Raw genomic sequence first — 56,783 nt, forward strand, 5'->3', positions numbered from 1 at the left:
AGGCCGGTTCTCATTTCTCCAAGTTTGGCAAAGAATATAGCGGAAACGAAAAAGGAAGTCGGAAGCAGCTCTGACGTCATCATTCGCGAGATTAAAATCGGGGAGCAGGATCGTGTCCATCTAGCTGTTATTTATATTGCTGGGCTGGTCGATAATAACACGATCCATGAGTCGTTAATCGATCCATTGGTACAGGATGAGTCTATCCAGAATTCCCATGCGATCCAGCAAATTCTTGAAAAAACGCTCCCGCTGGGCGGAGTGAAAGCGGAAAAGAGCTGGGACAAGCTTTTTTCCGAGTTAATGCTCGGCAATGCTCTCATTTTTGCTGATGGCTATGCCGAAGCGCTGATTTGCAGCACTCAAGGGGGAGAGCAGCGCTCCATCCAAGAGCCGAGCACCCAGGTGTCATTCCGCGGCCCGCGCCAAGGGTTTACAGAGTCTCTGCAAACCAATATTTCCATGATCCGGCGATACATTAAAAATCCGAATTTATGGGTTGAAAAAATGAAAAAAGGTTCTGTTACGAATACGGATATCGCTCTCATGTACATTCAAGGAATATGTGATGAAAAGGTGCTGAAGGAAGTGAAACAGCGCCTGGAAAAAATAGATATTGACAGTATTTTGGAATCTGGATATATTGAGCAGCTGATTGAAGATGAAACCTTTACGACGTTTCCGACTATGTATCATACAGAACGCCCTGATGTTGTAGCGGGTAATCTGTTAGAAGGAAGATTCGCAATTATTGTGGACGGAACACCGTTTGTGCTTATAGCCCCGGCCTTATTTGTCCAGTTTTTTCAGTCTGTTGAGGATTATTATTCGCGTTTTGACATTGCGACAAGCATAAGAATTCTTCGTGTTTTAGTCTTTTTCATTTCGCTTGTGGCTCCGGCCGTATACGTGGCAGCCACGACGTTTCATCAAGAAATGATACCGACTCAGCTGTTAGTGGTCATTGCGGCCCAGCGGGAAATTGTCCCGTTTCCGGCTGTTGTGGAGGCGCTGACGATGGAGGTTGCTTTTGAGATTCTGAGGGAAGCGGGAGTCAGGCTGCCCCGGGTTGTCGGCTCGGCAGTGTCAATCGTAGGCGCGCTCGTAATCGGCCAGGCTGCCGTACAGGCTGGTATCGTCTCTCCGGCAATGGTGATTATCGTGGCACTCACCGCGATTGCGAGCTTCGCAACACCGGCGTTTGCAATGGCGATTTCAGCTCGGCTTATTCGGTTTATCTTTATTATTGCCTCAGCTGTTATGGGTTTTTACGGGCTGATTTTAGGGATCATTATGATGTTTGTCCACTTATGCAGTCTTCGTTCATTCGGCGTTCCATATATGTCGCCGCTTGCACCCTTTTCTTCACAAGGCGTAAAGGACGCGCTTTTCCGGGTTCCGTGGTGGGCCGATGAAAAAAGGCCGGAATCGGTCAGTAAGGAAGATAAGGTGCGGCAGGGGCAAGATCAACGCCCAGAGCCGGCCGCTTCACGAGGAATGGTGAACAAAGATTTGGAAGAAGGGGATCAGAATGGTACGTAAATGTCTATTAGCCGTTCTCATGCTTTTGAGCGTCATTGTGCTGCCCGGCTGCTGGGATAAGCGGGAGCTGACGGATCTTGCGATTATCTCGGCGATTGGCATCGATCGGACAAACGACAGCAACTACGTGCTGCATCTTCAAATTATCAATCCAGGAAATGTTGCCGGCGGCCTTCAGGGAGGCGGTGCTGGAGACAGGCCGCCTGTATCTGTCTATTCAATTGAAGGTAACAATATAACGGAAGCACTCAGAAAAGCCTCCATGAAGGTATCACGGCGGCTTTATTTTGCCCATACCAATCTAGTCGTGATCAATGAAAAGCTGGCAAAAGAAGAAGGTTTGGATTTTGTATTAGATAATCTTGACCGGGACACAGAATTCAGGACAACAGCAACATTCGTCGTTGCTCATAAAACAAAAGCAGAAAATATTGTGAAAATCTTGACGCCAATTGATAAAATTCCATCAAATAAAGTCAATAAAACCCTGGATTTCACGGAGGCGCAATACGGCCGGGTGGTCAAAACCAATATTCAGGACGTTTTGAAAACACTTGCCGCCAACACTATGGCACCGGTTATCCCGGGATATATGATGATTGGTGACGATAAAAAAGGAGTCAGCATGGAAAACACGCAGGCGACTGACCCGAAAGCCATTCTTCAGGCAGATGGTTTGGCGGTTTTTGATAAGGCAGGTTATTTAAAATATTGGCTGGAAGATGATGAAAGCGTGGGGGCAGTCTGGCTTATGAATAAGATCCAGCATACGTTTATTAATGCTGACTGGGGCAAGACGAAGGATGCGGTCAGCTTGCAGGTTACCCATCAAGATACAAAGCTGGTACCGAAAATGCGGAACGGACGTCCGTACATCCATGTGAAAGTGTCGGTTGAAGGTATTATAGATGCTGTCAAATACCCTTTCCAATTGTCTGATCCCAAGGTGCTGGCCGCTATTGAAAAAGCGCTCAACAAAGAGCTTGAAAAGGAAATCAGCCATACTGTGAAAAAGATTAAGAAGAATAAAATAGATTTTATCGGTTTTGGTGACACGATATATAGAAAGTATCCGGAGCAGTGGGAGAAAATGAAGGACACTTGGGACAAAGAATATTTGCCGGAACTGCCCATCGATGTGAAGGCCGAGACGTATATCAGAAGGACGGGATTGCGAAACAATCCGATCAAACACCAGTTTAAAGATGATTAGGTCTGAAGAAAGGGGAAGTGACAGATGGAAAAAGCCAGAATAAGCATAAGGCAGCTGTTTGTCATGATTATCATTTTTGAACTGGGCAGCTCCTTATTGATTACACCGGGATCAATGGCGGGCAGGGATGCTTGGATAGCAGTTTTATTAGGCTGTGCGATCGGACTGTTTCTTTTCTATTTGTATCAAGGCATTTATCAATGTTATCCGAATTCTTCTCCGAAAGAATATATGGATGATATGCTGGGAACCAAGCTGAGCTGGCTGTTTTCATTTCTCTATATCTTGTACTTTGCCTATATTGCCGCAAGGGTGCTGCGTGACTTTGGAGAAATGCTGCTGACGTTTGCTTATCATGATACACCTATCATTATTGTAAATGCTTTATTAATGGTAGTAAGCATATATGCCGTAAGAAAAGGAATTGAAGTACTCGCACGCGCGGCCGAACTTCTTTTCGGGGCCATGTATTTACTGGGCGCGATCGGCCTTGTGCTGATTATTGTCTCAGGGACTATAGACCCGCACAATTTAAAGCCGGTTTTGGCAAACGGCATTTCTCCTGTCCTTCACTCTGTTTTCACACAGACCATGTACGTTCCATTTGGTGAAGTTGTTTTATTTGTGATGATTTTCCCTAACCTGAATGACAGAAAAGATGTGAAAAAAATGGGGATGATCGCCATGGCTATTAGCGGATTGATTGTGGCGCTCACCGTGGCGATTAATATTAGCGTGCTTGATGTTGATCTTACACTCAGATCCCAGTTTCCGCTTTTAAGCACGATCCAGACAATCAAGGTCGAAGAATTTTTAGACCGGCTCGATGTCTTTTTTATGCTGGCGCTGATCATCGGCGGCTTCTTTAAGGTCAGCCTCTACTTATATGCCACTGTGGTTGGGACATCTACGCTCTTTAAGGAAAAGAACCCCTCTCAATTGGCTTATCCGATGGGATTGGGCATCTTAATCCTTTCTATAACGATCGCGACTAACTTTTCAGAGCACCTGAATGAAGGCCTGAACGTGGTGCCGCTGTATATTCATTTGCCTTTTCAATTATTGTTTCCGCTCTTTCTGTTTATTGTGGCTGTTTGGAAAAAGAAACGAAGAGAGAAGTCAAAAGGGGCGGAAGCAAAAAAATGATAAAAAGAGCGGGGGGATGCAGCCGCCGCTCTTTTTATGTTCACTTCTATATAAAAGGGGGATATAGGGTGCGCCCCTGTCTGCACTGGCAGAGGCGCGTTTTGTTATACGACTGCGACGTTTTCCTTCACAGTAAAGCTTCCTCTTGAAAGTCTGATATTGATGTCTGACACTTTTGCAATTTGTTCATCGTGCGTCACCATAATGACGCATTTATCTTCCTTGTGCGCCAGATCCTGAAAGAGCCGTACGATCTCTTTTGATGTGTCCTCATCAAGGTTTCCGGTCGGTTCATCGGCTACGATAAGATCCGTGTCACAGCAGAAAGCCCTTGTAATTGATACCCGCTGCTGCTGTCCGCCGCTCAGTGTGAGCACTTTTTGCCGGGCTTGTTTTTCGTTGATGCCAACCTTCTGCAGCATGTCAAGCGCATATGATTCTTTGTTCTTTTCTTTAGAACCTGTGATTTCCATAGCGGTTGTGACGTTCTGCAAAGCCGTCATATACGGGAGCAGGTTGTACGCCTGAAAGACGATTGATACATATTGATTTCTGAAATTGGTTAAGCCGATTTTAGAAACCGCTTTTCCGTCGTAAAGGATGTTTCCTTCTTTTGGTGCGTCAAGTCCGCCTGCCAGAGACAGGAAAGTGGTTTTCCCCGTCCCTGATGTTCCGACGATTGTGTAGAATTTTCCTTTTTGAAAGCTGATGTTAATATCCTGAAACAATGGCTGGCTTTTGTCTTTATACCAGTAGCCGACTTGTTGAAATTGTAATAAGCTCATAGGTTCCGCCTCTTTCTATTCCTGTTTTGTCAATATCGTTTTCGGATGAAGCCGCAGTACTGAAATTGACGGCAGCAATGTTGCAATGATTGCGATTAGGATGCCGATCCCGCCCAGAATAAGCATGTCGTTCATAGAAACCGCGACGTTCAGTGAATCGATAACGTCTACGTTTGATGAACTGTGGCCGAACATTTTGCCGCCCATGCCGCCACCGCCGCCGGGCATTTGTCCGCTTGCGGTTTGCGTTGAATCGGTTGATGAACTGATTTGCTGGGATAAAAGCTGATTTCCAAGCTGATTCGCGACGAGATTTCCCGTCACAGATGCAAGGCCGATAGCGATAACGGCCACAATCAGAATCTCAGTCAAGAACTGTCCAATCAATTTCCATCGTTTTTCACCGATAGCCATTAACACGCCCATTTCGTATTTGCGCTCCCTGATTGACATCATGACAATCAGGCCAAGAATGACGGCGCCTGCCACTGATACAAGATACACCACGTTTTTAGAGAAAGAAGCCACATTTTCAATCGGTCCGACCATTTGCTGGTAAAGCTGATCGTTTGTATTCAGTGTGTACGTATCAAAGTCAATTGATGTTTTCTTCGCTGCTTTTACGAAAGCATCCATATTTTTCGCGTCGTCCATATAGTAAACAGCTGAGTCAATCGTATTTTTATAGTCGTCGCCTTTCAATGCCGCTGTTGCTGTGTAAGGCGTATAAAGCTTGTTATAAGGATTTAAGAAAGAGAAATTTTGGGCTTGGTCATCACCTGAAGATGTTGTTTTATAAATACCGACGATCTTCAGTTTTACTGTTGTATCCTCATCCGTTGCTGATTCAATTGTGATCGAATCGCCAACGCTTAAATCATTTTCTTCCGCTAATGTTTCGTTGATCACTGTTACTTTTTTGCCGACATCTGATTTTGTAATCGCGCGTCCGTCTGTGATTTTTGAATCCCCGTCAGAGAAATCATCAACTAATGCTGTGCTGATGACACCTTCAATAGAAAGATCGGCTTGAACCATTTGCGGTCCGCCTTGTCCGCCACCTTGGCTGTTTTTAGCGTTTGAGCTTGAACTGCTGGAGCTGGAATCACTTGAACTAGAGCTTTCAATCGCATCAAAGTTTCCTGCGTTGGCTGAAGCTGATGCGGTGTAATTGTAGCTCTTCACATGATCAAGCGCTGCAAGCTTATTCGCATCAGACACTTTGATCGGTGTTGATTCGAAGCTGCGCTTTTCACCGCTGTCCTGCTGTTTTTCCATTTGCTTTTGACGGTCAACCTGAAGTGTCACGCTTCCGCCAAGTTCCTGTCTGGCCAGTTCGCTTGACTTTTGTGCTGCCGACTGGATGGTGAGGCCTGATAGAACAAAGACACATATGACTGTAAACACAAATAATTGCAATAACGTTTTTCCCTTTTTAGCCTTCATATTCCAAAAGGCCCGTTTGATAAAGTTCATTTATGTTCCTCCGTATTGGTATTTTTATTGATAAGACCGCCTCTGGGGCGCCCGCTTGCTGATAAATTAATAGTAGTCCAAAGGTATGAAAAAAATATGAACAATCTATTTCTAGTTGATGAAATAAAAACTAACAATTGTGAAACGCAAAACCTTCTGTTTAAAATGGTGCTATTATATAAAAAAGCATCAAAACAACCGGAGGATATAATGAAAATATTAATGATAGAAGATAATGTTAGTGTTTGTACGATGACGGAGATGTTCTTTTTTAAGGAAGGTTTTGAAGCGGAATTCGTTCATGACGGATTAGAGGGATACCAGCGTTTTACGGAAGAAAATTGGGATCTGATTATTTTGGATATCATGCTTCCATCTATGGACGGCGTGACCATTTGCAGAAAAATAAGAGAGACAAGCACGGTGCCGATTATCATGCTGACTGCCAAAGACACTGAATCAGATCAGGTCATCGGTTTTGAGATGGGGGCGGATGATTATGTCACGAAGCCGTTCAGCCCGCTGACATTGGTTGCCCGCATCAAAGCCGTCATCAGAAGATACAAGGCGACAGGAAAAGCGGTTGTTGATGAAGATATGATCGAAACGGAATGCTTTACCATTAATAAGAAGACGAGAGAAGTATTATTAAACGGAGAGCCTGTAGAAAATCTCACGCCCAAGGAATTCGATCTGCTTTATTACCTTGTCCAAAATCCGCGGCAGGTGTTCTCCAGAGAACAGCTGCTTGAGCAGGTATGGGGCTATCAGTTTTATGGAGATGAGCGAACGGTTGACGTTCATATCAAACGGCTGCGGAAAAAGCTTGCCAGCGAGGACAAGCCTTTCCTGTATACTGTGTGGGGAGTAGGGTATAAATTTGATGAAGATTAAATATTTATATCAGCTGCTGCTAAGCCATATCAGCATTTTGATTTTAGCGTTTGTCATTATCATTTCTCTGTTTTCCCACTTTGTGAAGGAATTTGCCTATCAGAACAAAGTAGAGGAATTGACGTCATATGCGGTGCAGATTGCAAATGAATTCCAAGCCGGCCAGGTGGACATGCGCAGGCTCTATCCTTATCAGGACATGTTAAGCACAAGAAAGACGCAGTTTATCATCTTTAATGAAGAGCAACAGCCCTATTTTCTTCCTGAAGGCTTTCATCACCCACCAAGGGAACAGCTGAAGAAATCAGAATGGAATAAACTAAAAAAAGGGCAGACTGTCATGATCAGGGCAGATGGCCGTTTTGATGATGAAGTGTCACTTGTGGCGCAGCCTATATTTGTTCAGAACGAATTTAAAGGCGCCGTTCTGCTGATTTCTCCGATCAGCGGTGTTGAACAGATGGTCAATCAGGTCAACCTCTATATGTTTTACGCTGTGATCAGCACGCTTGTGATTACGATTCTCGTGAGTTGGCTTCTGTCCAAATTCCATGTCAAGCGGATTCAAAAGCTGAGAGAAGCGACAGATAAAGTGGCTTCCGGCGATTATGACATCCATTTGGAAAACAGCTACGGGGACGAAATCGGCGTTCTGGCGTCTGACTTTAATATCATGGCGAAAAAACTAAAGCAGTCAAGGGATGAAATTGAGCGCCTTGAGAAGCGGAGAAGGCAGTTTATCGCTGACGTGTCACATGAATTAAAAACACCGCTGACGACGATCAACGGTTTGGTTGAAGGGTTGAACAGCCATACGATTCCTGAGGATAAAAAGGATAAATGCTTCTCGCTGATCAGTGAGGAAACGAAGCGCATGCTGCGGCTCGTAAAAGAAAATCTGGATTATGAAAAAATCAGATCCCAGCAAATTACCTTGAACAAGCTAGACGTTCCTCTGATCGAGGTGTTTGAAATCGTGAAAGAGCACTTGCAGCAGCAGGCGGAAGAAAAACAAAACAAGCTGATGATCCAAGTAGAGGATCACGTCATCGTACATGCCGATTATGACCGGTTCATTCAAATTCTCGTCAACATTACGAAAAACAGCATCCAATTTACGCAAAACGGTGACATTTGGCTGCGCGGAATGGAAGGTTATAAAGAGACGATTATTGAAATTGAAGACACGGGTATCGGCATTCCAAAAGAGGATATTGAGCATATTTGGGAGCGATTCTATAAAGCAGATATTTCAAGAACGAACACAGCATACGGTGAATACGGACTCGGTCTCTCGATCGTAAGGCAGCTCGTTGAAATGCACCAGGGCACAGTAGAAATCAAGAGTGAAGAAGGGAAAGGCACAAAGTTCATCATCCGCCTTCCTTTAACGGCAAAACAGCAATAGCATACAGGGCGGCGCATCAACTGATGCATCCGCCTTTTTTGCACACCGCTTCGGTTTATTGCGTGCTCCCGAAAACAAAGATTGCGTGTTTTTCGGGTTGGGACGGTCTATAAACATGATAAAATATGACATAAACAGTTTTTGATGGGAGAGGGTGAAGGAATGAAGAGCGGGGTAATTCCTTCTTCAGCGGTCGGTCAAAAAATTAACGAGTGGTACAGATATATCCGGACATTCAGCGTGCCGGATGCCGAAGTGTTAAAAGCTGAAATCCAGCAGGAACTGAAACACATGCAGCATGATTCCAACTTGCTGCTTTATTATTCACTAATGGAATTCCGGCACCAGCTTATGCTGGATTATCTTGAGCCGTTAGAGAAATTAAATATCGAAGACCAGCCAAGCCTGTCTGAATTATCAAGAAACATTGACAGCAACCAGGCAGATCTCAAAGGGCTGCTCGACTATTACGTGAATTTTTTTCGCGGGATGTATGAATTTGATAAGCGGGAATTTATTTCTGCCATTACATACTATAAACAGGCGGAGAAAAAGCTCTCCTTTGTCGCAGACCATATTGAACGGGCTGAATTTTATTTTAAAATCGCGGAAGCTTATTATTATATGAAGCAAACGTATTTTTCATTGATTAATATAAAAAACGCCTATGAAATTTACGTGGAGCAGGAAACCTATAATGTGAGAATCATTCAATGCCATTTCGTCTTCGGGGTCAACCTGATGGATGAAAGAAATTTCGAACAAGCCGCACGCCATTTCAAATTAGCGCTCAATATGGCCCAAGCGGAACAAAAAGCCCAGCTGGTTGGAAGAGCATACTACAATCTCGGGTTATGCTATTACAATCAAGACCTTCTAGACCCTGCCATTGATTACTTTGAAAAAGCGGTCTCCACATTTGAAAGCAGCAGGATCGTCAATTCTCTCCCGCAAGCCTATTTTTTAATCACCCTGATTTATTATAAACAGGGAAAACATGATAAAGCTTCGGAATATCACAAGCGGGGCTATGAATATGCTAAAGAAACAGACGATGCAGACTATGCCGTAAAATTCGAGTTTTTGCAATCCCTATATCAGGATCAGCCCAATGAAGAAGGAATCGAACGATGTTTCCAGTACTTAAAAAATAAAAATATGTACGCTGATATAGAGGATTTAGCCCTAGAAGTAGCAAAATATTACTATGAACAGAAATGGTTTAAACTGTCTGCTTCCTACTTTCTACAAGTTGAAGAGGCAAGAAAACAAATACAAAGGAGTGAAGGTTTGTATGAAATTGAAATCTAAGTTGTTTGTTATTTGTTTGGCCGCAGCCGCGATTTTTACAGCGGCTGGCGTTTCTGCTAATGCGGAAGCACTCGACTTTCATGTGACAGAAAGAGGAATGACGTAAGAGCAAGCCCCTTCTCATTAGCGAGAAGGGGTTTTTCTTTTCAAAAAAACACCGCAGGACATAGTCTTGCGGTGCCGCCTTCATGGAGATTACGTTTATTTAGTAGCCTCCTACAAATGCAGTTCCCACAATGATCAAGAGGATAAATAACACAACAATCAAAGCGAAAGAAGTTCCGTAACCTGACATTTTGTGCACCTCCTTGCGAGATTGCTTCAGCATATACTGCAAAACTGTGGCGGACAGGGTTCCGCAGAGACGGTCAGCAGCTTAGTAGCCGCCAACAAACGCAGTCCCTACGATAATTAAAAGAATAAACAATACAACGATTAAAGCGAAAGAACTGATGCCGCCGTAACCGCCGCCGTTAGAGTATCCTGACATAAGGTTTCACCTCCCTATGAAGGATACTATAAGATATGCTGAACCGATCCATTTGGCAGGGATAATAGTGGACAAGAGAAAAAATGAAGAATTCGGCTATATGAAGGTGATATAAAAAATAGCGGGCGCTGCCGCCCGCTATTTATGTACGATTAAGAGATCAGCACGCCCGCGAAAAATTCCCGGTATAACGCTTGGACGGCTTTTCTTTCTTCGGCTTCTTTTACGCCAAACATCATGCTCACTTCAGAAGATCCCTGATTGATCATTTCGATATTCACCTGTGCCTCTGATAATGCTTTGGCGGCTCTTGCTGTTGTACCGACATTGTGGCGCATCGCTTCCCCTACAACCATAATCAGGGCGAGATGATGCTCGACGATGACTTCATCGGCATGCAAATCCTCTTCGATCCGTTTGATGACGCTGCGTTCAGTGGCGGCATCCATTTGCCCCTGCCGTAAAATGATTGTCATGTCATCGATTCCCGATGGAACATGCTCATACGTCAAACCATGCTCCTCCAGGATGTGAAGGGCTCTGCGGCCAAAACCGATTTCTCTGTTCATGAGATACTTGCTGATATAAATGCTGCAAAAACCGGTGTCGCTGGCAATGCCGACGACAGGCCCGTTTGTGTTATCCCGCTTGCTGACGACGCGGGTGCCTTCGGCTGAGGGGTTGTTCGTATTTTTGATCTGAACAGGAATCCCCGCTCTGAATGCCGGAATGAGCGCTTCATCATGAAACACTGAAAAACCCGCGTAGGACAGCTCCCGCATCTCTCTATATGTCAGCTCGCTGATTTCCTTTGGATTCTCAACGAAGGACGGATTGACAGAATACACAGCGTCTACGTCTGTAAAGTTTTCGTACAAATCGGCTTGTAGTCCGTTGGCAAGAATCGAACCGGTAATATCAGAACCGCTCCGTGAGAATGTGATCACATCGCCATCCTTGCTGAATCCGAAAAAACCGGGAAAAATGATGAGTCCGTCACGTTCCCGAAGACGATAGAGGTTTTGATAGGATTCAGGAAGAACTTGCGCGTTGCCGGGTTCATTTGTCACAAAGAGGCCAGCATCCTTCGGGTTTACATATTCCGCTTTGACGCCTTTATAACGGAAGTAAGCGGCGATCAGCTTGGCATTGTTATCCTCTCCGCTGGCCTTGACTGCGTCAAGGTATTGCTCGGGATTGCTTTTATCTCCTTCTAAAAGCGTAAACAGATCATTTCTGATTTTTTCGATAATGCTTTGCCCTAGCTGAAGCTCATTGGCGATGAGAGCGTACCGTTCCACAACTGCTTCCGCCAGTTCAGGTGCACTGCCTGTTGCCAAATATTGTTCTGCACATGCGATTAAGAGATCAGTCACTTTCGTATCCTCGGCATAGCGTTTTCCCGGAGCTGAAACGACTACAGCTTTCCGTGCCGGATCTGAGGTAACGATGTGAAACACCTTGTCAAGCTGGGCGCCTGAAGCAAGTGAGCTGCCTCCGAATTTAACGACCTTCATGTTTACATCTCCTAATGTTTAAAATTTTCACACAAATTTAGTATTTATTATCTCTCTTTCAGTACTGTAAATCAAGGGGGAATTTCTATATGGGGAGAACATTTGTATTTTCCACGAGGAATAATGTCAGGTTTGCTGACCGTATACCTGCGTTATAAAGATAAATATGGTAAACAGCCTAACGTTTTGTGATGGAAAATGGTTAGAATGATTAGTAAAATGGATAAATGACTAGGTTAATATTTTTAAAGAATATTGACTAACCCTAGAAAAATGGTAATATGTAAATGATAATGATAATCAATTACTATATGGCCATATTGTTTTGAGTCCTTGCGGAGTAGGAGATACGTTCTTTTTGCTGTAAGGATGTAAGGAGGCAGCATGAAGCTACGTTACTTATTTATTCTACTTATCATATTAGCAGTCACATCTGTATTTATCGGTGTAGAAGATCTGTCGCCGCTTGATCTCTTCGATTTAAGCAAACAAGAGGCGTCAACGCTGTTTGCAAGCCGTTTGCCGCGATTGATCAGCATTATCATCGCGGGATTAAGCATGAGCATCTGCGGTTTGATTATGCAGCAGATCAGCAGAAATAAATTCGTGTCACCGACGACGGCGGGCACGATGGATTGGGCGAGGCTCGGCATTTTAATTTCCTTGCTGCTGTTTACATCCGCCAGTCCTTTAATCAAAATGCTGGTCGCGTTTGTCTTTGCCCTAGCAGGAAATTTTCTGTTTATGAAAATCCTTGAAAGAATCAAGTTTAACGACACCATCTTTATTCCGCTTGTCGGTTTAATGCTCGGGAATATCGTCAGTTCAATCGCGACATTTATCGCATATAAATATGACTTGATCCAGAATGTGTCATCATGGCTGCAGGGAGACTTCTCTTTAGTTGTGAAAGGAAGATACGAGCTTCTTTATCTGAGTATTCCGCTCGTCATCATTGCCTATGTGTATGCGGATAAATTCACATTGGCCGGTATGGGTGAAAGCTTTTCTGTCAACCTCGGCCTCAAGTACAAACGGGTTGTGAACATCGGGCTCATTATCGTGTCCCTGATCACGTCCCTTGTCATTTTGACTGTCGGTATGCTGCCGTTTCTGGGTTTAATCATCCCGAATATTGTATCGATTTACAGAGGAGACAATCTGAAGAGCAGCCTGCCGCATACTGCGCTGTTGGGAGCGGTGTTTGTGCTGTTTTGCGATATACTGGGCAGAATCATTATCTTCCCTTATGAAATCTCGATTGGCCTGATGGTCGGAATCATCGGCAGCGGCATTTTCCTGTTTATGCTGTTAAGGAGAAAAGCCTATGCGTAACCAGATGAAAATAGCTTTGCTCGTTGGTTTAGCCATTGTATGTATTGGCTTGTTTTTGTTTTATGACTTAGGCAATTGGGATTACACCCTTCCGAGACGAATCAAAAAAGTCGCTGCCATTGTGCTAACTGGGGGAGCGATTGCGTTTTCGACCATGATCTTTCAAACGATTACGAACAACCGCATCCTGACGCCGAGCATTTTGGGCCTTGATTCTCTCTACATGCTGATTCAGACTGGCATTATCTTTTTGTTCGGTTCTGCGAATATGGTCATCATGAATAAAAACATCAACTTTATCATCTCTGTTCTGCTAATGATACTGTTTTCTCTTGTTTTGTATCAGATCATGTTCAAGGGTGAGGGAAGAAATATCTTTTTCCTTCTGCTTATCGGAATCGTGTTTGGCACGCTGTTCAGCAGCCTGTCTTCCTTTATGCAGATGCTGATTGATCCGAATGAGTTCCAAGTTGTGCAGGACAAGATGTTTGCCAGCTTTAACAATATCAATACGGATTTGTTATGGCTCGCGTTCATCATCTTCCTGCTGACAGGCGTTTATGTCTGGCGTTTTACAAAATTTTTCGATGTGCTGTCGCTCGGACGCGAGCACGCCGTGAATTTGGGCATTAACTACGACAAAGTGGTGAAGCAGATGCTGATCGTGGTTGCGATTTTGGTTTCTGTTTCAACAGCGCTAGTCGGGCCGATTATGTTTTTAGGCCTTCTGGTCGTCAACCTGGCGAGAGAATTCCTGAAAACATATAAGCATTCATACTTAATCGCAGGCTCCGTTTTCATCAGCATCATTGCGCTGGTCGGAGGGCAGTTTGTGGTTGAGAAAGTGTTTACCTTCTCAACGACGCTGAGCGTCATTATTAATTTTGCCGGCGGGATTTATTTTATCTACTTGCTGTTAAAGGAGAATAAATCATGGTAGAGGTCAGAAATGTAAGCAAACAATATGGCGGGAAAGTTGTTCTTGAAGAGACGTCAGTCACGATTCAAAAGGGCAAAATCACCTCGTTTATCGGTCCTAACGGCGCCGGCAAAAGTACGCTGCTGTCTATCATGAGCCGCCTGATCAAAAAGGATTCCGGCGAGATTTACATAGACGGACAAGAGATTGGAGCATGTGACAGCAAAGAGCTTGCCAAGAAAATGAGCATTTTGAAGCAGGCGAACCAAATCAATATCAGGCTCACGATCAAAGACCTCGTCAGTTTTGGCAGGTTTCCGTACTCACAGGGCCGGCTGACAGAGGAAGACTGGGTTCATATTAACCAGGCGCTCAGCTATATGAAGCTGGAAGACATTCAAGACAAATACTTGGATCAGCTGAGCGGCGGACAGTGCCAAAGGGCATTTATCGCCATGGTCATTGCCCAGGACACAGATTATATCTTTCTGGATGAGCCGCTGAACAATCTGGATATGAAACACTCAGTTGAAATTATGAAACTGCTGAAACGGCTGGTAGAGGAGCTTGGAAAAACGATCGTGATCGTCATTCACGATATCAATTTTGCTTCAGTCTATTCTGACTATATCGTCGCTTTGAAAAACGGCCGAATCGTTAAAGAAGGACCGCCTGAAGAAATGATAGAAACGTCAGTGCTTGAGGAAATCTACGATATGACCATCCCAATTCAGACGATTGATAATCAAAGAATAGGTGTCTATTTTTCTTAATATATAGAAGAGGTGAAGAGCATGAAAAAGTTCGCATTACTATTCATCGCTTTGGTGACGGCAGTTGTCATTTCTGCATGCGGAAACCAAAGTACAAGCAGCAAAGGTTCTGATTCTAAGGAAGAACAAATCACGGTGAAACACCAGCTGGACAAAAACGGAACAAAAGTACCGAAGAGCCCTAAAAAAGTTGTCGTATTTGACTTTGGAAGCTTAGATACACTAGATAAACTTGGTCTTGATGATAAAGTAGCGGGACTGCCGAAACAAGCCCTTCCTAAATATCTGTCCAAATTCAAGGATGACAAATATGCTGACGTCGGAAGCTTAAAAGAGCCAGACTTCGAGAAAGTGGCAGATTTAGACCCTGACTTGATCATTATCTCAGGAAGACAATCTGAGTCTTACAAAGAATTCTCTGAAATTGCGCCGACAATTTACCTTGGCGTAGACACAGCGAAGTATATGGAATCATTTAAGTCTGACGCAGAAACAATCGGTAAGATCTTCGATAAAGAAGATGAAGTGAAGGATGAACTCGCAAAAATCGATCATTCAATCGCAGATGTAAAGAAAACGGCTGAAAAGCTTAACAAAAACGGTCTCGTCATCATGGCGAACGACGGGAAGATCAGCGCATTCGGTCCTAAATCAAGATACGGCCTGATCCATGACGTGTTCGGCGTGACACCGGCTGATAAAAACATCAAAGCGTCTACTCACGGACAAAGCGTTTCTTACGAGTACATTTCAAAAACAAACCCGGATTACCTGTTTGTCATTGACCGCGGTACAGCGATCGGTGAAACATCATCTACTAAACAAGTCGTTGAAAATGATTATGTGAAGAATGTAAACGCAGTGAAAAATGATCATGTCGTCTACCTTGATTCTGCTACTTGGTACTTATCAGGAGGCGGTCTTGAGTCTATGGCACAAATGATCAAAGAAGTGAAAGACGGTTTAGAAAAGTAAAACCAAAAAGAGCCTCCGCTAAATAGCGGGGCTCTTTTTTTGTTAATCAGCGTGCCGGCTGCTGTTCGGCAGGGCGCTGAGGTTTCTTTAATGTGAATGAGAGAAGGAAGCCGACAAGTGCAATGACGGCAGCCACTATAAAAGCGGCGTTCATGCCGTGCAGGGCGGCGTGCTTCACATTTGTCGTGCCTGCATGTGCCGCCTGGTTGCTCATCACGGAAACCAATAGTGCGGTTCCGATCGAGCCGCCGACTTGGCGAATCGTGTTGTTCATCGCAGTTCCGTGCGGAATCAAGTGGCGCGGCAGCGCATTGATTCCGGCTGTTGTCACCGGCATCATGATCATGGCGGTGCCTAAGAGACGAACGGTGTATAAAACGACAATCCAAGCGAGTGACGTATGGTCAGTCAGCTGCATAAACGGCAGAGATGTCAGGAAGATGATGCAGAAACCGGCAATCGCCAGCCCTCTTCCGCCGACACGGTCAAAAATTCTGCCGATAATCGGCGACATAAAGCCCATCACAACGGCTCCCGGAAGGAGCATAAGCCCTGTATCAAAAGCTGTGACGTCTCTGACATTTTGTGTATAAAGCGGCAGGATGGTTTCCGTACCGATCAATAATGCAAAGACGAGGGTTCCCAGCAGTGTTGTTAAACTGAAAATGCCAAACGTGAAGACGCGGAATTCCAGCATCGGTTTTTCAAGCTTCATTTGTCTTGTGATAAACAAGAGCAGCGCGATGACACCCACCAGCAGTGAAATCAAGACGGTTGAACTGGACCAGCCGTAAGAGCCGACGCTTGAGAAGCCGTACAGAAGGCCGCCGAACCCAAATGTTGAAAGGATGACTGATAAAATATCAATCTGTGTTTTTCTTAAAGTCGTCACGTTTTTCATCAGGATGCTGGCAAGAATCAAATCAATCACAGCAAACGGAAGAATAATATAAAACAATGATCTCCAAGAGAAAGCTTCGACAGCCCATCCGGAAAGAGTCGGTCCGATCGCAGGCGCGAATGAGATGACCAATCCGACCATACCCATAGCCTGGCCGCGTTTTTCAATCGGAAAGATTGTCAGGAATACAGTCTGCATGAGCGGCATCATAATGCCGGCTCCGGCCGCTTGAATGATACGCGCTGTCAGCAGAACCGGGAAGTTCGGCGCGAACGCTCCGACGACTGTTCCGGCAGTGAAAATGCTCATTGCTGTGATGAGCAGCGCCCGGCTTGTGAATTTCTCAATTAAAAACGCGGTAATCGGAATTAAAATCCCGTTGGTTAACATAAATGATGTGGTCAGCCATTGTGCTTGGTTGGCATCGACATTGAAATCCCTCATGATATGGGGAAGTGCGGTAATCAACAATGTCTGGTTCAAAATCGCCACAAACGCTCCGGCTAACAAAATGCCGACAATGACAGAACGGTTAAAAGGTTTTTGTTCAATACTTGTGTTCAATACATATCCCTTCTTTTCTCTAAGTAATTAACAGTGTTTTTAACATGGAAACGGGCTGTGTTAAAACACTGGTTTGTTCCAGATAGCCAATCAGTGATTTGAGTAAAAAAGCGCGGGGTTCTTCCTTCTTCGCTTCTTCCTCCAGCATGGCGGCTGCGGATGTCAGTTCATCTACGTCATAGTCCGCGGCGGACAGGGAAGAGATGCCTTTATGTAATTCCTTCAGGCTTTCCGATAATAGGACTGATTTATCCTTTGGCTTGTAGGAGGATGCTGAATGAATATAAAGCTCGATGGCTTCGGGCGGAAGAAGAGACTGGCGGGTTTCCCTGTTTTTGATAATCTGATTGAGGGTGCTGATGATAAACTCTGCGATCGGGTCAAGCTCAAGCGGTTTTTCCTCGATTTTGATCAGCATTAAAAACTCACGCATCATGCCGTGAAGAATGATAACCAAATCCCACACAAACGGGAGAATGGTTTCTCCATACGCCTGGATCAGCGAATCGCGGTGCCAGCAGATAATCGTCGATCTGGTCTGATGGATATGCTGTTTGACCCGGTCATTATGCAGCTTGGGGTTTCCGTAGGTCAGCATATTGAAAAACTGCTGATTCCGCCTGAAGCCCTCCAGTTCCATTTTGACCTTTTGCGTCAAACGCTCCTCCGGTGTAAGTGCGGTATTTTCCTGAAGTCTTGAGGCTGCGGCCACCATTTGCTTCTGGTTAAATGACAGCAGCTCCAAAAGCAGATCTTCTTTAGATTGGAACAGCTTATATATCGAAGCTTTTGACATCTTACATTCTTCTGCGATCGCCTGCATGGAAACCGACGTAAAATCCTTTTCCGAAAAAAGCTTTCGCGCGGCTAACAAGATATCTGTTTTTTTATCAAGCATCTCATGGCTTCCTTCTTTCTTGAACATTAGAAAACCCATTGGTTCACAGAAAACCAATGAGTAACTATGAAAAAATTTTACCAAATAAACAAAATAGAAGTCAATGGATTTTAACCGGGTAAATGAAAGGCCTGCCGGAAAATCCGACAGGCCGAATAAGAGCTTATTTTTCAACTTTAAATCCTTGTTTTTCAAGCATTTCACGGATGTGCGGATAGTACAGGCGCTCATAGTAGGAAGCGATGCTCTGTGACCAATTTCTTGTTTCTTTTCCGTTTGTCCGTTTATTCATGTATTCAGACATCTGTTCGTCGTATGCCTGAATGTGAGACGTCAGCTCATCCTGATTCAAATAAGTTTCCTGATGATTGACAGCTTCCTGCGGCAAGCGCGGTTTTTTCGCTGAACGGTCGGCAGGATGCCCAATGACAAGGCCGGATAAAGGGAACACGTATTTTGGAAGCTCAAGCAGTTCGATCAGCTCTTGAGGGTTTCCGCGAACCGCACCGATCGGAACTGTGCCAAGTCCGAGTGACTCAGCCGCTGCTGTTGCTGTGCCGAGGGCAATACCAGCGTCTACTGCGCCGACAAGAACAGATTCCAATCCATTTGTGATTTCCATTTTGAAATCATGCAGATCTTCAAGCGCAATTTTGGCCCGATTGAAATCTGCGCAGAACAGCAGGAAAACAGGAGCTTGATCGATCCATGGCTGGCCGCCTGCCAGCTCGGAGATTTTCTTTTTGCGCTCTTTATCCTGGACTGTGATCACAGTCACTTGCTGTCCGTTGATAGAAGAAGGGGCTGATTGCACCGCTTCAATGATTTGGTCCAATTGCTCCTGAGCTACAGGCTCATCTGTGTAGCTGCGAATCGAGCGGTGGTCTTTTAAAGATTTAATCACTTCATTCATATGGGACACCCTTTCTTTACTCGCTAAGCTCTGTGCGGACAACATCAAGAGGGGCGCTCAGCAGTTCTTTTCCTTTTGCGACAAACCCTTGGAAATGCGCAGTTTCGTTATGGAATTTCATTGCCGCTTCATCTTTCCATTTTTCAAGCATGACAAATGTATTTTCTTCGCCTACTTTTTCGAATAGGTCGTATTGCGCGTTGCCTTCCTCAGCTCTTGAATGCTGAACAAGTGATTGAGCCTCGCTCAAAAATTCCTCGCGTTTTTCTGGTTTTACTTTGATGTAAGCTTGTAATACGATCATTTAAATCTCCTCCGTTGTTATGCGAATTTATTGTTCGAATTTCATCGAACTAAATGTAACATGTATTCTAAATGAGGTAAAGGAAAAACCCTTATATAGTAAAATTGTCATTCTAATTGTTGTGTGATACATTTGTGTCATGAACATTCCAAACCATCCAGAAACAGAAACATTGCAGCTGACAAAGGTTCTTCATGCACTTAGTGATCCGCTTCGTTTAGAGCTCGTCAAGCAATTAGCTGAAGCAAAAGAAAAAACGTGCAGCACCTGTGCAGATGTGCAGGTTGCCAAATCGACTTTGTCGCATCATTTTAAAGTTTTGAGAGAATCGGGCATCGCTCAAGTTCGGATAGAAGGAAAGCGCCGGTATTATTCGCTTCGCGCTGAAGACCTTGAAAAGGCATTTCCGGGCCTGCTTGAAGCCGTGCTGAATGTAGACCAGGACCGCTGGTGAATCAATCCCCTGTAACGGGGATTTTTTTATGTCCGTAAACCGCTTTGAAAAGCCGCTGCACACCCTCCTGAATATCTTCTTCCTTCAGCCGTGCAAAACCAATAATGAGAGCTGGCCTGCCCGTTTGCCGCTTGTTTTCCTTCAAGTTAAATCGGCTCATTCCGAATATTTCAAGCTGCAGCCCGGCAGCATGTGACAGGATGTCTTGTTCGGTGCGCCTGGTATCAAATTCGGTAACAAAATGCAGCCCCGCATTTGCTCCTTTTACGGTTACCTCTCCGCTGAACTCTGCTTCTAAAGCGGTGATCAGGCGTTCTCTCTTTTCTTTATAATGCTGCTTCATTTTTTTTATATGCTTCTGATATTCACCAGACTCGATAAATTCCTGCAGGGTGAGCTGTGTGAGTGATGAGCAAGTCTGCAGATCATAGCCCCGCTGTTTGTATGCCCTCAACAGCTCAGGCGGCAACACCATATAGCTGATCCGCAAGCCGGGGAGAAGGGACTTTGAAAAGGTTCCCATATAGATGACATTTTGAAAACGGTCGAGGCTTTGCAGCGCCGGAATACTGTCTACATCATATGTGAATTCACTATCATAATCGTCCTCAATAATATATCGGCGCGGCTCCTCGGCTGCCCAGTTCAGCAGCTGAATTCTTCTGGATACAGGCATAATCGTTCCGGACGGAAACTGATGCGACGGGGTGGTCACCAGCACATCTGGCTGCTGTCTGGTGATTTCAGCAATCGACATGCCTTTTTCATCCAGCATGATCGTCTTTACTTGTTTTCCGGCATTCTTCAAAAGCTGATACATGCGCCTGTAGCCAGGCTCCTCCATCGCATACACGGCTTCCTTGGGTAAAAGCTCAGTCAACAGCTGCATGAGCACCTGTGTGCCTGCCCCTATGATCATTTGTTCCGGCCTGCATTTTACACCCCTCGTCAGGGAAATGAGCCTCGTAATGGCCGCTCTCACTTCATATATCCCTTGCGGATGTGACATATCGCCGAGCGTGCGGTATGAGCGGGAGGCCGCTTTTTGCTCGCAGCGGAACCAGCTTTTGATCGGAAAATGGTCTGTATCGGAACTCATGTGTGAAAACGATATCCAATCGCTCTGGTCGATGTGAATCTCTTTTAGGTCATCCGGCAGTGTAAATGGAGGGTGCTCCTCGGCGGAAAACATGTCTAGTTCCTCCACGAAGAAACCCTTTCGTTCAATGGCGTACAAATACCCCTCAGCCAGCAGCTGCTGATAGGCTGAATTCACTGAATTTAGGCTGACCTTGAGATTTTCAGCCAGCTCCCGCTTGGAGGGAACCTTCGAGTGCGGCAGCAGATTGCGGCTGAGGATTTCTTTTTTCAGCTTTTGATAAATTTGCTGATAGATATAATCGGCTTGTTCTGAACGATCGAGTGTAATCGTGATATCCATTTGTATTTTCTCCTTCTGATACCATCAAAAAGTTATAATTGGTACTTTTCATCATACCAAAGAGAAGTCAGAATGATAAGAAAATACCGACAGGGGGATATTCACATGAGTCAAACAACAGCAAGCATCACAACTGCACAATGGCAGCAAAAACGGGATCAATTTGTGTCAAAAGGTGTGAGCAACGGCAACCGCAGTCTGGCGGTCAAAGGAGAAGGGGCCGAGCTGTACGATCTGGACGGCCGGAGATTTATTGATTTTGCAGGCGCCATCGGCACGTTAAATGTCGGACACTCGCATCCGAAGGTGGTTGAGGCTGTGAAGCGGCAGGCGGAGGAGCTGATTCATCCTGGCTTTAATGTCATGATGTACCCGACTTATATCGAGTTAGCCGAAAAACTGTGTGGCATTGCACCGGGCAGCCATGAGAAAAAAGCGATTTTTCTTAACTCAGGGGCAGAAGCGGTCGAAAACGCTGTGAAAATCGCCAGAAAGTATACAAAGCGCCAAGGCGTTGTCTCGTTTACACGCGGGTTTCACGGGCGCACAAATATGACGATGAGCATGACAAGCAAGGTAAAACCTTATAAATTCGGTTTCGGGCCTTTTGCGCCAGAGGTTTATCAAGCGCCGTTCCCTTATTATTATCAGAAGCCGGCCGGCATGAGTGATGAAAGCTATGACGATATGGTCATTCAAGCATTCAATGATTTCTTTATCGCTTCAGTGGCGCCTGAAACGGTGGCGTGTGTCGTGATGGAGCCAGTGCAGGGAGAAGGCGGGTTTATTATCCCTTCGAAACGGTTCGTACAGCACGTCGCTTCATTCTGCAAAGAACACGGCATTGTTTTTGTTGCTGATGAAATCCAAACCGGCTTTGCCAGAACTGGCACTTATTGCGCAATTGAGCACTTTGATGTAGCGCCCGATCTGATCACGGTTTCTAAATCGCTTGCGGCAGGCCTGCCATTAAGCGGTGTGATCGGGCGTGCGGAAATGCTTGATGCGGCAGCGCCAGGGGAGCTGGGCGGCACGTATGCCGGCAGCCCGCTCGGCTGCGCGGCGGCTTTGGCAGTCTTGGATATTATCGAAGAAGAAGGACTGAATGAGCGATCTGAAGAAATTGGCAAAATCATTGAAGACAAGGCGTATGAGTGGAAACAAGAATTCCCGTTCATCGGTGACATCCGCAGACTCGGAGCGATGGCCGCAATCGAAATCGTCAAGGATCCAGACACGCGTGAGCCTGATAAAGCAAAAGCAGCAGCGATCGCGGCCTATGCGAATCAAAACGGATTACTTTTGCTGACAGCGGGAATTAACGGTAATATCATCCGCTTTTTGACACCGCTCGTCATCTCAGACAGCCTTTTAAATGAAGGGCTCAGCATCTTGGAGGCTGGCCTGCGAGCTTAATCATTGGAAAGAAAACGGCTGGGTCTGCTATCATTTTAAGTAATCATGAAAAGAAAGGAATGTTCAATATGCCAGATCAATTAACGGTCTACAACCCGGCTACGGGCGAGGAGATCAAAACGATTCCTCAGCAATCAGCCAAAGAAGTAGAAGAAGCCATTGAACGTTCACATCAAGCGTTTAAAACGTGGTCTAAAACATCAGCGAACGAAAGAGCGTCTCTTTTGAAAAAATGGTATGAGCTGATTGTTGAACATAAAGAAGAGCTTGCAGATTTAATTACAAAGGAAAACGGAAAACCATACCAGGAAGCAGTCGGCGAGGTACTTTACGGCGCAGGCTATATCGAATGGTTCGCAGAGGAAGCGAAGCGTGTGTACGGAAGAACGGTCCCGGCCCCGACAACGGGTAAACGAATTGTTGTCACACGCCAGCCGGTCGGCCCCGTTGCTGCTATCACGCCCTGGAATTTCCCGAATGCGATGATTACGCGCAAAGCGGCGCCTGCTCTTGCCGCCGGCTGTACATTTATCATCAAGCCGGCGCCGGACACACCGCTGTCTGCTTATGAACTAGCGCGCCTCGCATATGAAGCGGGCATTCCGAAGGATGTTCTTCAGGTTGTGATCGGCGATGGAGAAGAAATCGGAAATGTGTTCACAAGCAGTCCGAAAATCCGCAAAATCACGTTCACAGGCTCAACACCTGTAGGGAAAATCCTTATGAAAAACAGCGCGGACACCGTGAAGCACGTCTCAATGGAACTCGGCGGACACGCCCCGCTGATCGTAGATGAAGATGCAGACATTGACCTTGCTGTTGAACAGGCGATGGCGTCCAAATACCGAAACGCCGGCCAAACCTGCGTATGTGCCAACCGCCTGATCGTTCATGAATCCATCAAGGATGAATTTGCTGCGAAACTGAGCGAGCAAGTGTCTAAGCTGAAAGTCGGAAATGGACTTGAGGAAGGCGTCAATGTCGGCCCGATTATCAACAAACGAGGCTTCGAAAAAATCGTCAGCCAAATAGATGATGCGGTTGAAAAAGGCGCGAAAGTTATTGCTGGGGGCACATATGACCGAAACGATGACAAAGGGTGCTACTTTGTGAATCCGACAGTGCTCACCGATGTCGATACGTCCATGAACATCATGCATGAGGAAACATTCGGCCCGGTCGCCCCGATCGTCACGTTTTCTGATATTGATGAAGCGATTCAGCTTGCCAACGATACACCGTATGGCTTGGCTGCTTACTTCTTCACAGAAAACTACCGCCGCGGCATCTATATTTCCGAGAATCTAGAGTATGGCATTATCGGCTGGAATGACGGCGGACCGTCAGCGGTTCAAGCGCCATTCGGCGGAATGAAAGAAAGCGGCATCGGCCGTGAAGGCGGTTCAGAAGGTATCGAGCCGTACCTTGAAACAAAATATTTGTCCATCGGTTTATAAAAGAATGCACGCTCCTGAGAGCTGCCGGATTTTCCGGCAGCTCTTTTTGTGTTCCGGCGAATAATCACAACAATTCCAGCCAAAATAACAGCAAATACATTTTGAAAGAAGGTTCCCCAACAATGGATTTATTATTGGCTCTTCTCCCGGCTTTGTTTTGGGGGAGCATTGTTCTCTTCAATGTGAAATTAGGCGGCGGGCCGTACAGCCAGACACTGGGAACGACGATCGGGGCACTCATTGTTTCTATCGTTATTTACTTTTTTGTTCAGCCCGTTCTGTCCCTTCGCATTTTTATTGTTGGAGTCGTATCCGGCTTATTTTGGTCACTTGGACAGGCCAACCAGCTGAAAAGCATTCAATTGATGGGCGTGTCGAAAACAATGCCGATTTCCACAGGAATGCAGCTCGTTTCCACCTCGCTGTTCGGTGTGATCGTGTTCCGCGAATGGTCAACACCGATTGCGATTACGCTTGGCGTTCTCGCTTTGATCTTTATCATTGTGGGAATCATTCTCACGTCCTTGGAAGATAAGAATGATAAAAAAGAGGGCGAGCCAAGCAATTTGAAAAAGGGCATTTTGATTCTCCTTGTTTCGACTCTTGGTTATTTGGTTTATGTAGTCGTGGCTAGATTATTCAATGTGTCCGGCTGGTCCGCGCTGCTGCCACAGGCAATTGGCATGGTGGTCGGGGGGTTAGTTTTAACCTATAGACACAAACCCTTTAACAAGTATGCGATCAGAAATATTCTCCCAGGGTTAATCTGGGCAGGCGGAAATATGTTTTTGTTTATTTCTCAGCCGCGAGTCGGCGTTGCAACGAGCTTTTCCCTTTCACAAATGGGAATTGTCATTTCTACGCTCGGCGGTATTTTCATCCTGCGTGAAAAGAAAACGAAACGCCAGCTTATAGCAATTGCGATCGGGATTATCCTGATTATTGCCGCCGCCGTATTCTTAGGAATCGCCAAAACAAATTCATAACAAATGGAGGAGGATGTATATGTATCCGGATTTAAAAGGAAAAGTCGTCGCTATTACAGGAGCTGCTTCAGGGCTCGGAAAGGCGATGGCCATTCGCTTCGGCAAGGAGCAGGCAAAAGTGGTTATCAACTATTATAGTAATAAACAAGATCCAAACGAGGTAAAAGAAGAGGTCATCAAGGCGGGCGGTGAAGCTGTTGTCGTCCAAGGAGATGTCACGAAAGAGGAAGATGTAAAAAATATCGTGCAAACGGCAATCAAGGAGTTCGGCACACTCGATATTATGATTAATAATGCCGGTCTTGAAAATCCTGTACCATCTCACGAAATGCCGCTCAAGGATTGGGATAAAGTCATCGGCACGAACTTAACGGGTGCCTTTTTAGGAAGCCGTGAAGCGATAAAATATTTCGTAGAAAACGATATCAAGGGAAATGTCATTAACATGTCCAGTGTGCACGAAGTGATTCCTTGGCCGTTATTTGTCCACTATGCGGCAAGTAAAGGCGGGATAAAGCTGATGACAGAAACATTAGCGTTGGAATACGCGCCGAAGGGCATTCGCGTCAATAATATTGGGCCAGGTGCGATCAACACGCCAATCAATGCTGAAAAATTCGCTGACCCTAAACAGAAAGCTGATGTAGAAAGCATGATTCCAATGGGATATATCGGCGAACCGGAGGAGATCGCCGCAGTAGCAGCCTGGCTTGCTTCGAAGGAAGCCAGCTACGTCACAGGCATCACGTTATTCGCGGACGGCGGTATGACACAATATCCTTCATTCCAGGCAGGACGCGGTTAAACAAAAAAAGCGACCCAGACATCACATCTGGATCGCTTTTTTATTACGCACGCTTTTTCTTAACAAGTGCTGCTACAGATAAAATAATGGCAGCCGCAGACAGCACAATCGCTGTAATGTCTAGAGCTGAAGAACCTGAGTTTTCGGAATCGTCTTCTGTTTTCGTGGCGCCGTGCTCATCTGTCACTTGTTTTGCAGACGTGATGTTTGTAATGGAATGAGGTGTATCGGCATCCTCGTCACCTGTCCACTCAACAATGCTGCCGTCTTTGTAATATTGGTATGCGTCCCAAGCAGCTTCCTCCGCTTTGTCAGGGTTTTTGGCAACAAAGGTAAACTGCTGGAACTGGCCTTCCTGAATGCCTCCGTCAGTCGCTTCCCACGTCACGGACACTGATTTGTCATCATGTTTTTGAGTGGAAACCTTCCAGCCCGGAATTGGCTCATATTGCTGGAATTCAACATCCTTCGGCATTTTGAGGACAACCTTCGTTGTCGGCAGATTTTTCTCAGAAGGGACCTTCATTGTATACGTTTCCCAAGAGCCTGCAGCAGACTCAGCCGGTTTTACAGAAACGTGCGCGCTGGCAGGGGCCGTAAAGAATAAGAGGGAGCCGACAATAGCCGGAGATAGTGTCAATGCGATTTTTTTCAACAACGTAAACACTCCTTAATTGGTCTTTGTAAACATGATATTGATTTCGTTAAAGTCGCCGGTCAGGCCGTGGACTTTGATCTTCCAGTTTCCTTTTTCATTAATCGACAGGTTTTGATCTTGGAAGACGCCTTTTGTTTTTTCTTTTAATGTAAAGGTGCTTTTGTTTTCGCTGCCTGACAGGCCTGTTTTATAAACGGTTAACGTGATTTGCTGGATGTTTTTCACGGGATCTCCGTTATGGTCGGTGACACGCAGCTCAAAAACATTTTTTCCGGGCTGGTTTGGGCTGATGCTGAGAGAAACGCTTTGTCCGTTCTCAATCGCTTTGGTTTGGTAAAACGGTTCCGGCGCCGGCTCAGGCGGGCTTGGCAGGCTTGTAAACACGGCCGCTGTGATCAATACAGCGATGCCGATTGCCCACTCCGCTTTCAACGTTCGGCTGATTCCTGTGCGGCGCTGCTTTCTGGTAAGCAGAAAATGAATTGCGCCTAAGACCAGCATGAAAACAAACAGCCCGCTTTTCACTAAAAGAGCTTGGCCGTACGCTGTATGGAACAGAGAATCCATTGAACGAATGATGAAAAATCCATTAAGCAAGCCTGAAAACAAAATGACACCGACTGCAGTGAGCGCCCATGGGGAGAACCGTCTGACCGTCTCCCACGCGAGCGTTTTGTCAGGCTGCCTCCATTCTTTTGAGAGTAGCAAAACGAGTGCCGCTATTCCGCCGACCCAGATGGAAGCGGAAGTTAAATGAAGGAAATCCATCAAAATGCCGACCGTTTTTTCTTCAACGACAGCAGCATGCCCGGTAAACGCCTTGGCAAGCAGGAGACCGAAAAAGAAAATGAGCGGCGCTGTCCAATAGCCAAAGGATGAAAAGCGGTTTTTCCGTATCGCAGGGATGACAGACAGTGCGAGCAGCACGAACAGCGCAGCCTGTATGATCCAAATGGAGCCGCCTGCTGTCTCAAACAGTGTTTCTCTGATGTAGCCCGGCTGGAATGCGCTGCCCCAGCCGCCGCCTGCGTTCGCTTTTGTCTGAATCGGAAGCTGAAGCAAAAGCGCCAGCCCCAATGCTGCGATCGAGCCGGTCAGGATACGTCTCGTCCGTTTGACGAGCTGTTCTGATTTCCCTTTATACCAGAAAAGATGGAAGAAAACCGTTCCGATAAACAGAGATAAGGCTGTATACAGAATCGCGCGATCTGCTGCTGTTCCCGGATTCAGAGCTGAATCGGCTGCTTTTTGGCTGCTGAATCCGCCATCCGCTTTCCCGATACTGAACGGAATGGCGCCGGAAACAGGATGTCCATCCGCGGATACGGCATTCCATTCCGCTCTGTACACATCTTTAGGCAGATTCTTCTTCAGCTTCACTGTCATGATGTGATGATTATCTTTTTTGATTTCAGTCTTGTCCGTATCCACACGGTCGCCGTTTGAATTATAGACTTTAATGTAATGAAACCCTTCTTCAACCGGTTCATTAAATTCGATTTCCACCTGCGCAGGGGCGCTTTTTAATTCGCTGTTTTCCCTAGGTGAAGATTTGACAATATAGGCGTGAGCAAAGCTTGTTTTCGGCAGGAAAACAAGAAAAAGCAGAAGGATGATCCACCATCTGTTTCGCTTCATCACTCAGACACCACCTTCCGCTGTATGTGTTGTGTTATTTCTTGGTGCAGGTGCAGCGTTTCTTTCTGTCTTGAAGCATATCTTCCAGCGCTTGGTCGAAAGTGCGGACGGCTCCGCCGAATCCTTTTTGAAATCGTTCGGCATGGTCAAGTGCCGCAAACGGAATGGCCTGCGGCTGGCAGCAGTGCAGGTTTAATTCAGCATTTACGACGAAATAAGCCGAACCGGCACTGACGGTTGTCTGTAACAGAAAATCTCTGCAAATCAAGTGTGAAACCTCTTCCGTTTTATCCGCGTAACGCAAAAACGCGCAATGTGCGCAGCATAGCTGTTCAATGTCTTGGTTTACCGTAATCAGCTGAACCGAATGAGCTTGATTGACGGGCTTCAAGCAATAGCTGCACATATGATCCGTTTGAGGTGTTCGGGCGGGGAGCGTGATGCCGCCGGCCGTTTTAATGACCTGATTTGACTGAACCAGCTGATTGACATCTCTATATACCGTCATTTCCGAAACGCCGAACCTTGCGCTGATGTCAGAAATTCTAAGCGAGCCTTCTTCTTTCAGCCACTTCAGTATGTGTTGCTGTCTATTAATCGGAAGCATTCATACACCCTCTTCATTAAGATCTATTTAAGCGTAGAGGATTTTAGAGACGGAGACAAGTAAGTGGATGATAAAAAATGTGAAAATGTGTTGAACAGCAACAAAACGAAACAGAAGGGACTCTGGTATAATAGACAGATGGAATAGAAAGTGAGGAATACCCTATGAAAGAAACACCATGCCCGAACTGCGGCAAACCTTTGACAGGCGATATGGTCAGATCATCAAATGTGCCTTGTCAATTTCGCTGCGGCCACTGCCGGGAACGGCTTTATGAATATAAAGTTTCAGCTCCGATTATGCTGGTATCATTAGCGGCCATCGTGCTGCTTATTTATCTTTTGATGCTCCTCCGCAATGCGGCAGGCTCAGTGCTGCCAGCTGTACAGCACGTGCCGATGGCTGTATTTGCGCTTGTGTGCGCGTATCCCGTTTTTATTGTGAGTGAGCGGATGATTGCAAAGTACGTGATTCAAAATGGCAACATCATTTATAGAGGAAAGAGAAAAGGCTCCTGAAACCAGGAGCCTTTTTATTTTTAAAAAATTGTCACAGTCATGTGCCAAAGTCCTCTTTACTTTCAATTGTATAGGGACTGTAAGCGTTTTAACATAGAGTCAAAGGGAAGCATCATTCTCTGAACATATTTTTGTATCTTACAGCGACAAACAAAACAGGGAGGGTTTATATATGCAGCAGCAAGAACAGCAGCAAGGCGGCATGAAAGTGAAAGTGCAACGCTTTGGGAGTTATTTGAGCGGAATGATCATGCCGAATATCGGCGCGTTTATCGCGTGGGGTATCATTACCGCGCTGTTTATTCCGGCAGGATGGTTTCCGAATGAACAGCTGAACACGCTGGTCAGCCCGATGATTACGTATTTATTGCCGCTTTTGATAGCGTATACAGGCGGAAAAATGATCTACGACCACCGCGGCGGAGTTGTCGGAGCGACAGCGGCAATTGGGGTGATTGTAGGATCGGATATTCCAATGTTTTTAGGCGCAATGATTATGGGTCCGCTTGGCGGATACCTCATTAAACAGACTGATAAATTATTCAAGGATAAAGTCAAGCAAGGCTTTGAAATGCTGATCAACAACTTTACGGCAGGGATTGTCGGCGCGGCTTTAACGATTCTCGCGTTTTACGCCATCGGCCCGGTTGTCTTGACGCTAAATAAATTGCTGGCGGCTGGTGTGGAAGTCATTGTACACGCTAATTTACTGCCGGTAGCCAGTGTTTTTGTAGAACCGGCGAAAGTGTTGTTCCTTAACAACGCCATAAACCATGGAATCTTAAGCCCGATCGGAATCGAGCAAGCATCTCAAACAGGAAAATCAATTCTGTTTTTAGTAGAAGCAAACCCTGGACCGGGGCTCGGCATTTTGCTGGCCTACATGTTCTTTGGCAAAGGATCTTCAAAATCAACGGCTCCCGGTGCGGCGATCATCCATTTCTTCGGAGGGATTCACGAGATTTACTTCCCGTACATTCTGATGAAACCGGCCCTGATTCTCGCAGCCATTGCCGGCGGAGCAAGCGGACTCTTAACATTTACGATCTTTAATGCCGGACTTGTCGCGGCAGCGTCACCGGGAAGCATTATCGCATTGATGGCAATGACGCCAAGAGGAGGCTATTTCGGCGTATTGGCGGGTGTATTGGTCGCTGCAGCTGTATCGTTCATCGTTTCAGCAGTGATCCTGAAATCCTCTAAAGCTAGTGAAGAAGACCTGGCTGCCGCAACAGAAAAAATGCAGTCCATGAAGGGGAAGAAAAGCCAAGCAGCAGCTGCTTTAGAGGCGGAACAAGCCAAAGCAGAAGAAGCGTCTGAGCTGTCTCCTGAAAGCGTGAACAAAATTATCTTTGCGTGTGATGCGGGAATGGGATCAAGTGCCATGGGGGCATCCATCTTAAGAAACAAAGTGAAAAAAGCGGAGCTTGACATCAGTGTGACCAACACGGCCATTAACAATCTGCCAAGCGATGCGGATATTGTCATCACCCACAAAGATTTAACAGACCGCGCGAAAGCAAAGCTGCCGAACGCGACGCACATATCAGTGGATAACTTCTTAAACAGCCCGAAATACGATGAGCTGATTGAAAAGCTGAAAAAGTAATCTTATAGAAAGAGAGTGATACTCATGCAAGTACTCGCAAAGGAAAATATTAAACTCAATCAAACGGTATCATCAAAAGAAGAGGCCATCAAATTGGCAGGCCAGACGCTGATTGACAACGGCTACGTGACAGAGGATTACATTAGCAAAATGTTTGAACGTGAAGAAACGTCTTCTACGTTTATGGGGAATTTCATTGCCATTCCACACGGCACAGAAGAAGCGAAAAGCGAGGTGCTTCACTCTGGAATTTCAATCATACAAATTCCAGAGGGCGTTGAGTACGGAGAAGGCAACACGGCAAAAGTGGTATTCGGCATTGCGGGTAAAAATAATGAGCATTTAGACATTTTGTCTAATATCGCCATTATCTGCTCAGAAGAAGAAAACATTGAACGCCTGATCTCCGCTAAAAGCGAAGAAGATTTGATCGCCATTTTCAACGAGGTGAACTGACATGATCGCCTTACATTTCGGTGCGGGAAATATCGGGAGAGGGTTTATCGGCGCGCTGCTTCACCACTCCGGCTATGATGTGGTGTTTGCGGATGTGAACGACACGATGGTCAGTCTCCTCAATGAAAAAAAAGAATACACAGTGGAACTGGCGGAAGAGGGACGTTCATCAGAGGTCATTGGCCCGGTCAGCGCGATTAACAGCGGCAGTCAGCCCGAGGAGCTGTACCGGCTGATGAATGAGGCGGCGCTCATCACAACAGCTGTCGGCCCGAACGTGCTGAAGCTGATTGCTCCGTCTATCGCAGAAGGATTAAGACGGAGAAACGCTGGAAACACACTGAATATCATTGCCTGCGAAAATATGATTGGCGGAAGCAGCTTCTTAAAGAAAGAGATATACAGCCATTTAACGGAAGCAGAGCAGAAATCCATCAGTGAAACGGTAGGTTTTCCGAATTCTGCCGTTGACCGGATCGTCCCGATTCAGCATCATGAAGACCCGCTGAAAGTATCGGTTGAACCATTTTTCGAATGGGTCATTGATGAATCAGGCTTTAAAGGGAAAACACCAGTCATAAACGGCGCACTGTTTGTTGATGATTTAACGCCGTACATCGAACGGAAGCTGTTTACGGTCAATACCGGACACGCGGTGACAGCGTATGTCGGCTATCAGCGCGGACTCAAGACGGTCAAAGAAGCAATCGATCATCCGGAAATCCGCCGTGTCGTTCATTCGGCGCTGCTTGAAACTGGTGACTATCTCGTCAAATCGTATGGCTTTAAGCAAACTGAACACGAACAATATATCAAAAAAATCATCGGTCGCTTTGAAAATCCTTTCATTTCGGACGATGTGACCCGCGTAGCGAGGTCACCTCTCAGAAAACTGGGAGAAAATGATAGACTTGTAGGCCCGGCAAAGAAAATAAAAGAACCGAACGCGCTGGCGGAAGGAATTGCCGCAGCTCTTCGTTTCGATTTCACCGGTGATCCTGAAGCGGTTGAACTGCAAGCGCTGATCGAAGAAAAAGGATACAGCGGCGTACTTCAAGAGGTTTGCGGCATTCAGTCCCATGAACCGTTGCACGCCATCGTTTTAAAGAAACTCAATCAATAACCGACCACCCGTGACACAATGTCACGGGCTTTTTTTACTATCTCGCAATCTAGTATAATAGAAAGCGCTTACGATAACAGGGAAGGAGAATGACGATGAAACAATTCGAGATTGCGGCAATACCGGGAGACGGAGTAGGAAAAGAGGTTGTAGCGGCTGCTGAGAAAGTGCTTCATACAGCCGCTGAGGTACACGGAGGTTTGTCATTCTCATTCACGGCTTTTCCATGGAGCTGTGATTATTACTTGGAGCACGGCAAAATGATGCCCGAAGATGGAATACATACGCTTACTCAATTTGAAGCGGTTTTTTTGGGAGCCGTCGGAAATCCGAAGCTGGTTCCCGATCATATATCGTTATGGGGCCTGCTGCTGAAAATCCGGAGGGAGCTTGAGCTTTCCATTAATATGAGACCCGCCAAACAAATGGCAGGCATTACGTCGCCGCTTCTGCATCCAAATGATTTTGACTTCGTGGTGATTCGCGAGAACAGTGAAGGTGAATACAGTGAAGTCGGCGGGCGCATTCACAGAGGCGATGATGAAATCGCCATCCAGAATGCCGTGTTTACGAGAAAAGCGACAGAACGTGTCATGCGCTTTGCCTTCGAATTGGCGAAAAAACGGCGCAGTCATGTGACAAGCGCCACAAAGTCTAACGGCATTTATCACGCGATGCCGTTTTGGGATGAAGTCTTTCAGCAGACAGCCGCTGATTATAGCGGAATCGAAACATCATCTCAGCATATTGATGCGCTGGCCGCTTTTTTTGTGACGCGTCCGGAAACGTTTGATGTCATTGTGGCGAGCAACTTGTTCGGTGATATTTTAACCGACATCAGCTCAAGCCTGATGGGAAGCATCGGCATTGCGCCTTCTGCGAACATCAATCCATCCGGCAAATATCCGTCCATGTTTGAACCGGTTCACGGCTCAGCTCCTGACATTGCCGGACAGGGCCTTGCCAATCCGATCAGCCAGATTTGGACAGCGAAGCTGATGCTCGACCACTTCGGAGAGGAAGAGCTGGGGGCGAAAATTCTGGATGTGATGGAGCAAGTGACTGCCGACGGCATCAAAACACGCGACATTGGGGGACAAAGCACAACGGCTGAGGTCACTGATGAAATCTGTTCGCGCTTAAGAAAGCTCTGATGAATCAGGCCGGGGCAGATGGCTGCCCCGGCCTGTCCATTTCCTTACGAAAATTTCCACGAAAGTCTAACCAAGCAGATCCAAATGCTGTATAATAATTTGGAATTCTTAGGAAAGCATCGGGTGAAGGAAGTTGAATGCAAAAACAATCACGTTAAAGAAAAAAAGAAAAATCAAAACGATCGTTGTACTCAGTATCATTATGATCGCAGCTCTCATTTTTACGATCAGATTGGTGTTTTACAAGCCTTTTCTTATTGAAGGATCATCAATGGCCCCAACGCTTAAAGACTCAGAAAGAATTCTGGTTGATAAAGCAGTCAAATGGACTGGCGGGTTTCACAGAGGAGACATCATAGTCATTCATGACAAAAAGAGCGGCCGCTCATTTGTCAAACGTTTAATCGGTTTGCCTGGTGACAGCATTAAAATGAAAAATGATCAGCTATACATAAATGATAAAAAGGTGGAAGAACCATACTTAAAGGAATATAAACAGGAGGTCAAAGAGTCGGGTGTAACCTTAACAGGTGACTTCGAAGTTGAGGTTCCTTCCGGTAAATATTTTGTGATGGGAGATAACCGTCTCAATTCACTGGATAGCAGAAACGGAATGGGCATGCCTTCTGAGGACGATATCATCGGTACTGAATCTCTCGTCTTTTATCCATTCGGTGAGATGAGACAGGCAAAATAAAATGCAATGCAAAAAGAACATGGAACATGACGGCACCGATAATAAAGCGCCGTGCACGTTTAAAAAAATGATGATGAAACGGTGCGGAGCCGGCTTTCCGCCCCGTTTTTTATGATAGAAAGCGTTTTGAAGAAAAGGGCCCTGTTGAAATAAACAGAATCAGGATTGGCGAAGCCGTGAAGCGCATCGAATTGGTAAATCTCAAGATGGGTATGCTGTTTTTCCCGCAGTTTTTTGATAAGAAGCGCTACGTCAAACGACGGCTCATAATTAGGGAAAAACAATAGGACCGGGCAGGCTGGCATGTGATGAAGAGAGTCGCGTATCCGGGAACCGTAATAACAAACCGATCCGCTCACCTCAGGCATACTGCTGCATTTCCATGCGATAGTAGCCCCCACGCTGAATCCAATCACAAAGATGTGCCGTCCGGCGTTTTGCCTGATCACATTCTGGATGATGGTTTCTCCCGTTTTCAGCCTTTCGTGTTTTGTAAATTGTTCGTATGCCGTTTTTTCTTCTTTCAGTGTGTAGACTTCATCCTCGCCGAGCAGGTTGGGCGTCAACACATCATATCCAGCCATTTTGATCAGCCGGCCCATCTTTTTCATATGGCTGTTTACACCATATATTTCGTGTGCGAGAATGACAAGCGGTTTTGGGAACATAACGGCCTCCTTTTGTGTTTTTTCCATTATATCCTATCGTTTCACTTTAGGCTGAGATATAATGGTCAAAAAAAGGAGATATAAAATGAACTCATTATCTTTGCCTCACCGCTATCCATTTTTGTTTATTGATGGCGTGACGGATAGCGAGCCCGGCAAACATGCGGCAGCTTATAAGCTGATTAGTGAGAACGACTGGTTTATCACTGATACGCAAACAGAAATGCCGTTTTCACTTGTGATTGAAGCGCTTGCGCAAACCGCGGCTTTTACAGGAATTACAGATGAGAACAGCTTGGGATTATTGTCTTCGGTGAAGAAAGCGGAAAAGCTGGGAGAAGCTGTGCCTGGTGACCGGCTTGATCTTACGTTTGAAGTCACGCGCAATCGGCGCGGGTTTGTGTTCGGACATGCCAAGGCATCAGTTGGAGAGCAGCCTGTTGCTGAAGCTGAAATCGGCATCTATATTGAAAAATGAAAAAAACCCTTCACAACATTTTGTGAGGGGTTCTATTTTGTGTCGTAATCCCGTTCGCTTTGAGAGTTATCTCTTTGCTGGCGTTTGTGTTTTTCATCATTCATATTTTCCTTCAGCTCTTCATTAGGAATCGGATCGGTTAAGTCGTTGTGCTCGGGGTTTTCATTTGGTTTGTTTTGCTGTTTTTTTTCTGTCATGTTTGATCACCTCACCGTTTGTTTTCCTCTTATTCATTCTCCTCAAACATAGGAAATCGCTTTTTTGTCCCGCTGGGTATAATGTATTAGAATAGAGAGAAGCACAACAAAAAGATAAAGAGAGGTACATATATGTCTGTTCAAAGAGAAGATGTAGATATCAAGCTGATCGCAATTGATATGGATGGTACACTGCTGAACGACGAGCAGCTGATCTCGGATGAAAACCGCAAAGCCATTCGTGAAGCGGAGGATAAAGGTGTGTATGTGGTGATCAGCACGGGCCGGACGCTGATGACGTGCAGGGAGCTGGCGGAATCGCTAAAGCTGTCATCCTTTCTAATCACGGCAAACGGCAGTGAAATTTGGGATTCGAATTTTAATTTGGTGGAACGGAAGCTGCTTCATACGGACCATATTCAAATGATGTGGGATTTGCGGAATAAGCACAACACTAATTTCTGGGCTTCTACGGTGAATAAAGTATGGAGAGGCGAGTTTCCGGAAAACATTACGGATCATGAATGGCTCAAATTCGGCTTTGACATCGAGGATGACGATATCCGAAACGAAGTGCTTGAGGAGCTGAGAAAAAACAAAGAGCTCGAAATCACAAATTCAAGTCCGACAAACATTGAAGTCAACGCGCTTGGCATCAACAAAGCTGCAGCCCTTGCCAAGGTTACGGAAAAACTCGGCTTTACAATGGAGAATGTGATGGCGATGGGCGACAGCCTTAATGACATTGCGATGATCAAAGAAGCGGGTCTTGGCGTCGCAATGGGCAATGCGCAAGACATCGTAAAAGAAACGGCTGATTATATCACGGATACAAATATTGAGGATGGTGTCGCTAAAGCGATTCGCCATTGGGTACTATAAAAAAAGAGAGTCCTAAGATGGACTCTCTTTTTTAGTTTGGCAGGTTTTCTTCTGGGACCATGGTAGGTTTTCTGACAAAAGTATTTCACAAACTGATATGATTCACTTATAATGAAATAAAGTTCAAAAATTCGGAATAGTCGTTCCGAATTTCGGGACAATAAATGACATAAAGCATATCGTTTGCTTTGGCAGGAGGGATTCTGTGTTTCAGATTGATTTAAACTGTGATTTAGGAGAAAGCTTCGGAGCCTACAAGATAGGCCTTGACCAAGATATTTTAGAGTATGTGACATCAGCGAATATCGCATGCGGATTTCATGCAGGAGATCCTAGTGTTATGCGAAAAACCGTCGCGCTTGCAGCAGAAAGAGGCGTGAAAATGGGTGCGCATCCGGGCTTGCCGGATTTACTCGGTTTTGGGCGCCGCAATATGGCGATTTCTCCTGAGGAAGCGTATGATCTTGTCGTTTATCAAATTGGCGCGCTCTCTGGCTTTCTAAAAGCAGAGGGACTTCACATGCAGCACGTCAAGCCGCATGGCGCTTTATACAATATGGCGGCAGTCGATCAAAAACTGTCGGATGCTATCGCGAAAGCTGTCTATAAGGTTGATCCCGGCCTGATTCTTTTCGGTCTTGCTGAGAGCGAGCTTGTAAAAGCGGGAGAACGGATCGGACTTCAGACCGCAAATGAAGTGTTCGCCGACAGAACATACCAATCGGACGGCACGCTGACACCGCGCTCCCAGCCGGACGCACTCATTGAAAGTGATGATGCCGCCGTCACCCAGGTCATCAAAATGGTGAAAGAAGGGGCGGTCAAATCTCAGCAAGGACATGATGTGTCATTAAAAGCAGATACAGTCTGCATTCATGGAGATGGAGCCCATGCGCTGACATTTGCGCAAAAAATCAGAAAACAGCTCAAAGCGGCTGGAATTGAAGTGACAGCTATTTCAGAACAGAGGTCAACATAAAGGAGGAACAATAGATGGAGCAGCAGAAAAAGACAGCAGGAAAAAAAGCGGGCAGCTGGTCATTGCTGATGGGCGCCGCCTTTTTAATGGCGACATCAGCAATCGGACCGGGTTTCCTCACCCAAACCGCAACATTCACAAACACACTCGCAGCAAGCTTCGGTTTTGTCATCTTAATCTCTATTATTTTAGATATTTTCGCCCAAACCAATGTGTGGCGCATCATCGCAGTTTCTGGAAAACGAGGTCAGGAAATTGCGAATATGGTGCTTCCCGGACTGGGGTATTTCATCGCCATTCTCGTCGTGCTTGGCGGACTAGCTTTTAATATTGGGAATATCGGAGGGGCCGGGCTGGGACTTCAGGTGCTGTTCGGCATTACACCTGAAACAGGCGCTTTAATCAGTGCCGTTATCGCCATTTTGATTTTTGTCATCAAGGAAGCAGGAAAAGCGATGGACCGTTTTACGCAAATCGCGGGGTTCGTGATGATTATTTTAACGGTCTACGTTGCGGCGACGACAGCTCCTCCGGTCGGACAGGCAGTCGCAAATACATTCGTCCCGGAACACATCAGCATATTTGCCATTGTCACCCTAGTGGGCGGAACCGTCGGCGGTTATATTACATTTGCCGGGGGACACCGTTTGCTTGATGCCGGAATTAAAGGGAAGGAATCCATTCCGCAGGTGACAAAAAGCTCGGTTGTCGGCATTTTAATTACATCTGTCATGCGTATCGCTCTTTTTCTTGCGGTTCTAGGCGTTGTATCGAAAGGCCTGCACATCGATGAAAGCAACCCGGCGGCTTCTGTCTTCAAGCTGGCTGCTGGAAATGTCGGTTATAAAATTTTCGGATTGATCATGTGGTCTGCGGCGATTACGTCTGTTATTGGAGCAGCCTATACATCTGTTTCATTTTTCAAGACCTTTTCTCCAAAAATTGAAAAGAATTCACGCGGTATTATTATCGGATTTATTGTGGTTTCTACGTTAGCTTTTGTCACAATCGGCCAGCCTGCGAAGATCCTCGTCCTTGTCGGTTCACTGAACGGCTTAATTCTGCCGATTGCGCTCGGAACGCTGCTTGTTGCCGCCTACAAGAAAAACATTGTCGGTGATTATAAGCATCCGCTTTGGCTGACAAGCACAGGCGCGCTTGTAGTGATTGTAATGGCAGTTATGGGAATCTACACGTTATGTACACAACTTCCTCAATTGTGGAGCTGATATAAGTGGAGCAATTAAACAAAATGGCGCCAAAGGATGTACGCGCCCTGATACGAGAGGGGAAAATAAACGGGCCGACCGCAGGCATGTCCGGCGGCTACGCCCAAGCGAATCTTGTGGTTTTGAAAAAGGACCTTGCGTTTGATTTTCTGCTGTTTTGCCAGCGAAATCAAAAGCCCTGCCCCGTGCTGGATGTGATTGAAGCAGGTTCGCCTGTGCCGTCTCTGGCTGCGCCGGATGCTGATATCAGAACGGACTTTCCGAAATACCGTATTTACAGGCACGGTATCCTAACGGAAGAAGTATCTGATATTACGCCATACTGGGAGGACGATTTTGTCGGCTTTCTGATCGGATGCAGTTTCTCCTTTGAACAGGCACTAATCAATAATGGGATAGCTGTCCGGCATATTGATGAGGGGACAAACGTCTCGATGTATAAAACGAATATCGATTGTGTTCCGGCGGGGGCGTTTCACGGACAGATGGTTGTCAGCATGAGGCCGGTTCCTGAACGGCTGGCTGTACGTGCTGCACAAGTGACCTCGCGTTTTCCGGCTGTGCACGGAGGGCCGATCCATATCGGCAATCCGGGAGCAATCGGGATTCGCGATCTCGGGAAACCCGATTTCGGAGATGCCGTTTCCATTCGTGACGGCGAGGTTCCTGTTTTTTGGGCATGCGGGGTGACCCCGCAAGCCGTGGCTATGAATGTAAAGCCTGAAATGGTCATCACACATGCGCCGGGGCATATGCTCATCACAGATATTCGAGACGAGTCGCTTGCGGTGCTGTAGCCTCTCGTCATCCTGATGAACGAGAAATAAAAGAGGTGAGAAAGATGACTGTACGATATCAAATAGAACAGCTCGGTGATTCTGCAATGATGATCCGATTCGGAGAAGAAATCAATGAACAGGTCAACGGCATTGTCCATGCCGCGGCCGCTTATATAGAAGAACAGCCATTTCCGGGATTCATTGAATGTATCCCGGCTTTTACAAGTCTAACCGTATTTTATGATATGTATGAAGTGTACAAGCATTTGCCTCAAGGCATAAGCTCACCTTTTGAGAGTGTCAAGCGCGATGTCGAAGAGCGGCTAGCAGAAATAGCCGAAGACTATGAGGTCAACCGCCGTATTGTAGAAATTCCCGTCTGCTATGGCGGTGAATTCGGTCCGGATTTAGAAGAGGTGGCGAAGATCAATCAGCTGTCACCGGAGGAAGTAATCGACATTCATACAAACGGTGAATATGTGGTGTATATGCTTGGCTTCGCGCCCGGTTTTCCTTTTCTAGGCGGGATGTCAAAACGCATTGCAGCTCCGAGAAAATCATCACCAAGACCGTCGATTCCCGCAGGTTCGGTCGGTATTGCGGGATTGCAGACAGGCGTTTACCCGATTTCAACGCCGGGCGGCTGGCAGCTGATCGGCAAAACGCCGCTGGCTCTTTTCCGGCCGCAGGAAAACCCACCGACATTGCTGCGGGCGGGAGATACTGTGAAATTCGTTCGCATCTCAGAAAAAGACTATCACGCCTATAAGGAGGAGTCCAATTGAGCATGAAAGTATTAAAGCCCGGACTGCTCACAACGGTTCAGGATATAGGCAGAACGGGTTACCAAAAATACGGCGTTCTGGCCAGCGGCGCTATGGACACGGTTTCACTGCGCATTGCCAATTTGTTGATAGGAAACGGCGAAAATGAAGCAGGTCTCGAAATAACGATGATGGGGCCCGGTCCGTCGTTTCATTTTTCAAAACAGACACTGATTGCTGTGACAGGGGCGGACTTCACGCTGCGTATTAATGACGAGGAAGCGCCTTTATGGAAGCCTGTGCTCATTAAGGAAAACAGCACAGTCAGCTTTGGCCCCTGCAAACTCGGCAGCCGTGCTTATTTGGCGGCAGCCGGCGGCATCGAGGTGCCTGCCGTCATGGAAAGTAAAAGCACATACGTCAGAGGAAGCATCGGCGGACTTCATGGCAGAGCGCTTCAAAAAGAAGATGAACTGAACATTGGAGAGATGTCAGCTCTTTCGCAAACCATCCTTTCCCGCTTAAGTTCGCAGCTTGGAAAACAGGGATTTGCAGCACCGAAGTGGTCAGTCAGCCGCGGCAGATTTCTGCCATTGAAGAAGAATCCCGTCATTCGGGTGCTGGAAGGAAAGCAATTTGCCTTTTTCACAGAAGAATCAAAAACGCGTTTTTATCAAGAAGCATTTCGTGTCACGCCGCAGTCTGACCGTATGGGCTACAGGCTCAAAGGAGAACCGCTCGAACTGAAGGCCCCGCTTGAGATGGTGTCGGAAGCGGTTTCATTCGGAACAGTTCAGGTGCCGCCTGACGGCAACCCGATTATCCTGCTTGCAGACCGGCAGACGACTGGCGGCTATCCGAGGATCGCGCACATCATATCCGCTGATCTGCCGATTGTTTCCCAAATCATGCCGGGCGAGCACGTCCAGTTTGAACCTGTGTCCCTTCAGGAGGCAGAAGCGCTTGCGGTAGAACGGGAACAGCATATAAAAGAACTGAAAACGAGAATGAAGATGGAATGGCTGACATAGCAAAGGGGATGAATGATGCAGAATAAAAATAAAACCGTAGTCAAATCTATGGCGCTGCTTAATTTGTTTTTGCATAAACCAAGCCTAACCTTAAGTGAACTGGTGTCGCTGACGGGAATGCCGAAGACCTCTGTTCACCGGATGGTCAGCTCCTTGGAGGAAATGGGGTTCCTCAGTCGGGATGCGTCCGGCGCTTATTCGCTGGGATTGGTGTTTTTGGAATTCGGACAGCTTGTCGCTGACAGGCTGGATATCAGAAAAATAGCGAAACCGGTGATGGAAGAGCTCTGCCGGGAAGTGGATGAGGCCGTGCAGTTGATCATGAGAGACGGCAATGAAGCGATATACGTTGAGAAAATAGAAGGGACACAGACTGTGCGGCTGTATACGGCGATCGGCAGGCGTTCCCCGCTATACGCAGGAGCGTGCGCCAGAAGCATTCTGTCCTTTCTTCCCCGTGAAGAAATCGAAGCATACATCAAACAAACCGAGCTCATTTCGATTGGCTCCGGAACGATTACCGATCCCGAAAAACTGCTTCAGGAGATTGATGCCTCTGTGCAAAATGGCTATACTGTCAGCTATTCAGAGCTCGAAAACTATACGGCTGCGATCGGCGCCCCGATCTTTAACCATAAGCGCCAGGTGGCAGCCGGCATTAGCATTGCAGGCTTTGAAGCGAGATTTACAGAAGACAGGCTGCCCTATTTAACAGAAAAGGTGAAGGACGCCGCTTTACAGATTTCAAGAAAAATAGGATATACATAAGTAGCCAATCTTTTCTCTGCTGCGTACATTAACGTATCGACGTTCAAGAGTGGAGGAAAGAACATGGTGCTTCGATATACAGCTCTGGGCGATTCCTTGACGACAGGGAGAGGCTCCGGGCTGTTTTCACCCGGCTTCGTCCAGCGTTTTGGGGACATGATGGAAGCTGACTTGAAAACAAGAACGGCAATAAACATATTTGCCAGATCAGGCCTGAATACAGAAGAGATTTTGGGACTCCTGTCATATCCCTATGTGCAAAAATGCATTCGAGATGCTGATATGATAACGATCACAGGGTGCGGAAACGATCTCATCGATTCGGTCTTAGCCTACCAAACCTCTAAGGATGAAACGATTTTCAGCCGTGTATCCGCCCATTGCCATGAGAATTTTGAAAAGATGATTGTCAAAATCGCCGAGATTAAAGGAGAAAATCCTTCCCCGTACGCCATTCGTGTGTTCAACTTATACAATCCGTTTCCCGAAATTGATATCGCCGGCAAATGGATCACTTCGTTTAATTCACATTTAGAAACACTTGCATCAGCACCCCATGTCAAAATCGCAGATGCCTATAGCATCTTCAAAGGCAAAGAACAGGAATATCTGTCCTTTGACGGTGTCCATCCGAACAGCAAAGGCTATCAAGCGATGGCTGAAGCCGTTCACAAGCTAGGCTATAAAGAATTATCAGTTTCATAGAAAACGCGCCTCATGACAGGCGCGTTTTTTATGTGTGATCGAAATATTAAAAGAAACTTAAAATTCTCTGTCTTCTGTTCTACAGACAAACAAAGTGCGCTAGAATAATGGAGGGCGTAGGCAAATATAGCCATAACGTTCAATATTTCGTATATAAGGAAGGATGGTCCTTTTGTTTCGGATTTTTAAAATGTCTTTTGCGGTTATCATTATTATACTGGCGCTTATTGCTTTTAACTATACGGAACACACCTCTGTTATCCAATCGGTCATGCTCGTCTTTCTTGGCGCCGTCATGTTTATGCAGGGGCTTGAAGAGCGCAAAAAAGAAAATGACGGCTCAGGCGCTTTTAATATTTATACCGCCGTTTTTGTATGGTCTGTCTCCCTTATCGGTTTTACACTTCATATTATATAAATCTATTACACATCCTGAAAATGCTCGACCGTCGGGAACGGGGTATAGAACCGATGAAGCAAGGCTTTCCACTCTTGATACTCTGAAGAACCGCGAAAGCCTTCCGTATGGTCCTCAAGTGTTTCCCACTCCACAAGAAGCAGATATTTATGCGTTTCCTCCATGCATTTTGATAACGAGTGAGTGATATAGCCCTTCATGCCGGAAATAATCGGCGCCGCTTGCCGGAATGCATCCTCAAACTCTTGTTCAAGGCCTTCTTTAATGTGAAGCATTGCTGCCTCTCTGACCATGCTATCCCTTCTTTCTGTCTTTTCAAATAGTCTACAGCAAACGATAGGAGATTTCTGCAAAATCGGTGAACTTTTCCTTCATTTTCAAAAAAATCTTGCACGCACCAATTCAATTAAGAGAAAATAACAAGTGGAAGGCAGGGGAAAGTCATGTTAAAAAAGTGTATTCTACTAGTATTTCTATGCGTCGGATTGATTGGGTTAATCGGATGCTCCAAAACAGATTCACCAGAGGATCGCATGGAAGCATTCGTGAAACAGTGGAACGATCAGCAATTCGATGACATGTATCAAAGCCTGACTAAAGATGTCAAAAAAGAAATCTCCAAAAAAGATTTCGTCAACAGGTATAAAGCCATCTATGAGCAGGCCGGCGTAAAAAATTTGAAAGTCACTGCGGGAGAAGTAGATAAGGACGATCAAGACAACAAGACAATGAAACATATCCCGTATAAAGTCAGCATGAACACAAATGCCGGCAAAGTCAGCTTCAAGAATACTGCTGTGCTGAAATTAGAAAAAACAGATGACGAGGAGTCATGGAATATAGATTGGGACCCATCGTTTATTTTCAAGCAGCTGGCTGACGACAAAACCGTGCAAATTATGAGCATTGAACCGAAACGAGGCCAAATTTACGATAAAAATGGAAAAGGTTTAGCTGTCAATACAGATGTTCCGGAAATTGGAATTGTTCCCGGAGAGCTTGGCGATAAAAAAGAGAAAGTTATAAAAGAACTCGCCAAAAAACTTGATTTGACTGAAGACGACATCAAGAAAAAGCTGGATCAAGGCTGGGTAAAAGACGATTCGTTTGTGCCGCTCAAAAAGGTCAAGCCTGACCAGGAGAAGTTAGTTTCAGAAGCGACGTCATTACAAGGCGTAACAAGAACGAATGTCAGCTCCCGCTACTATCCGTATGGCGAAAAGACAGCCCATTTAACAGGCTATGTCCGCGCCATTACAGCGGAAGAACTGAAGAAAAAGAAAGAAGGAACGTACAGCGATACGTCTAACATCGGTATCGCCGGACTTGAAAATGTGTATGAAGACAAGCTAAGAGGCACAACTGGCTGGAAAATCTACGTGCCGCAAACCGGGGAAGTCATCGCTGAAAAGAAAGCAAAGGACGGCGAGGATCTTCACCTCACAATTGATATCAAAACGCAAACGAAGCTGTATGATGAACTGAAGGATGACAGCGGGGCGGCAGTCGCGCTGCAGCCGAAGACAGGCGAAACACTCGCCCTTGTCAGCGCGCCTTCCTACGATCCAAACGGATTTATTTTCGGCTGGAGCGATAAGGAATGGAAAAAGCTAAACAAAGATAAAAACAATCCGTTTTCAGCGAAATTCAATAAGACATACGCGCCAGGTTCTACCATTAAACCGATTGCGGCTGCTATTGGAATCAAAAACGGCACCCTTAAAGCCGATGAGAAGAAAACAATTAAAGGCAAGGAGTGGCAAAAAGATTCGAGCTGGGGCGGCTATTCAGTGACACGTGTGTCTGAGAGACTTCAACAAGTCGATTTGGAAAACGCCCTTATTACGTCAGACAATATTTATTTTGCCCAGAATGCGCTTGATATGGGAGCGGACACCTTCACAAAAGGCTTAAAAACATTCGGTTTTTCAGAGGACGTTCCGTATGAATTCCCGATCCAGAAATCGTCTATTGCAAATGACAAGCTTGATTCAGACATTTTGCTTGCGGATACAGGCTACGGACAAGGGCAAATGCAAATGTCTCCGCTTCACTTGGCAACTGCTTACACGCCATTTGTTGACAATGGAGACCTTGTCAAACCGACGCTGATCAAAAAAGATTCACAAACAGCTGATGTTTGGCACAAGCAAGTGGTCACGAAGGAAGGAGCGGCAGACATTACAAAAGGTCTGAAAGGCGTTGTGGAAGATGAGCGCGGATCAGCGTATCAGCCTGTCGTGAAAGGAATCACAGTGGCTGGAAAAACAGGAACAGCCGAGCTGAAAACATCAAAAGATGATAAAGACGGCACGGAAAATGGCTGGTTTGTCGGCTACGATTACAAAAACAAAGACCTGCTTGTCGCCATGATGATCCAAAATGTGCAGGACCGCGGCGGCAGCCACTATGTCGTTGAGAAAGCGAAAAAGCAATTTCAATCGAATTAAAATGTCTTTTTAAAAGGAGCGAAAGGAAAAAGAGGATCTGAGGCCGAATGAACTAGTAAGGGGCAAAACCCGGTTTATACAAAGAAAAGAGGGATTTTGCATGCAGCGTATTCAATTGGCGGAGGATCTTCAATTTTCAAGAGTCATACACGGGCTTTGGCGGCTGAATGAATGGAACTATTCAGATGCTGAACTTCTGAGTCTCATTGAATGGTGTATCGATCATGGCATCACGACCTTTGATCATGCGGATATTTATGGAGGCTATACGTGCGAAAAGCTGTTTGGAAACGCCCTTGCCCTTTCGCCTGGATTAAGAGAAAACATAGAGCTGGTCACAAAATGCGGTATCGTTCTTGAATCGCCTGAACGGCCCGCTCACAGATCGCATCATTATAACACAAGCAAATCGCATATTTTGGCATCCGTTGAGCAATCGCTTATGAACTTAAGGACGGATTATATTGATGTGCTGTTGATTCACAGACCGGACCCGCTCATGGATCCGGAGGGGGTAGCAGAGGCGTTTCAGGCCTTGAAATGCTCTGGCAAGGTCAGGTACTTTGGCGTTTCAAATTTTAAAGATCACCAGTATCGGATGCTGGAATCTTATTTGCCTGAGAAGCTTGTGACCAACCAGATTGAGCTTTCCGCATATGAATTAGAAAATATGCTAGACGGCACTTTGAATCTGTGCCAGGAAAAACGAATTCCGCCGATGGCTTGGTCGCCTCTGGCAGGCGGCAAAGTATTCACTGGTGACACGGAAAAAGACCGGCGTGTCCGCACGGCGCTTGAATCCGTTCAAGCAGAGATCGGCGCCGCTTCATTGGGCGAGGTCATGTACACATGGCTGTTCACGCATCCGGCCGGCATTATGCCGATTGTCGGAAGCGGAAAGCGCGAGCGGATTTCCGCCGCGATAAATGCGTTGTCATACAAGCTTGACCAGGATCAATGGTTCCGCATTTTTACAGCCGTACAGGGTTACGATATTCCATAAAAAGCATCAGCTTACCAGCTGATGCTTTTTCAATATTGTCACACCGCATAGTGCCAAATTACCATTTATAAGTGATTGATTCTTTCTTGAAAGCGTTTTATATTAAAAGGAAACCTCTCTATATCCTCTACTGCATCTCCTTGCGACTTCATCCGCACATCAAGATTGGCTAGGAGGTCTTTTTTATGTATATGACTGCCAGAGAACAAAAGCTGTTAAAGCACTTATTATTACAAAACAGATATATAACCGTAACTGAGCTTGCTGAGCTGATGCAAGTCAGCACGAGAACCATTCACAGGGAACTCAAATCAATTAAACCGCTGATGGAAACCGTGGGGCTTACGTTAGATAAACAGCCCGGTAAAGGGTTGAAAGCAGTGGGAAGTCCCGAGGATAAACAAAAGCTGCTTACTGATTTATCATATGAACAGCATGAATACAGCGCCGACGAACGGAAACTGCTCATTCTTTGTTCGTTATTAGAGTCTCAGGAGCCCGTCAAACTGTACACTCTTGCTCATGATCTCCAGGTGACGAATGCCACGGTCAGCTATGACTTAGATGAGCTCGAGAAGTGGATTTCTCCCTTCGGACTGACACTGATCCGCAAAAGAGGTTTTGGCATCCAGCTTATAGGGCCGGAGAATGCGAAACGGAAAATTGTCGGCAACTTGATTGTGAACCGTCTCGACATCCAAATGTTTTTGGAAGCGGTTGAATTAAACATCAAAGGAAAAGCCGATTCTTCAGAGAAAATGTTCGGGGTTGTCAGCAAAGGTGAGCTGCTAAAAATGGAGCGCATCTTATTTCAACTCAAAGAAAAAATCGCTTTTTCATTGTCCGACAGCTCCTATATAGCGCTCGTCGTCCATCTGACGTATGCGATCGAACGAATTAAGCTTGGGGAAACCATCACCATGGAGCAAAATGAGCTTGAGGAACTGAAGAATGCGAAAGAATACAGTTCGGCTCTTGAAATCGCGGGCGAGCTTGAACGTGCCTTCGGCGTGACGATTCCAGAGGCGGAGGTCGGCTATATTACAATCCACCTTCGAAGCGCCAATCGAAAATACAAAACAGAATACAAAGCGCAGGAAATTGAGCTGGAAACAGCCCTGCAAACAAAGCGGCTCATTGCTTTTATTTCAGACAAAATCAGAATGGATCTAACGAAAAACTACTCTTTATATGAAGGCTTGATTGCCCATTTGGAGCCGGCCGTCAGCCGCATAAAAGAAAATATTGAGATATACAATCCGATGAAGGAACAGATCAAGCGCGATTATTTTCTGCTTTATATGGCGATCGAAGAAGGCGTCGAAAAGTATTTTCCGGGCATGTCCTTTTCTGATGATGAAATCGCTTTTATCGTTCTTCACTTTGGCTCGGCTCTTGAAATCAAAAAAGAAGAAGCAAAAGTGAAAGCGCTTGTCGTCTGCTCAAGCGGGATCGGCTCCTCGAAAATGCTTGCCTCCAGACTGAAAAAAGAGCTGCCGGAAATTGAATCGTTTGATATGTCATCCCTGATCGAGCTAAAGGGGAAGGATGTTCAAGCCTATGATATGATTGTGTCCACTGTACCGATTCCTTATGAAAACATTGATTACATCATGGTCAGCCCACTATTAAATGAGGAAGACGCAAACCAGGTCAAGCAGTATATCAAGCGGAAGATTCCCCTTATTCTTAACAAAAAAAGAAGCCCGAAGGAAGAGGCGCAGCAAGCTGATGTACCTGACATGCTAGAGGCGGCGGAAAGCATAGGGCGGTATATGGAGGTTATCCAAGATGTTCTGCGCCATTTTACGCTAGCTCAACTCAAAACAAACCCGGACCATAGCATGCTTCTGTTAGAGCTTTTTCAACAGCTGAAGAAGGATGGCTTGATCCGTGATCCGGAAAAAGCTGCGTTTTGCCTGGCTGAGCGGGAGAAACAAGGGGGATTGGGAATCCCCGGAACAAACATGGCGCTTTATCATCTCAAAAATGATGAAATCGTCCTGCCTTTTTTCAAAATGTTTGATCTCAGCACCTCCTATGAAGTGGATGGCATGGACGGAAATACCCTCAGGATGACACGCATTCTCGTCATGATGGCGCCTGGCTCATTATCTGCTGAAGGCTCAGAGATTTTAAGCGCGATCAGCTCGGCAATTATCGAGAGCGGAGAAAGCATGGCGGGGTTTCAGGAAGAAGGAGAACAAGAATTGTATCAGCGGTTAAACCGCATATTTTTCACATGGATGAAAGAAAAAAACATACTGTAAACCTGCATGGCACACGTCAAAAATTTGGCGTGTGTTTTTCTGTGGATGGGGAACAAAATAAGAAAATGTGGGACTATTTTATCATTCATTATTGGAATAATTCCAAAATGAAATAGTTTTACAAGTTATCTTTTTTGGGTTAAAATGGGTGAAGTAAGGAAGAAAATCTAACAAATTATTGAAGATTCAAGAGAATATAGGAGATGACGATATGGAAACATTACAGCATCTGATTCTGCATGACATGCCGAATAGCGAAGAAATAGAGGCTGTAAAAAGCGGAGACCATACACTGACATATAAAGGTTACCGTAAACGGATTAATCAGCTGGCGAATGCCATGCTTCAAAAAGGAATTCAAAAGGGCGACCGTGTTGCATTGCTTTGTAAAAACGGCCATCCCGCATCAACTGTTATGTTCGCCGCACTTGAAATAGGTGCTGTTGTCGTACCTGTCAGCTGGCAGCTGAAACCATATGAAATGACAGGCATTTTAAAAGCAAGTGAACCGAAAGCGATGTTTTACGGAGCGGAGTTTAAAGAGATACTGGATGAAGTTCTTCCTGAATTATCCTCACTGTGTGTAACAATGGAAACAGGAACAGCTTACGAAACATCTGCTGAATTTGAAGCGCTGTTTGCAGGTCCTGATCATTTGCCAGAGACGGAAATGGTTTCCCCTGATGATACAGCACTTCTGATGTTTACATCTGGAACAACGGGAAACCCGAAAAGATGCATGATTACACATGGCGGCATATACAGATACGTTAAAAAATCCAACAGCTCAATAGCACGCATGAAGGGCCTTCGTTTTCTCGCGTGCCATCCGATTTATCATACGAGTGCGCTCATTTGCATCATGCTTGGAACATTTGCAGAAACAACCTTTGTGTTTACAGAGGATCAAGATCCTGTTCACATGCTGAAGGTCATTGAAGAAGAGAAAATTCAGACCGTGATGGCTCTTCCTGTGTTTTACACGTATTTGCTTGAGGCGTGGGAAACGCACCAAACTGACTTATCTTCGCTTGTGATTTTAATGACAGGCGGAACAAAAGTGCCGAGCAGCCTAATCCGCCGCTATCTTGATATTGGCATTCCGCTTGCGCATGGCTATGGAAGTACTGAGGCTTGGGGCATCAGCACATGGACGCCTGATATGGGAATGGATAAAGCGGCATCTGCAGGAAAACCTGTGGCAGATGTTAAAGTCAAAGTGGAAGATCCTCTGACCGGAGAAGAACTTCCTCAAGGAGAAATCGGCGAAATCGTTGTTCATACTCCATTCTTATTTAAAGGCTATGAAGACAATCCTGAAGCAACAGCGAAAGTGCTGCAAAATGGATGGTTTAAAACCGGAGATTCAGGATATGTAGATGAAGATGGCTTTATTTTCATCACGGGACGCTACAAGGATGTCATTATTTACGGAGGCGATAACGTCTATCCTGATCAGGTTGAAGAAGTTATCCAGCAGATCCCGGGAATCCTTGAAACGGCTGTGGTCGGTATTCCTGATCCGCTTTACGGTGAAAAACCGAAAGCTTTTATCGTGAAAAATGGCGGCCAGCGCATCACGGAAGAGGATGTCATTGCATTTTGTAAAGAACGCCTGTCCGCTTACAAAATACCTGAAGTTGAATTTGTTAACGAACTGCCGAAAAACAACCTTGGCAAGGTGAAAAAAGACGTCCTGCGCAATCAGGCTGTACATTCATAAAAGAAGAAGCCCGTCCACTTTATGTGGCGGGCTTCTTTGCAGTTGCACAGACGGAAAGCTCAGGATTAATGTTCTTAAATTCTATATCAATGTCTTCGAAGCCGGCTGCTTTAAAGTCAGCAATCATCTGTCTTCCAAATGATTTGGTTTTCTCAGGACTGGCATCCGCTTCCCGCGGCTGCATCGTAATGGCTGCTTTGCCGCCTGGCTTTAATGCCCGATAAATCTGTTTCATGCCTTTTGTTTGGTCATTCCAAATGGTGTAGTTGTTAACGGAAATCACTTTATCATAAAACGAGGCGGGGAGAGGAAATGTCTCGATGCTTCCTTGTATCAGGCGCACACCCTTGGATTTCACTCTGCGGGCGGCCAGCTTCAGCATGGCCTCTGACACATCAATCCCATGAAGCTGAACATCCTTCTCGCGTTTCAGCATCTGCTGCATGCAGTATCCCGGGCCAAACCCGACTTCTAAAATGCTGTCCCCGCGCGTGATACCCAGCTGATTGATTGTCCACTGATTCAGTGTTTGATTTTCAGCAGCCATGATGTACCCGGCAATCATGCCGATGACGCCCTTTGGCCTGCTGAATCTTCTAGAAAGCATGTTAATCATTCAGCAACCAACCCCCTTTTTGAGTTAATTTCCTCCCAGCGTTCCATGTGAAACATTTTTCTGATAAAGCAATGCGAAGGTGCCAAGCCATGTTTATCCAAAGAGTGTGTGAGGTACACAACAAATAGACATGAAAACAAAGGAGGAGAATCATCATGGCAAATTATCCAAAAGAACTGCCGGCACAAACTCAAAGTCGCCAGCCGGGAATTGAAAGCGAAATGAATCCAAGTCCGGTGTATGAGTACGAGGATTATAAAGGAGCAGACAAATTAAAAGGAAAAGTAGCTCTTATTACAGGCGGCGACAGCGGGATCGGACGCGCGGTTTCCGTCGCTTACGCAAAGGAAGGCGCTGACATCGCCATTGTGTATAAGGATGAGCATGAAGACGCTGAGAAGACGAAGAAACGTGTTGAACAAGAAGGCGTAAAATGCCTGCTGATTGCTGGTGACGTAGGTGAAGAGGAATTCTGCAATGAAGCGGTTGAAAAAACGGTCAAGGAACTAGGCGGCCTTGACATCCTTGTCAACAATGCAGGTGAACAGCATCCGAAGGAAAGCATCAAAGATATTACGAGCGAACAGCTTCACCGCACATTCAAAACAAACTTTTATTCTCAATTTTATTTGACTAAAAAAGCAATTGATTACCTGAAACCGGGCAGCGCCATCATCAATACGACATCCATCAACCCGTACGTAGGGAACCCGACACTGATTGATTATACAGCGACAAAAGGGGCGATCAACGCCTTTACAAGAACAATGGCGCAGGCGCTTGTTAAAGATGGCATCCGTGTAAATGCAGTCGCGCCGGGTCCAATCTGGACGCCACTAATCCCAGCTACGTTCCCTGAAGAAACAGTTGCTCAATTTGGGCAAGATACGCCGATGGGCCGTCCTGGACAGCCTGTTGAGCACGTCGGCTGTTATGTGCTCCTGGCATCAGATGAGTCCTCTTACATGACAGGACAGACCCTGCATGTCAACGGCGGAAACTTTGTGACGACATAAGAGGGAGTGAGACATATGGGCATCACGAAAGAAGAAGTGAACAGCTACTATCAAAAAGCAGGGATTGTATTAACGGACGAGGAAGTAGACCAAATCCAGCTGATGGATTACGGCTTAGGAAAAGAAAGAAAAGTCGGGCTCCAGCTCTTCGTCTACGTCAATACAGACCGTTATTGTTCAAAGGAATTGGTGCTGTTTCCGGGACAGACTTGCCCGGAACACCGCCATCCGCCGGTCGACGGCCAGGAAGGCAAGCAGGAGACCTTCCGCTGCCGCTACGGAAAAGTGTATCTTTACGTAGAAGGAGAAAAAACGCCGCTTCCAAAGGTTCTCCCTCCTCAGGAAGACAGAGAACACTATACGGTCTGGCACGAAATTGAGCTAGAACCGGGCGGGCAATACACGATTCCACCAAACACAAAGCATTGGTTCCAGGCCGGGGAAGAAGGTGCCGTCGTGACGGAGATGTCATCGACGAGCACGGATAAACATGATATCTTTACCGATCCAAGAATATAAGGATGGGCTTAACAGCCCATCCTTTTTGTATTGAAAAAAACAGAATCATCGCTATAATGGGTAAAAAAGGAAAGAGGGCGAGGCAATGTTCACTTGCAAGGTAAATGAGCACATCACCATCCGATTATTGGAGCCGAAGGATGCGGAGCGGCTGGCCGAACTCATTATCCAAAATCAGCAGCGGCTTGGCAAGTGGCTGTTTTTTGCGGAAAATCCAAGCAGCGCTGAAACGTACCGAGAAACAATCATTCCAGATTGGCGGCGCCAGTATGCCGACCTGAACGGCATTGAGGCGGGGCTCCTTTATGACGGCAGCCTATGCGGCATGATCAGCCTGCATAACCTTGATCAAGTGAATCGTAAGGCGGAAATCGGATATTGGATTGCCAAAGAATTTGAAGGGAAAGGCATTATTACAGCTGCCTGCCGAAAACTCATTACGTATGCTTTTGAAGAGCTTGAGCTGAATCGTGTGGCGATCTGTGCGGCTGTCGGAAACGAAAAAAGCAGAGCGGTTCCGGAGCGGCTCGGGTTTCTAGAGGAAGGCAGGGCACGGGACGGCTTATACGTAAATGGCATGCATCACGACCTCGTCTACTACAGTCTGTTAAAGCGTGAATGGGAAGGCGAAAAATAAAGAGCACACTTTCTTGTTTAAATCTTCCCCGGATGTGGAAAAGTAACAGCGGAGACGTTAAAAAGGAGTGATTCGAGATGAATCAGCAAGACATTAAACAAAAAGTGCTTGATGTTCTAGATCACCATAAAGTAGGTTCGCTCGCAACAGTTCAAAAGGGCAAACCGCATTCCCGCTACATGACTTTTTTCCATGACGGGCTGACGATTTACACACCGACAAGCAAGGAAACTCATAAAGCAGAAGAAATTGAGAACAACCCCAATGTCCACATTTTATTAGGCTATGATTGTGAAGGTTTTGGCGACGCATATGTCGAAGTTGCCGGAAAAGCCAAAATCAACAATTCGGCAGAACTCAAGGACAAAATATGGAGTTCCAAATTAGAGCGCTGGTTTGACGGCAAGGATGATCCGAATCTGGTGATTCTTGAAATTGAACCGGAGGATATCAGATTAATGAATGCCGGGGAGAAAACACCGGTCTCACTCGAACTATAAAAAATTTGTGTTTTCAGGGGCGATATGTTATTATGAATAGCTAGTAAGAAAAATAAGCAAATAAAAAAGAAAGTAAACTTCTTTTTTCTGTTTTGAGAGAGAAGCTTACCGCTTCCCAAGCAGCATAACCAGCTGCCCTTATTCTTTTCCTTCATAACAAATCGCCCCTAACGATGAGATGGAAAAAAGACTTTTTTGTTTTACAATTCACACCGGCGCGGCTTCGGAGCCGCAGTGACGATTGAGAGGTAGGGCTTTCGTTGTCTTGTGTTCAAGAAATTTCCATGGTGTTTACTTTCCAGAATGATTCTTCGGAACAATGCTTTATGAATCTAACCCGCCTGACTTGGCGGATGATATAATCTTTATTTGCGTATAGAAAAGAATAAGACAAACCGCCCGGCGTACGCCGGACGGTTTTTTTATTGCAAAAAACACATCGTACTGAAACCTCCTTGTCTTCTTTCCAGTCTTATCTCTAGGATGAAATTGGAGGAAGAATAACGTGCATGTCATTACAACACAAGTACTTTTTATTTTTTGTTTTTTATTGCTGATTCACTCGATAGAAACTTTAGCCTATGCCACAAGGCTTTCCGGGGCCCGCGTTGGATTTATTGCGTCCGCGCTTTCTCTGTTTAATGTCATGGTCATCGTATCCAGAATGTCGAACATGGTGCAGCAGCCCTTTACTGGGCATTTAATTGATGATGCTGGAAAAAACGCACTGGCGATTGTAGGGGAGCAGTTCCGCTTTTTAATTTTCGGATCGACAGTCGGCACCATTTTGGGCATTATCCTGCTCCCGTCTTTTGTCGCTCTTTTTTCACGGGCGATTATTCACTTGGCGGGCGGCGGCGGCTCCGTTTTTCAAGTATTCCGAAAGGGATTCTCGAAACAAGGATTCAAAAATGCCCTTTCCTATTTGCGTCTGCCGTCCATTTCATATGTAAAAGGATTTCATATGCGCTTGATTCCGAAGCGTTTGTTTGTCATCAACATGCTGATCACATCGATTTATACGATTGGCGTGCTTTCGGCTTTATACGCAGGCCTTCTGGCGCCGGAGCGCAGCACGACAGCCGTCATGGCTTCGGGTTTGATCAACGGAATTGCGACGATGCTGCTGGCCATTTTTGTTGATCCTAAAGTATCCGTTCTAGCTGATGATGTGGCAAAAGGAAAACGAAGCTATATCTATTTAAAATGGACCTCTGTCACAATGGTCACATCAAGGGTGGCGGGCACACTCCTCGCCCAGCTCATGTTTATTCCCGGGGCCTACTATATCGCGTGGCTGACAAAGTGGTTTTAATAAGAAAGGCTGGATCATAAAGATCCAGCCTTTTTGCGCTTCCTTATTTATAGTTCCTTAATCCGCGGTCGAACAAAAAATTTCCGAATGGGACGAAAGCGGCGATGAAGCCGGCAGCTGACCATTTCAGCGGCCATTTGACAGAGAAGGTTGCATAAGCCAAGACAAGCAAATACAAAATGAACAACCCGCCGTGAACCGAACCGACAATTGTCACCGCAAGCGGAAGGCCTGCCCAATATTTAAGCGGCATAGCGATGAACAACAGGATTAAGAGTGACATTCCTTCAATAAAACCCATCGTGCGAAGTCTTCCGATCGGCGTGTGCAGCATAAATCGCCCTCCTTGTGGACACGTTTTCATTTTATACTATAAACAATCCGGAGGGGCATATGACAGCTTTTAAAAAATGTTCGGAAAACATTCATTTTTACATGCCTTTTCTAGGGAACTGTACTTGTCATTTACAAAAATACCCGAGATAATGTGTACAAAATCAAAAAAGAAGGATGTTGAAATGAAACTTGACCAGATTGATCTGAATATCATTGAGGTGCTTAAGAAGGACAGCCGTTTGTCGATGAGGGAATTAGGCAGAAAAATTAAGCTGTCGCCTCCATCTGTGACAGAACGGGTAAGGCAGCTTGAATCGTTTGGCATCATCAAGCAATACACGCTGGAGGTCGACCAGAAAAAACTTGGGCTTCCCGTTTCCTGTATTGTGGAAGCAACCGTTAAAAACGCGGATTACGAGCGGTTCAAAAGCTATATTCAAACATTGCCGAATATTGAATTTTGCTACCGGATTGCAGGTGCAGCCTGCTATATGCTGAAAATCAATGCCGAAAGCCTCGAAGCGGTAGAAGATTTCATTAACAAAACATCGCCCTACGCGCAAACCGTCACTCACGTCATTTTCTCAGAAATTGACACGAAAAACGGGCGCGGTTAGAGAGTGCCGCGTGAAGTCTGTTATAATAACAGGATGAGCGCGAAAGAAAGAGAAGTGATCAAGCATGTCAAAAACAGTTGTATTAGCTGAAAAACCTTCAGTCGGCCGGGATTTAGCCCGGGTGCTGAAGTGCCATAAAAAAGGAAACGGTTATCTCGAAAGTGATCAATATATTGTGACCTGGGCTTTAGGCCATTTGGTGACGCTTGCTGATCCGGAAGGCTACGGAAAAGAATTTCAATCATGGCGCCTAGAGGATCTGCCGATTATCCCAGAACCCTTGAAGCTTGTGGTGATAAAAAAAACCGGAAAGCAGTTCAATGCAGTCAAATCCCAGCTTACTCGTAAAGACGTCAATCAGATTGTCATCGCGACTGACGCAGGCCGGGAAGGTGAGCTTGTTGCGCGCTGGATCATTGAGAAAGCGAATGTCCGAAAACCAATCAAGCGACTGTGGATTTCATCTGTGACGGATAAAGCGATCAAGGAAGGTTTTCAAA

The 56,783-nt window shown here is 45.8% G+C and carries 61 protein-coding genes (2 of these 61 only partly in view); 43 read left to right on the top strand and 18 right to left on the bottom strand.

Going from position 1 to position 56,783, the window contains the following annotated elements:
* The 3 genes in view from gerKA to gerKB are tightly spaced (at most 24 nt apart) and all read left to right on the top strand, a layout consistent with a single transcriptional unit that may run on beyond the window.
* Positions 1-1,542, top strand: partial view of a spore germination protein GerKA gene (gene gerKA, locus SB658_RS15190; RefSeq protein WP_101169811.1) — the 3' portion only. Its footprint begins 93 nt before the window's first position; the window shows 1,542 of its 1,635 coding nt (coding positions 94-1,635); its start codon lies beyond the left edge, outside the window; its stop codon occupies positions 1,540-1,542.
* Complete coding sequence (gerKC, locus tag SB658_RS15195; RefSeq protein ID WP_124060089.1) at positions 1,532-2,755, top strand: spore germination protein GerKC; 1,224 nt, start codon at positions 1,532-1,534, stop codon at positions 2,753-2,755. Before gerKA ends, gerKC begins: the two co-directional genes overlap by 11 nt.
* A 24-nt stretch (positions 2,756-2,779) precedes the next feature.
* Positions 2,780-3,901, top strand: coding sequence for an endospore germination permease GerKB (gene gerKB, locus SB658_RS15200; protein WP_024571689.1), 1,122 nt, complete (start codon positions 2,780-2,782; stop codon positions 3,899-3,901).
* Positions 3,902-4,005: 104 nt separating this feature from the next.
* On the opposite strand, the gene SB658_RS15205 is transcribed toward gerKB, so the two are convergent.
* Positions 4,006-4,686, bottom strand: coding sequence for an ABC transporter ATP-binding protein (locus SB658_RS15205; protein ID WP_032722912.1), 681 nt, complete (start codon positions 4,684-4,686; stop codon positions 4,006-4,008).
* 15 nt (positions 4,687-4,701) lie between these two features.
* The gene (locus tag SB658_RS15210) at positions 4,702-6,162 is read right to left on the bottom strand and encodes an ABC transporter permease (RefSeq protein WP_032722913.1); all 1,461 of its coding nucleotides are present in this window, start codon (positions 6,160-6,162) and stop codon (positions 4,702-4,704) included.
* Between the two features lie 210 nt (positions 6,163-6,372).
* Here SB658_RS15210 and yclJ point away from each other — a divergent pair, with 210 nt between their 5' ends.
* From yclJ to phrC, 4 genes are all read left to right on the top strand, one after another.
* Positions 6,373-7,056: a two-component system response regulator YclJ gene (gene yclJ / locus SB658_RS15215; RefSeq protein ID WP_032722955.1), complete on the top strand. Its 684-nt coding sequence runs from the start codon at positions 6,373-6,375 to the stop codon at positions 7,054-7,056.
* Positions 7,043-8,464: a two-component system sensor histidine kinase YclK gene (yclK, locus tag SB658_RS15220; RefSeq protein WP_072173981.1), complete on the top strand. Its 1,422-nt coding sequence runs from the start codon at positions 7,043-7,045 to the stop codon at positions 8,462-8,464. Before yclJ ends, yclK begins: the two co-directional genes overlap by 14 nt.
* Positions 8,465-8,626: 162 nt before the next feature.
* The gene (rapC, locus tag SB658_RS15225; RefSeq protein ID WP_014475800.1) at positions 8,627-9,775 is read left to right on the top strand and encodes a response regulator aspartate phosphatase RapC; all 1,149 of its coding nucleotides are present in this window, start codon (positions 8,627-8,629) and stop codon (positions 9,773-9,775) included.
* Complete coding sequence (gene phrC, locus SB658_RS15230) at positions 9,759-9,881, top strand: phosphatase RapC inhibitor PhrC (protein WP_003224994.1); 123 nt, start codon at positions 9,759-9,761, stop codon at positions 9,879-9,881. The genes rapC and phrC overlap by 17 nt, the downstream gene beginning before the upstream one ends.
* Before the next feature lie 99 nt (positions 9,882-9,980).
* On the opposite strand, the gene SB658_RS15235 is transcribed toward phrC, so the two are convergent.
* The 3 genes from SB658_RS15235 to SB658_RS15245 all read right to left on the bottom strand — a co-directional run bounded on the left by SB658_RS15235 (position 9,981) and on the right by SB658_RS15245 (position 11,782).
* Entirely contained in the window at positions 9,981-10,070 is a 90-nt protein-coding gene (locus SB658_RS15235; RefSeq protein WP_015482794.1) for a YjcZ family sporulation protein, read from the bottom strand.
* 81 nt (positions 10,071-10,151) lie between these two features.
* The gene (locus tag SB658_RS15240; protein ID WP_014478831.1) at positions 10,152-10,265 is read right to left on the bottom strand and encodes a YjcZ family sporulation protein; all 114 of its coding nucleotides are present in this window, start codon (positions 10,263-10,265) and stop codon (positions 10,152-10,154) included.
* 152 nt (positions 10,266-10,417) lie between these two features.
* On the bottom strand, positions 10,418-11,782 hold the full coding sequence (locus SB658_RS15245) for an aspartate kinase (protein WP_021481755.1): 1,365 nt from the start codon (positions 11,780-11,782) through the stop codon (positions 10,418-10,420).
* Between the two features lie 384 nt (positions 11,783-12,166).
* On the opposite strand from SB658_RS15245, the gene yclN reads away from it, so the two are divergent.
* From yclN to yclQ, 4 genes are read left to right on the top strand one after another with little or no spacing between them, the layout of a single operon-like run.
* The gene (yclN, locus tag SB658_RS15250) at positions 12,167-13,117 is read left to right on the top strand and encodes a petrobactin ABC transporter permease YclN (RefSeq protein WP_088325307.1); all 951 of its coding nucleotides are present in this window, start codon (positions 12,167-12,169) and stop codon (positions 13,115-13,117) included.
* Entirely contained in the window at positions 13,110-14,057 is a 948-nt protein-coding gene (gene yclO, locus SB658_RS15255; protein ID WP_131227116.1) for a petrobactin ABC transporter permease YclO, read from the top strand. The genes yclN and yclO overlap by 8 nt, the downstream gene beginning before the upstream one ends.
* Positions 14,051-14,809, top strand: coding sequence for a petrobactin ABC transporter ATP-binding protein YclP (gene yclP, locus SB658_RS15260; RefSeq protein WP_003234487.1), 759 nt, complete (start codon positions 14,051-14,053; stop codon positions 14,807-14,809). Before yclO ends, yclP begins: the two co-directional genes overlap by 7 nt.
* 21 nt (positions 14,810-14,830) lie before the next feature.
* Positions 14,831-15,784 carry a petrobactin ABC transporter substrate-binding protein YclQ gene (gene yclQ / locus SB658_RS15265; protein WP_014478834.1) on the top strand — a complete coding sequence of 318 codons (954 nt, stop codon included), beginning with the start codon at positions 14,831-14,833 and terminating at the stop codon, positions 15,782-15,784.
* A 46-nt stretch (positions 15,785-15,830) separates the two neighbouring features.
* On the opposite strand, the gene SB658_RS15270 is transcribed toward yclQ, so the two are convergent.
* From SB658_RS15270 to SB658_RS15285, 4 genes are all read right to left on the bottom strand, one after another.
* Positions 15,831-17,249 carry an MDR family MFS transporter gene (locus tag SB658_RS15270; protein ID WP_003234482.1) on the bottom strand — a complete coding sequence of 473 codons (1,419 nt, stop codon included), beginning with the start codon at positions 17,247-17,249 and terminating at the stop codon, positions 15,831-15,833.
* Between the two features lie 19 nt (positions 17,250-17,268).
* Positions 17,269-18,147, bottom strand: a complete 879-nt coding sequence (locus tag SB658_RS15275) for a TetR/AcrR family transcriptional regulator (protein WP_014478837.1) — start codon at positions 18,145-18,147, stop codon at positions 17,269-17,271.
* Between the two features lie 163 nt (positions 18,148-18,310).
* Positions 18,311-19,060, bottom strand: coding sequence for an oxygen-insensitive NADPH nitroreductase (nfsA, locus tag SB658_RS15280; RefSeq protein ID WP_014475811.1), 750 nt, complete (start codon positions 19,058-19,060; stop codon positions 18,311-18,313).
* A 16-nt stretch (positions 19,061-19,076) separates the two neighbouring features.
* The gene (locus tag SB658_RS15285) at positions 19,077-19,364 is read right to left on the bottom strand and encodes a putative quinol monooxygenase (RefSeq protein WP_003234477.1); all 288 of its coding nucleotides are present in this window, start codon (positions 19,362-19,364) and stop codon (positions 19,077-19,079) included.
* A 139-nt stretch (positions 19,365-19,503) separates the two neighbouring features.
* Between SB658_RS15285 and SB658_RS15290 the strand changes: the two genes are divergently transcribed.
* Entirely contained in the window at positions 19,504-19,818 is a 315-nt protein-coding gene (locus tag SB658_RS15290) for an ArsR/SmtB family transcription factor (protein ID WP_003234476.1), read from the top strand.
* 1 nt (position 19,819) lies between these two features.
* On the opposite strand, the gene gabR is transcribed toward SB658_RS15290, so the two are convergent.
* Positions 19,820-21,259 carry a MocR-like transcriptional regulator GabR gene (gabR, locus tag SB658_RS15295; protein WP_128441354.1) on the bottom strand — a complete coding sequence of 480 codons (1,440 nt, stop codon included), beginning with the start codon at positions 21,257-21,259 and terminating at the stop codon, positions 19,820-19,822.
* Between the two features lie 105 nt (positions 21,260-21,364).
* On the opposite strand from gabR, the gene gabT reads away from it, so the two are divergent.
* From gabT to gdh, 4 genes are all read left to right on the top strand, one after another.
* Entirely contained in the window at positions 21,365-22,675 is a 1,311-nt protein-coding gene (gabT, locus tag SB658_RS15300; RefSeq protein WP_144500874.1) for a 4-aminobutyrate--2-oxoglutarate transaminase, read from the top strand.
* A 68-nt stretch (positions 22,676-22,743) separates the two neighbouring features.
* Entirely contained in the window at positions 22,744-24,132 is a 1,389-nt protein-coding gene (gabD, locus tag SB658_RS15305) for a succinate-semialdehyde dehydrogenase (RefSeq protein ID WP_021481750.1), read from the top strand.
* Positions 24,133-24,254: 122 nt separating this feature from the next.
* Positions 24,255-25,118, top strand: coding sequence for a glucose uptake protein GlcU (glcU, locus tag SB658_RS15310; RefSeq protein WP_144500875.1), 864 nt, complete (start codon positions 24,255-24,257; stop codon positions 25,116-25,118).
* 19 nt (positions 25,119-25,137) lie between these two features.
* Entirely contained in the window at positions 25,138-25,923 is a 786-nt protein-coding gene (gdh, locus tag SB658_RS15315; RefSeq protein WP_003246720.1) for a glucose 1-dehydrogenase, read from the top strand.
* Between the two features lie 43 nt (positions 25,924-25,966).
* Here gdh and SB658_RS15320 read toward each other — a convergent pair whose 3' ends face one another.
* The 3 genes from SB658_RS15320 to cutR are packed head-to-tail and all read right to left on the bottom strand — an operon-like array spanning position 25,967 to position 28,826.
* On the bottom strand, positions 25,967-26,581 hold the full coding sequence (locus SB658_RS15320; protein ID WP_144500876.1) for a YcnI family copper-binding membrane protein: 615 nt from the start codon (positions 26,579-26,581) through the stop codon (positions 25,967-25,969).
* A 12-nt stretch (positions 26,582-26,593) separates the two neighbouring features.
* Positions 26,594-28,219 carry a copper transporter YcnJ gene (ycnJ, locus tag SB658_RS15325; RefSeq protein ID WP_144500897.1) on the bottom strand — a complete coding sequence of 542 codons (1,626 nt, stop codon included), beginning with the start codon at positions 28,217-28,219 and terminating at the stop codon, positions 26,594-26,596.
* 34 nt (positions 28,220-28,253) lie between these two features.
* A complete protein-coding gene (cutR, locus tag SB658_RS15330) occupies positions 28,254-28,826 on the bottom strand; it encodes a copper uptake transcriptional regulator CutR (RefSeq protein ID WP_144500877.1) in 573 nt (190 codons plus the stop codon).
* Between the two features lie 164 nt (positions 28,827-28,990).
* Here cutR and SB658_RS15335 point away from each other — a divergent pair, with 164 nt between their 5' ends.
* The 6 genes from SB658_RS15335 to sipU all read left to right on the top strand — a co-directional run bounded on the left by SB658_RS15335 (position 28,991) and on the right by sipU (position 34,383).
* The gene (locus SB658_RS15335) at positions 28,991-29,344 is read left to right on the top strand and encodes a hypothetical protein (protein ID WP_003246726.1); all 354 of its coding nucleotides are present in this window, start codon (positions 28,991-28,993) and stop codon (positions 29,342-29,344) included.
* Between the two features lie 172 nt (positions 29,345-29,516).
* A complete protein-coding gene (locus SB658_RS15340; RefSeq protein ID WP_010886406.1) occupies positions 29,517-30,953 on the top strand; it encodes a PTS mannitol transporter subunit IIBC in 1,437 nt (478 codons plus the stop codon).
* 24 nt (positions 30,954-30,977) lie between these two features.
* Entirely contained in the window at positions 30,978-31,409 is a 432-nt protein-coding gene (locus tag SB658_RS15345) for a PTS mannitol transporter subunit IIA (RefSeq protein WP_003246714.1), read from the top strand.
* Position 31,410: 1 nt separating this feature from the next.
* A complete protein-coding gene (locus SB658_RS15350) occupies positions 31,411-32,532 on the top strand; it encodes a mannitol-1-phosphate 5-dehydrogenase (RefSeq protein ID WP_072175519.1) in 1,122 nt (373 codons plus the stop codon).
* 89 nt (positions 32,533-32,621) lie between these two features.
* Positions 32,622-33,686 carry a tartrate dehydrogenase gene (locus SB658_RS15355; protein ID WP_144500878.1) on the top strand — a complete coding sequence of 355 codons (1,065 nt, stop codon included), beginning with the start codon at positions 32,622-32,624 and terminating at the stop codon, positions 33,684-33,686.
* Positions 33,687-33,819: 133 nt separating this feature from the next.
* The gene (sipU, locus tag SB658_RS15360) at positions 33,820-34,383 is read left to right on the top strand and encodes a signal peptidase I sipU (RefSeq protein ID WP_003234434.1); all 564 of its coding nucleotides are present in this window, start codon (positions 33,820-33,822) and stop codon (positions 34,381-34,383) included.
* Between the two features lie 59 nt (positions 34,384-34,442).
* On the opposite strand, the gene SB658_RS15365 is transcribed toward sipU, so the two are convergent.
* A complete protein-coding gene (locus SB658_RS15365) occupies positions 34,443-35,051 on the bottom strand; it encodes a dienelactone hydrolase family protein (protein ID WP_003246621.1) in 609 nt (202 codons plus the stop codon).
* 85 nt (positions 35,052-35,136) lie between these two features.
* Between SB658_RS15365 and SB658_RS15370 the strand changes: the two genes are divergently transcribed.
* On the top strand, positions 35,137-35,529 hold the full coding sequence (locus SB658_RS15370) for a 3-hydroxyacyl-ACP dehydratase FabZ family protein (protein ID WP_003246580.1): 393 nt from the start codon (positions 35,137-35,139) through the stop codon (positions 35,527-35,529).
* 32 nt (positions 35,530-35,561) lie between these two features.
* Here the strand turns inward: SB658_RS15370 and SB658_RS15375 are convergent, their stop codons facing one another.
* Positions 35,562-35,726 carry a hypothetical protein gene (locus tag SB658_RS15375; RefSeq protein WP_003234425.1) on the bottom strand — a complete coding sequence of 55 codons (165 nt, stop codon included), beginning with the start codon at positions 35,724-35,726 and terminating at the stop codon, positions 35,562-35,564.
* 132 nt (positions 35,727-35,858) lie between these two features.
* Between SB658_RS15375 and SB658_RS15380 the strand changes: the two genes are divergently transcribed.
* From SB658_RS15380 to SB658_RS15420, 9 genes are all read left to right on the top strand, one after another.
* The gene (locus tag SB658_RS15380; protein ID WP_003234424.1) at positions 35,859-36,608 is read left to right on the top strand and encodes a phosphoglycolate phosphatase; all 750 of its coding nucleotides are present in this window, start codon (positions 35,859-35,861) and stop codon (positions 36,606-36,608) included.
* A gap of 205 nt (positions 36,609-36,813) precedes the next feature.
* Complete coding sequence (pxpA, locus tag SB658_RS15385; RefSeq protein WP_003234423.1) at positions 36,814-37,587, top strand: 5-oxoprolinase subunit PpxA; 774 nt, start codon at positions 36,814-36,816, stop codon at positions 37,585-37,587.
* 14 nt (positions 37,588-37,601) lie between these two features.
* The gene (locus SB658_RS15390; protein ID WP_003234422.1) at positions 37,602-38,816 is read left to right on the top strand and encodes an NRAMP family divalent metal transporter; all 1,215 of its coding nucleotides are present in this window, start codon (positions 37,602-37,604) and stop codon (positions 38,814-38,816) included.
* Positions 38,817-38,839: 23 nt separating this feature from the next.
* Positions 38,840-39,613, top strand: a complete 774-nt coding sequence (locus SB658_RS15395) for a putative hydro-lyase (RefSeq protein WP_128753679.1) — start codon at positions 38,840-38,842, stop codon at positions 39,611-39,613.
* A gap of 44 nt (positions 39,614-39,657) precedes the next feature.
* Complete coding sequence (gene pxpB / locus SB658_RS15400) at positions 39,658-40,380, top strand: 5-oxoprolinase subunit PxpB (RefSeq protein WP_029726563.1); 723 nt, start codon at positions 39,658-39,660, stop codon at positions 40,378-40,380.
* A gap of 2 nt (positions 40,381-40,382) precedes the next feature.
* The gene (gene pxpC / locus SB658_RS15405; RefSeq protein ID WP_106074118.1) at positions 40,383-41,390 is read left to right on the top strand and encodes a 5-oxoprolinase subunit PxpC; all 1,008 of its coding nucleotides are present in this window, start codon (positions 40,383-40,385) and stop codon (positions 41,388-41,390) included.
* Positions 41,391-41,405: 15 nt separating this feature from the next.
* The gene (locus SB658_RS15410) at positions 41,406-42,158 is read left to right on the top strand and encodes an IclR family transcriptional regulator (RefSeq protein WP_014478857.1); all 753 of its coding nucleotides are present in this window, start codon (positions 41,406-41,408) and stop codon (positions 42,156-42,158) included.
* Between the two features lie 63 nt (positions 42,159-42,221).
* Positions 42,222-42,863: a spore germination lipase LipC gene (gene lipC / locus SB658_RS15415; RefSeq protein WP_144500879.1), complete on the top strand. Its 642-nt coding sequence runs from the start codon at positions 42,222-42,224 to the stop codon at positions 42,861-42,863.
* Between the two features lie 172 nt (positions 42,864-43,035).
* Entirely contained in the window at positions 43,036-43,281 is a 246-nt protein-coding gene (locus SB658_RS15420) for a YczI family protein (protein WP_003240256.1), read from the top strand.
* Positions 43,282-43,286: 5 nt separating this feature from the next.
* On the opposite strand, the gene SB658_RS15425 is transcribed toward SB658_RS15420, so the two are convergent.
* Positions 43,287-43,574 carry an antibiotic biosynthesis monooxygenase family protein gene (locus tag SB658_RS15425; RefSeq protein WP_003234413.1) on the bottom strand — a complete coding sequence of 96 codons (288 nt, stop codon included), beginning with the start codon at positions 43,572-43,574 and terminating at the stop codon, positions 43,287-43,289.
* 150 nt (positions 43,575-43,724) lie between these two features.
* Here SB658_RS15425 and pbpC point away from each other — a divergent pair, with 150 nt between their 5' ends.
* The 4 genes from pbpC (at position 43,725) to SB658_RS15445 (ending at position 50,727) form a co-directional block, all read left to right on the top strand.
* On the top strand, positions 43,725-45,731 hold the full coding sequence (pbpC, locus tag SB658_RS15430; RefSeq protein ID WP_014478860.1) for a penicillin-binding protein 3: 2,007 nt from the start codon (positions 43,725-43,727) through the stop codon (positions 45,729-45,731).
* Positions 45,732-45,831: 100 nt separating this feature from the next.
* A complete protein-coding gene (locus tag SB658_RS15435) occupies positions 45,832-46,734 on the top strand; it encodes an aldo/keto reductase (protein ID WP_144500880.1) in 903 nt (300 codons plus the stop codon).
* 185 nt (positions 46,735-46,919) lie between these two features.
* Entirely contained in the window at positions 46,920-49,004 is a 2,085-nt protein-coding gene (gene mtlR, locus SB658_RS15440) for a mannitol operon transcriptional activator MtlR (protein ID WP_144500881.1), read from the top strand.
* A 211-nt stretch (positions 49,005-49,215) separates the two neighbouring features.
* A complete protein-coding gene (locus SB658_RS15445; protein WP_144500882.1) occupies positions 49,216-50,727 on the top strand; it encodes a class I adenylate-forming enzyme family protein in 1,512 nt (503 codons plus the stop codon).
* 19 nt (positions 50,728-50,746) lie between these two features.
* On the opposite strand, the gene SB658_RS15450 is transcribed toward SB658_RS15445, so the two are convergent.
* A complete protein-coding gene (locus SB658_RS15450; RefSeq protein WP_186437842.1) occupies positions 50,747-51,343 on the bottom strand; it encodes a class I SAM-dependent methyltransferase in 597 nt (198 codons plus the stop codon).
* Positions 51,344-51,498: 155 nt separating this feature from the next.
* Here SB658_RS15450 and SB658_RS15455 point away from each other — a divergent pair, with 155 nt between their 5' ends.
* From SB658_RS15455 to amj, 5 genes are all read left to right on the top strand, one after another.
* Positions 51,499-52,359 carry an SDR family oxidoreductase gene (locus SB658_RS15455; RefSeq protein ID WP_003234401.1) on the top strand — a complete coding sequence of 287 codons (861 nt, stop codon included), beginning with the start codon at positions 51,499-51,501 and terminating at the stop codon, positions 52,357-52,359.
* Positions 52,360-52,374: 15 nt separating this feature from the next.
* Positions 52,375-52,878, top strand: a complete 504-nt coding sequence (gene lyxE, locus SB658_RS15460; RefSeq protein ID WP_003234400.1) for a D-lyxose ketol-isomerase — start codon at positions 52,375-52,377, stop codon at positions 52,876-52,878.
* Positions 52,879-52,963: 85 nt separating this feature from the next.
* Entirely contained in the window at positions 52,964-53,515 is a 552-nt protein-coding gene (locus tag SB658_RS15465; RefSeq protein WP_003234398.1) for a GNAT family N-acetyltransferase, read from the top strand.
* A 77-nt stretch (positions 53,516-53,592) separates the two neighbouring features.
* Positions 53,593-54,015, top strand: coding sequence for a pyridoxamine 5'-phosphate oxidase family protein (locus tag SB658_RS15470; protein ID WP_003234396.1), 423 nt, complete (start codon positions 53,593-53,595; stop codon positions 54,013-54,015).
* A 505-nt stretch (positions 54,016-54,520) separates the two neighbouring features.
* The gene (gene amj / locus SB658_RS15475) at positions 54,521-55,330 is read left to right on the top strand and encodes a lipid II flippase Amj (RefSeq protein ID WP_003234394.1); all 810 of its coding nucleotides are present in this window, start codon (positions 54,521-54,523) and stop codon (positions 55,328-55,330) included.
* Positions 55,331-55,373: 43 nt separating this feature from the next.
* Here the strand turns inward: amj and SB658_RS15480 are convergent, their stop codons facing one another.
* Positions 55,374-55,664 carry a DUF3817 domain-containing protein gene (locus SB658_RS15480; protein WP_003234392.1) on the bottom strand — a complete coding sequence of 97 codons (291 nt, stop codon included), beginning with the start codon at positions 55,662-55,664 and terminating at the stop codon, positions 55,374-55,376.
* A gap of 184 nt (positions 55,665-55,848) precedes the next feature.
* Here SB658_RS15480 and lrpC point away from each other — a divergent pair, with 184 nt between their 5' ends.
* Together lrpC and SB658_RS15490 are read left to right on the top strand one after the other, a co-directional pair.
* On the top strand, positions 55,849-56,283 hold the full coding sequence (gene lrpC, locus SB658_RS15485; RefSeq protein ID WP_032677491.1) for a transcriptional regulator LrpC: 435 nt from the start codon (positions 55,849-55,851) through the stop codon (positions 56,281-56,283).
* Positions 56,284-56,347: 64 nt separating this feature from the next.
* Positions 56,348-56,783, top strand: the beginning of a protein-coding gene (locus tag SB658_RS15490) for a DNA topoisomerase III (protein ID WP_003234388.1). The gene runs 1,748 nt beyond the window's last position; only the first 436 of its 2,184 coding nucleotides appear in the window; its start codon is at positions 56,348-56,350; its stop codon lies off the right edge, out of view.

It is taken from the genome of Bacillus sp. SIMBA_008 (assembly GCF_046535495.1).
Lineage (GTDB): Bacteria > Bacillota > Bacilli > Bacillales > Bacillaceae > Bacillus > Bacillus subtilis.

Bases quoted from the DNA above. Each gene is read 5' to 3' on its own strand.
- gerKC (WP_124060089.1), top strand. From the start codon at position 1,532: ATGGTACGTAAATGTCTATTAGCCGTTCTCATGCTTTTGAGCGTCATT.
- gerKB (WP_024571689.1), top strand. From the start codon at position 2,780: ATGGAAAAAGCCAGAATAAGCATAAGGCAGCTGTTTGTCATGATTATC.
- SB658_RS15205 (WP_032722912.1), bottom strand. From the start codon at position 4,686: ATGAGCTTATTACAATTTCAACAAGTCGGCTACTGGTATAAAGACAAA.
- SB658_RS15210 (WP_032722913.1), bottom strand. From the start codon at position 6,162: ATGAACTTTATCAAACGGGCCTTTTGGAATATGAAGGCTAAAAAGGGA.
- yclJ (WP_032722955.1), top strand. From the start codon at position 6,373: ATGAAAATATTAATGATAGAAGATAATGTTAGTGTTTGTACGATGACG.
- rapC (WP_014475800.1), top strand. From the start codon at position 8,627: ATGAAGAGCGGGGTAATTCCTTCTTCAGCGGTCGGTCAAAAAATTAAC.
- phrC (WP_003224994.1), top strand. From the start codon at position 9,759: ATGAAATTGAAATCTAAGTTGTTTGTTATTTGTTTGGCCGCAGCCGCG.
- SB658_RS15235 (WP_015482794.1), bottom strand. From the start codon at position 10,070: ATGTCAGGTTACGGAACTTCTTTCGCTTTGATTGTTGTGTTATTTATC.
- SB658_RS15240 (WP_014478831.1), bottom strand. From the start codon at position 10,265: ATGTCAGGATACTCTAACGGCGGCGGTTACGGCGGCATCAGTTCTTTC.
- SB658_RS15245 (WP_021481755.1), bottom strand. From the start codon at position 11,782: ATGAAGGTCGTTAAATTCGGAGGCAGCTCACTTGCTTCAGGCGCCCAG.
- yclN (WP_088325307.1), top strand. From the start codon at position 12,167: ATGAAGCTACGTTACTTATTTATTCTACTTATCATATTAGCAGTCACA.
- yclO (WP_131227116.1), top strand. From the start codon at position 13,110: ATGCGTAACCAGATGAAAATAGCTTTGCTCGTTGGTTTAGCCATTGTA.
- yclP (WP_003234487.1), top strand. From the start codon at position 14,051: ATGGTAGAGGTCAGAAATGTAAGCAAACAATATGGCGGGAAAGTTGTT.
- yclQ (WP_014478834.1), top strand. From the start codon at position 14,831: ATGAAAAAGTTCGCATTACTATTCATCGCTTTGGTGACGGCAGTTGTC.
- SB658_RS15275 (WP_014478837.1), bottom strand. From the start codon at position 18,147: ATGCTTGATAAAAAAACAGATATCTTGTTAGCCGCGCGAAAGCTTTTT.
- nfsA (WP_014475811.1), bottom strand. From the start codon at position 19,060: ATGAATGAAGTGATTAAATCTTTAAAAGACCACCGCTCGATTCGCAGC.
- SB658_RS15285 (WP_003234477.1), bottom strand. From the start codon at position 19,364: ATGATCGTATTACAAGCTTACATCAAAGTAAAACCAGAAAAACGCGAG.
- SB658_RS15290 (WP_003234476.1), top strand. From the start codon at position 19,504: ATGAACATTCCAAACCATCCAGAAACAGAAACATTGCAGCTGACAAAG.
- gabR (WP_128441354.1), bottom strand. From the start codon at position 21,259: ATGGATATCACGATTACACTCGATCGTTCAGAACAAGCCGATTATATC.
- gabT (WP_144500874.1), top strand. From the start codon at position 21,365: ATGAGTCAAACAACAGCAAGCATCACAACTGCACAATGGCAGCAAAAA.
- gabD (WP_021481750.1), top strand. From the start codon at position 22,744: ATGCCAGATCAATTAACGGTCTACAACCCGGCTACGGGCGAGGAGATC.
- glcU (WP_144500875.1), top strand. From the start codon at position 24,255: ATGGATTTATTATTGGCTCTTCTCCCGGCTTTGTTTTGGGGGAGCATT.
- gdh (WP_003246720.1), top strand. From the start codon at position 25,138: ATGTATCCGGATTTAAAAGGAAAAGTCGTCGCTATTACAGGAGCTGCT.
- ycnJ (WP_144500897.1), bottom strand. From the start codon at position 28,219: ATGAAGCGAAACAGATGGTGGATCATCCTTCTGCTTTTTCTTGTTTTC.
- cutR (WP_144500877.1), bottom strand. From the start codon at position 28,826: ATGCTTCCGATTAATAGACAGCAACACATACTGAAGTGGCTGAAAGAA.
- SB658_RS15335 (WP_003246726.1), top strand. From the start codon at position 28,991: ATGAAAGAAACACCATGCCCGAACTGCGGCAAACCTTTGACAGGCGAT.
- SB658_RS15340 (WP_010886406.1), top strand. From the start codon at position 29,517: ATGCAGCAGCAAGAACAGCAGCAAGGCGGCATGAAAGTGAAAGTGCAA.
- SB658_RS15345 (WP_003246714.1), top strand. From the start codon at position 30,978: ATGCAAGTACTCGCAAAGGAAAATATTAAACTCAATCAAACGGTATCA.
- SB658_RS15350 (WP_072175519.1), top strand. From the start codon at position 31,411: ATGATCGCCTTACATTTCGGTGCGGGAAATATCGGGAGAGGGTTTATC.
- SB658_RS15355 (WP_144500878.1), top strand. From the start codon at position 32,622: ATGACGATGAAACAATTCGAGATTGCGGCAATACCGGGAGACGGAGTA.
- SB658_RS15365 (WP_003246621.1), bottom strand. From the start codon at position 35,051: ATGTTCCCAAAACCGCTTGTCATTCTCGCACACGAAATATATGGTGTA.
- SB658_RS15370 (WP_003246580.1), top strand. From the start codon at position 35,137: ATGAACTCATTATCTTTGCCTCACCGCTATCCATTTTTGTTTATTGAT.
- SB658_RS15375 (WP_003234425.1), bottom strand. From the start codon at position 35,726: ATGACAGAAAAAAAACAGCAAAACAAACCAAATGAAAACCCCGAGCAC.
- SB658_RS15380 (WP_003234424.1), top strand. From the start codon at position 35,859: ATGTCTGTTCAAAGAGAAGATGTAGATATCAAGCTGATCGCAATTGAT.
- SB658_RS15390 (WP_003234422.1), top strand. From the start codon at position 37,602: ATGGAGCAGCAGAAAAAGACAGCAGGAAAAAAAGCGGGCAGCTGGTCA.
- SB658_RS15395 (WP_128753679.1), top strand. From the start codon at position 38,840: ATGGCGCCAAAGGATGTACGCGCCCTGATACGAGAGGGGAAAATAAAC.
- pxpB (WP_029726563.1), top strand. From the start codon at position 39,658: ATGACTGTACGATATCAAATAGAACAGCTCGGTGATTCTGCAATGATG.
- pxpC (WP_106074118.1), top strand. From the start codon at position 40,383: ATGAAAGTATTAAAGCCCGGACTGCTCACAACGGTTCAGGATATAGGC.
- SB658_RS15410 (WP_014478857.1), top strand. From the start codon at position 41,406: ATGCAGAATAAAAATAAAACCGTAGTCAAATCTATGGCGCTGCTTAAT.
- lipC (WP_144500879.1), top strand. From the start codon at position 42,222: ATGGTGCTTCGATATACAGCTCTGGGCGATTCCTTGACGACAGGGAGA.
- SB658_RS15425 (WP_003234413.1), bottom strand. From the start codon at position 43,574: ATGGTCAGAGAGGCAGCAATGCTTCACATTAAAGAAGGCCTTGAACAA.
- pbpC (WP_014478860.1), top strand. From the start codon at position 43,725: ATGTTAAAAAAGTGTATTCTACTAGTATTTCTATGCGTCGGATTGATT.
- SB658_RS15435 (WP_144500880.1), top strand. From the start codon at position 45,832: ATGCAGCGTATTCAATTGGCGGAGGATCTTCAATTTTCAAGAGTCATA.
- mtlR (WP_144500881.1), top strand. From the start codon at position 46,920: ATGTATATGACTGCCAGAGAACAAAAGCTGTTAAAGCACTTATTATTA.
- SB658_RS15445 (WP_144500882.1), top strand. From the start codon at position 49,216: ATGGAAACATTACAGCATCTGATTCTGCATGACATGCCGAATAGCGAA.
- SB658_RS15450 (WP_186437842.1), bottom strand. From the start codon at position 51,343: ATGATTAACATGCTTTCTAGAAGATTCAGCAGGCCAAAGGGCGTCATC.
- SB658_RS15455 (WP_003234401.1), top strand. From the start codon at position 51,499: ATGGCAAATTATCCAAAAGAACTGCCGGCACAAACTCAAAGTCGCCAG.
- lyxE (WP_003234400.1), top strand. From the start codon at position 52,375: ATGGGCATCACGAAAGAAGAAGTGAACAGCTACTATCAAAAAGCAGGG.
- SB658_RS15465 (WP_003234398.1), top strand. From the start codon at position 52,964: ATGTTCACTTGCAAGGTAAATGAGCACATCACCATCCGATTATTGGAG.
- SB658_RS15470 (WP_003234396.1), top strand. From the start codon at position 53,593: ATGAATCAGCAAGACATTAAACAAAAAGTGCTTGATGTTCTAGATCAC.
- SB658_RS15480 (WP_003234392.1), bottom strand. From the start codon at position 55,664: ATGCTGCACACGCCGATCGGAAGACTTCGCACGATGGGTTTTATTGAA.
- lrpC (WP_032677491.1), top strand. From the start codon at position 55,849: ATGAAACTTGACCAGATTGATCTGAATATCATTGAGGTGCTTAAGAAG.